The 57,671-nt window shown below is 42.4% G+C and carries 55 protein-coding genes, 1 other RNA gene and 1 pseudogene (1 of these 57 only partly in view); 26 read left to right on the forward strand and 31 right to left on the reverse strand.

What is annotated here, in order from left to right; genetic code table 11:
* Positions 1-249: 249 nt before the first annotated feature.
* The 5 genes from I8752_RS36720 to I8752_RS36740 form a co-directional block, all read right to left on the reverse strand.
* Positions 250-1,212 (reverse strand): 50S ribosomal protein L11 methyltransferase, encoded by a 963-nt coding sequence (locus I8752_RS36720; RefSeq protein WP_214437048.1) that lies wholly within the window; start codon positions 1,210-1,212, stop codon positions 250-252.
* A gap of 108 nt (positions 1,213-1,320) precedes the next feature.
* A complete protein-coding gene (gene blaOXA, locus I8752_RS36725; protein ID WP_214437049.1) occupies positions 1,321-2,184 on the reverse strand; it encodes a class D beta-lactamase in 864 nt (287 codons plus the stop codon).
* A gap of 73 nt (positions 2,185-2,257) precedes the next feature.
* Complete coding sequence (locus I8752_RS36730; RefSeq protein WP_214437116.1) at positions 2,258-3,034, reverse strand: nucleotidyl transferase AbiEii/AbiGii toxin family protein; 777 nt, start codon at positions 3,032-3,034, stop codon at positions 2,258-2,260.
* Complete coding sequence (locus tag I8752_RS36735) at positions 3,031-3,267, reverse strand: hypothetical protein (protein ID WP_214437050.1); 237 nt, start codon at positions 3,265-3,267, stop codon at positions 3,031-3,033. The genes I8752_RS36730 and I8752_RS36735 overlap by 4 nt, the downstream gene beginning before the upstream one ends.
* Positions 3,268-3,416: 149 nt before the next feature.
* Positions 3,417-4,283, reverse strand: a complete 867-nt coding sequence (locus tag I8752_RS36740; protein WP_214437051.1) for an Rpn family recombination-promoting nuclease/putative transposase — start codon at positions 4,281-4,283, stop codon at positions 3,417-3,419.
* A gap of 120 nt (positions 4,284-4,403) precedes the next feature.
* Between I8752_RS36740 and I8752_RS36745 the strand changes: the two genes are divergently transcribed.
* Positions 4,404-5,309 (forward strand): isopenicillin N synthase family dioxygenase, encoded by a 906-nt coding sequence (locus I8752_RS36745; RefSeq protein ID WP_214437052.1) that lies wholly within the window; start codon positions 4,404-4,406, stop codon positions 5,307-5,309.
* A gap of 25 nt (positions 5,310-5,334) precedes the next feature.
* Positions 5,335-6,537, forward strand: coding sequence for an NAD(P)/FAD-dependent oxidoreductase (locus tag I8752_RS36750; RefSeq protein ID WP_214437053.1), 1,203 nt, complete (start codon positions 5,335-5,337; stop codon positions 6,535-6,537).
* Between the two features lie 36 nt (positions 6,538-6,573).
* On the opposite strand, the gene I8752_RS36755 is transcribed toward I8752_RS36750, so the two are convergent.
* From I8752_RS36755 to I8752_RS36780, 7 genes are all read right to left on the reverse strand, one after another.
* Positions 6,574-7,326 carry a hypothetical protein gene (locus I8752_RS36755; protein WP_214437054.1) on the reverse strand — a complete coding sequence of 251 codons (753 nt, stop codon included), beginning with the start codon at positions 7,324-7,326 and terminating at the stop codon, positions 6,574-6,576.
* Between the two features lie 8 nt (positions 7,327-7,334).
* The gene (locus I8752_RS36760; protein ID WP_318780951.1) at positions 7,335-8,192 is read right to left on the reverse strand and encodes a cytochrome P450; all 858 of its coding nucleotides are present in this window, start codon (positions 8,190-8,192) and stop codon (positions 7,335-7,337) included.
* 60 nt (positions 8,193-8,252) lie between these two features.
* Positions 8,253-8,648 (reverse strand): cytochrome P450, encoded by a 396-nt coding sequence (locus tag I8752_RS38525; protein WP_318780952.1) that lies wholly within the window; start codon positions 8,646-8,648, stop codon positions 8,253-8,255.
* Positions 8,649-9,040: 392 nt separating this feature from the next.
* Complete coding sequence (gene ilvD / locus I8752_RS36765; protein WP_214437055.1) at positions 9,041-10,732, reverse strand: dihydroxy-acid dehydratase; 1,692 nt, start codon at positions 10,730-10,732, stop codon at positions 9,041-9,043.
* A gap of 696 nt (positions 10,733-11,428) precedes the next feature.
* Positions 11,429-12,070 carry a class I SAM-dependent methyltransferase gene (locus I8752_RS36770; protein ID WP_214437056.1) on the reverse strand — a complete coding sequence of 214 codons (642 nt, stop codon included), beginning with the start codon at positions 12,068-12,070 and terminating at the stop codon, positions 11,429-11,431.
* Positions 12,071-12,127: 57 nt separating this feature from the next.
* Positions 12,128-13,483, reverse strand: coding sequence for an APC family permease (locus tag I8752_RS36775; protein WP_214437057.1), 1,356 nt, complete (start codon positions 13,481-13,483; stop codon positions 12,128-12,130).
* A 242-nt stretch (positions 13,484-13,725) separates the two neighbouring features.
* Entirely contained in the window at positions 13,726-15,918 is a 2,193-nt protein-coding gene (locus I8752_RS36780) for a lytic transglycosylase domain-containing protein (RefSeq protein ID WP_214437058.1), read from the reverse strand.
* 549 nt (positions 15,919-16,467) lie between these two features.
* Between I8752_RS36780 and I8752_RS36785 the strand changes: the two genes are divergently transcribed.
* On the forward strand, positions 16,468-17,043 hold the full coding sequence (locus tag I8752_RS36785) for a PadR family transcriptional regulator (RefSeq protein ID WP_214437059.1): 576 nt from the start codon (positions 16,468-16,470) through the stop codon (positions 17,041-17,043).
* Here I8752_RS36785 and I8752_RS36790 read toward each other — a convergent pair.
* Together I8752_RS36790 and I8752_RS36795 are read right to left on the reverse strand one after the other, a co-directional pair.
* Positions 16,984-17,322: a UbiD family decarboxylase domain-containing protein gene (locus I8752_RS36790; RefSeq protein ID WP_318780955.1), complete on the reverse strand. Its 339-nt coding sequence runs from the start codon at positions 17,320-17,322 to the stop codon at positions 16,984-16,986. The two genes, I8752_RS36785 and I8752_RS36790, sit on opposite strands and share 60 nt — an antisense overlap.
* Positions 17,322-18,602, reverse strand: a complete 1,281-nt coding sequence (locus I8752_RS36795) for an FAD-dependent hydroxylase (protein ID WP_214437061.1) — start codon at positions 18,600-18,602, stop codon at positions 17,322-17,324. Before I8752_RS36795 ends, I8752_RS36790 begins: the two co-directional genes overlap by 1 nt.
* A 635-nt stretch (positions 18,603-19,237) precedes the next feature.
* On the opposite strand from I8752_RS36795, the gene I8752_RS36800 reads away from it, so the two are divergent.
* The gene (locus I8752_RS36800; RefSeq protein WP_214437062.1) at positions 19,238-20,470 is read left to right on the forward strand and encodes an FG-GAP repeat domain-containing protein; all 1,233 of its coding nucleotides are present in this window, start codon (positions 19,238-19,240) and stop codon (positions 20,468-20,470) included.
* A 276-nt stretch (positions 20,471-20,746) separates the two neighbouring features.
* Here I8752_RS36800 and I8752_RS36805 read toward each other — a convergent pair whose 3' ends face one another.
* From I8752_RS36805 to I8752_RS36850, 10 genes and pseudogenes are all read right to left on the reverse strand, one after another.
* On the reverse strand, positions 20,747-21,514 hold the full coding sequence (locus tag I8752_RS36805) for an MBL fold metallo-hydrolase (protein WP_214437063.1): 768 nt from the start codon (positions 21,512-21,514) through the stop codon (positions 20,747-20,749).
* Positions 21,515-21,517: 3 nt separating this feature from the next.
* On the reverse strand, positions 21,518-22,117 hold the full coding sequence (locus I8752_RS36810) for an anthranilate synthase component II (RefSeq protein ID WP_214437064.1): 600 nt from the start codon (positions 22,115-22,117) through the stop codon (positions 21,518-21,520).
* 113 nt (positions 22,118-22,230) lie between these two features.
* Entirely contained in the window at positions 22,231-22,683 is a 453-nt protein-coding gene (locus I8752_RS36815) for a diacylglycerol kinase family protein (RefSeq protein WP_214437065.1), read from the reverse strand.
* A gap of 120 nt (positions 22,684-22,803) precedes the next feature.
* Positions 22,804-23,325, reverse strand: coding sequence for an rRNA maturation RNase YbeY (gene ybeY, locus I8752_RS36820; protein ID WP_214437066.1), 522 nt, complete (start codon positions 23,323-23,325; stop codon positions 22,804-22,806).
* Positions 23,326-23,361: 36 nt separating this feature from the next.
* The gene (locus I8752_RS36825; RefSeq protein WP_214437067.1) at positions 23,362-23,517 is read right to left on the reverse strand and encodes a DUF3285 domain-containing protein; all 156 of its coding nucleotides are present in this window, start codon (positions 23,515-23,517) and stop codon (positions 23,362-23,364) included.
* Positions 23,518-23,658: 141 nt separating this feature from the next.
* Positions 23,659-24,781 (reverse strand): peptide chain release factor 2 gene (prfB, locus tag I8752_RS36830; RefSeq protein WP_214437068.1). Its coding sequence is split into 2 segments (ribosomal slippage): positions 23,659-24,708 and positions 24,710-24,781, totalling 1,122 coding nucleotides; the frame shifts between segments, so codons are not numbered across the junction.
* 272 nt (positions 24,782-25,053) lie between these two features.
* A complete protein-coding gene (locus tag I8752_RS36835) occupies positions 25,054-25,260 on the reverse strand; it encodes a phycobilisome linker polypeptide (RefSeq protein ID WP_214437069.1) in 207 nt (68 codons plus the stop codon).
* Positions 25,261-25,498: 238 nt separating this feature from the next.
* The gene (apcB, locus tag I8752_RS36840) at positions 25,499-25,987 is read right to left on the reverse strand and encodes an allophycocyanin subunit beta (protein WP_214437070.1); all 489 of its coding nucleotides are present in this window, start codon (positions 25,985-25,987) and stop codon (positions 25,499-25,501) included.
* Between the two features lie 62 nt (positions 25,988-26,049).
* The gene (apcA, locus tag I8752_RS36845) at positions 26,050-26,535 is read right to left on the reverse strand and encodes a globin family protein (RefSeq protein ID WP_214437071.1); all 486 of its coding nucleotides are present in this window, start codon (positions 26,533-26,535) and stop codon (positions 26,050-26,052) included.
* A 324-nt stretch (positions 26,536-26,859) separates the two neighbouring features.
* Positions 26,860-30,132 (reverse strand): annotated as a pseudogene (locus I8752_RS36850) (phycobilisome rod-core linker polypeptide); the annotation flags it as partial.
* A gap of 417 nt (positions 30,133-30,549) precedes the next feature.
* Between I8752_RS36850 and I8752_RS36855 the strand changes: the two are divergent.
* Complete coding sequence (locus I8752_RS36855; RefSeq protein ID WP_214437073.1) at positions 30,550-31,080, forward strand: hypothetical protein; 531 nt, start codon at positions 30,550-30,552, stop codon at positions 31,078-31,080.
* A 126-nt stretch (positions 31,081-31,206) separates the two neighbouring features.
* Here I8752_RS36855 and I8752_RS36860 read toward each other — a convergent pair whose 3' ends face one another.
* Positions 31,207-31,962, reverse strand: a complete 756-nt coding sequence (locus tag I8752_RS36860) for a 2-phosphosulfolactate phosphatase (RefSeq protein WP_225896150.1) — start codon at positions 31,960-31,962, stop codon at positions 31,207-31,209.
* 97 nt (positions 31,963-32,059) lie between these two features.
* Here I8752_RS36860 and I8752_RS36865 point away from each other — a divergent pair, with 97 nt between their 5' ends.
* The 11 genes from I8752_RS36865 to I8752_RS36915 all read left to right on the forward strand — a co-directional run bounded on the left by I8752_RS36865 (position 32,060) and on the right by I8752_RS36915 (position 41,317).
* Complete coding sequence (locus I8752_RS36865; RefSeq protein ID WP_214437074.1) at positions 32,060-32,407, forward strand: type II toxin-antitoxin system HicB family antitoxin; 348 nt, start codon at positions 32,060-32,062, stop codon at positions 32,405-32,407.
* A 164-nt stretch (positions 32,408-32,571) separates the two neighbouring features.
* Entirely contained in the window at positions 32,572-33,753 is a 1,182-nt protein-coding gene (locus tag I8752_RS36870) for a class I SAM-dependent methyltransferase (RefSeq protein WP_214437075.1), read from the forward strand.
* Between the two features lie 225 nt (positions 33,754-33,978).
* Positions 33,979-34,554: a PEP-CTERM sorting domain-containing protein gene (locus I8752_RS38320; RefSeq protein WP_214437076.1), complete on the forward strand. Its 576-nt coding sequence runs from the start codon at positions 33,979-33,981 to the stop codon at positions 34,552-34,554.
* Between the two features lie 502 nt (positions 34,555-35,056).
* A complete protein-coding gene (locus I8752_RS36880) occupies positions 35,057-35,500 on the forward strand; it encodes an ATP synthase subunit I (RefSeq protein WP_214437077.1) in 444 nt (147 codons plus the stop codon).
* 61 nt (positions 35,501-35,561) lie between these two features.
* Positions 35,562-36,323 (forward strand): F0F1 ATP synthase subunit A, encoded by a 762-nt coding sequence (atpB, locus tag I8752_RS36885; RefSeq protein WP_214437078.1) that lies wholly within the window; start codon positions 35,562-35,564, stop codon positions 36,321-36,323.
* Between the two features lie 191 nt (positions 36,324-36,514).
* The gene (atpE, locus tag I8752_RS36890; protein ID WP_015112744.1) at positions 36,515-36,760 is read left to right on the forward strand and encodes an ATP synthase F0 subunit C; all 246 of its coding nucleotides are present in this window, start codon (positions 36,515-36,517) and stop codon (positions 36,758-36,760) included.
* Between the two features lie 183 nt (positions 36,761-36,943).
* Positions 36,944-37,372: a F0F1 ATP synthase subunit B' gene (locus tag I8752_RS36895; protein ID WP_214437079.1), complete on the forward strand. Its 429-nt coding sequence runs from the start codon at positions 36,944-36,946 to the stop codon at positions 37,370-37,372.
* Positions 37,373-37,586: 214 nt separating this feature from the next.
* Positions 37,587-38,156, forward strand: coding sequence for a F0F1 ATP synthase subunit B (locus tag I8752_RS36900; protein WP_214437080.1), 570 nt, complete (start codon positions 37,587-37,589; stop codon positions 38,154-38,156).
* Entirely contained in the window at positions 38,156-38,710 is a 555-nt protein-coding gene (atpH, locus tag I8752_RS36905) for an ATP synthase F1 subunit delta (RefSeq protein WP_214437081.1), read from the forward strand. The genes I8752_RS36900 and atpH overlap by 1 nt, the downstream gene beginning before the upstream one ends.
* Positions 38,711-38,758: 48 nt before the next feature.
* On the forward strand, positions 38,759-40,279 hold the full coding sequence (gene atpA / locus I8752_RS36910; RefSeq protein WP_214437082.1) for a F0F1 ATP synthase subunit alpha: 1,521 nt from the start codon (positions 38,759-38,761) through the stop codon (positions 40,277-40,279).
* A 90-nt stretch (positions 40,280-40,369) separates the two neighbouring features.
* A complete protein-coding gene (locus tag I8752_RS36915; RefSeq protein ID WP_214437083.1) occupies positions 40,370-41,317 on the forward strand; it encodes a F0F1 ATP synthase subunit gamma in 948 nt (315 codons plus the stop codon).
* Between the two features lie 125 nt (positions 41,318-41,442).
* Here the strand turns inward: I8752_RS36915 and I8752_RS36920 are convergent, their stop codons facing one another.
* The 3 genes from I8752_RS36920 to I8752_RS36930 all read right to left on the reverse strand — a co-directional run bounded on the left by I8752_RS36920 (position 41,443) and on the right by I8752_RS36930 (position 42,748).
* Entirely contained in the window at positions 41,443-42,066 is a 624-nt protein-coding gene (locus I8752_RS36920) for a hypothetical protein (RefSeq protein ID WP_214437084.1), read from the reverse strand.
* A 168-nt stretch (positions 42,067-42,234) separates the two neighbouring features.
* Entirely contained in the window at positions 42,235-42,501 is a 267-nt protein-coding gene (locus I8752_RS36925; protein WP_214437085.1) for a Txe/YoeB family addiction module toxin, read from the reverse strand.
* Positions 42,494-42,748: a type II toxin-antitoxin system Phd/YefM family antitoxin gene (locus I8752_RS36930; RefSeq protein ID WP_214437086.1), complete on the reverse strand. Its 255-nt coding sequence runs from the start codon at positions 42,746-42,748 to the stop codon at positions 42,494-42,496. Before I8752_RS36930 ends, I8752_RS36925 begins: the two co-directional genes overlap by 8 nt.
* Before the next feature lie 297 nt (positions 42,749-43,045).
* On the opposite strand from I8752_RS36930, the gene ssrA reads away from it, so the two are divergent.
* From ssrA to I8752_RS36970, 8 genes are all read left to right on the forward strand, one after another.
* Positions 43,046-43,436: a transfer-messenger RNA gene (ssrA, locus tag I8752_RS36935) on the forward strand.
* A 655-nt stretch (positions 43,437-44,091) separates the two neighbouring features.
* The gene (locus I8752_RS36940; protein ID WP_214437087.1) at positions 44,092-44,706 is read left to right on the forward strand and encodes a cysteine hydrolase family protein; all 615 of its coding nucleotides are present in this window, start codon (positions 44,092-44,094) and stop codon (positions 44,704-44,706) included.
* Between the two features lie 263 nt (positions 44,707-44,969).
* On the forward strand, positions 44,970-46,427 hold the full coding sequence (locus tag I8752_RS38530) for a PAS domain-containing sensor histidine kinase (protein ID WP_214437088.1): 1,458 nt from the start codon (positions 44,970-44,972) through the stop codon (positions 46,425-46,427).
* Between the two features lie 137 nt (positions 46,428-46,564).
* Positions 46,565-50,350: a carbamoyltransferase C-terminal domain-containing protein gene (locus tag I8752_RS36950; protein ID WP_214437089.1), complete on the forward strand. Its 3,786-nt coding sequence runs from the start codon at positions 46,565-46,567 to the stop codon at positions 50,348-50,350.
* Positions 50,351-50,596: 246 nt separating this feature from the next.
* Complete coding sequence (locus I8752_RS36955; protein ID WP_214437090.1) at positions 50,597-51,184, forward strand: thylakoid membrane photosystem I accumulation factor; 588 nt, start codon at positions 50,597-50,599, stop codon at positions 51,182-51,184.
* Between the two features lie 215 nt (positions 51,185-51,399).
* Positions 51,400-52,008, forward strand: coding sequence for a hypothetical protein (locus I8752_RS36960; protein WP_214437091.1), 609 nt, complete (start codon positions 51,400-51,402; stop codon positions 52,006-52,008).
* A 39-nt stretch (positions 52,009-52,047) separates the two neighbouring features.
* Positions 52,048-52,338, forward strand: coding sequence for a type II toxin-antitoxin system HicA family toxin (locus tag I8752_RS36965; protein ID WP_318780953.1), 291 nt, complete (start codon positions 52,048-52,050; stop codon positions 52,336-52,338).
* Complete coding sequence (locus I8752_RS36970; RefSeq protein ID WP_214437092.1) at positions 52,338-52,550, forward strand: type II toxin-antitoxin system HicB family antitoxin; 213 nt, start codon at positions 52,338-52,340, stop codon at positions 52,548-52,550. Before I8752_RS36965 ends, I8752_RS36970 begins: the two co-directional genes overlap by 1 nt.
* Before the next feature lie 70 nt (positions 52,551-52,620).
* Here I8752_RS36970 and aqpZ read toward each other — a convergent pair whose 3' ends face one another.
* Together aqpZ and I8752_RS36980 are read right to left on the reverse strand one after the other, a co-directional pair.
* On the reverse strand, positions 52,621-53,373 hold the full coding sequence (gene aqpZ / locus I8752_RS36975) for an aquaporin Z (protein ID WP_214437093.1): 753 nt from the start codon (positions 53,371-53,373) through the stop codon (positions 52,621-52,623).
* Between the two features lie 842 nt (positions 53,374-54,215).
* Entirely contained in the window at positions 54,216-55,466 is a 1,251-nt protein-coding gene (locus tag I8752_RS36980) for a DUF4336 domain-containing protein (protein WP_214437119.1), read from the reverse strand.
* Positions 55,467-56,158: 692 nt separating this feature from the next.
* Between I8752_RS36980 and accB the strand changes: the two genes are divergently transcribed.
* Positions 56,159-56,707, forward strand: a complete 549-nt coding sequence (gene accB / locus I8752_RS36985; RefSeq protein WP_214437094.1) for an acetyl-CoA carboxylase biotin carboxyl carrier protein — start codon at positions 56,159-56,161, stop codon at positions 56,705-56,707.
* Positions 56,708-56,822: 115 nt separating this feature from the next.
* Here the strand turns inward: accB and I8752_RS36990 are convergent, their stop codons facing one another.
* On the reverse strand, positions 56,823-57,026 hold the full coding sequence (locus tag I8752_RS36990) for a hypothetical protein (RefSeq protein WP_214437095.1): 204 nt from the start codon (positions 57,024-57,026) through the stop codon (positions 56,823-56,825).
* A gap of 170 nt (positions 57,027-57,196) precedes the next feature.
* On the opposite strand from I8752_RS36990, the gene I8752_RS36995 reads away from it, so the two are divergent.
* Positions 57,197-57,671 carry the beginning of an AAA-like domain-containing protein gene (locus tag I8752_RS36995; protein WP_214437096.1) on the forward strand. The gene runs 956 nt beyond the window's last position, so 475 of the gene's 1,431 nt are visible here — the first part of the coding sequence; its start codon is at positions 57,197-57,199; its stop codon lies off the right edge, out of view.

A 57,671-nucleotide genomic window follows, 5' to 3' on the forward strand; every position in this document is an offset into this window, starting at 1 on the left:
AATGAGTCTTTGAACTCCATTAATGAGTCTTTGAACTCCATTAATGAGTCTTTGAACTCCATTAATGAGTCTTTGAGGTGGATCGATGAAGCTTTGAGCCTTGATTTACTACAGAAACTAGAATTTATAGCCAGAACCCAGAAATTAAAGCTCCAGAAGGTTTACAGCGATTGGCTTCTACTAAAGTGACACAAGAGGGCTAGAGACTAGTGTTTTTACTCAGCACTCAGCACTCAGCACTCAGCACTTTCAAGTCAGACGATAAACAAGTGCAACCCATTCGTTTAATCGTTCGCAATCGATGACCTCGAATCCTATTTCTGTTAAGGCTGTAACAATATCTTCCTCGCGATCGCTGGTAAAACCGGCTGTAATCAGTAGTCCTGAGTGTGTATCAGTGTGACGAAGCGATCGCCGATAATCTTCAGCAAGGGCAATATGCACCCTTGCTAGAATATTCGCAACTATCAAGTCAAAGGTTTCTTGAGGTTCGATTTTGGACACATTATCGATGATGTCGCCACCCATCCAATGACCCAGATCGCTACCACATCCCAGGCTTCCTTGGATAACTGTTACCTGCTGTGCTACACCGTTACGCTGTACGCTGTCTTGAGTAGCTTGGACGGCAATACTGTCATTGTCTAATGCTAAAACTGTTGCCCCTAGTTTTGCGATCGCTACACTCAAAATACCTGAACCCGATCCCAAATCAAGGACATTCATCTGAGGAACTATGTACCGTTCCAGCAATTTGAGAGTCAGAATAGTTGCCGGGTGCAAACCGCTACCGAATGCGGGAGTGGTTTTCAGTCTTAAAATTACTTCGTCTGCTGCCTCAGATTGATAATTTGCATCAGCAGCAAGTACAACAAATCGTTTCCCAATTCGATGAACCAGAGGATTAGATATATCTGCACCTGAGAATTTTTCCTCAACTACAGTTGTCTGAATTGCCGTTGTGAGTCCTGTACGGTGCAAGGAGGAAAGCAGATTCACAATTTTTTCCATGCGTACCCTTGCATGGACATCGTATGGTACGTACAAACGAATCGTAAACGACCAAGGAGCATTTACATCTAGGTCGCTTAAGTTCTGTGTATCATATTTGGCAATCTGAACATCATCCATATCAATGGTTTCAGCCAGCAGCGTACAGACCCAATCAACAGCCTCGTGTGTTGTATCGAGGCTCAATTCCAGCAAAGACATATTCTTTTCCTCTGGTGTAGCTGCATCGCTGTAAAACGTTGAATGCTGAAAATAAACAGTTTTTTAATATTAACTAATGCTGGAACCTCTGTTTCACAGCTGCAAATTTTACAGCAATTTTAAAGCTTTGAGACTGCGCCGAGTAATTTCAATTCGAGTAGCAGCATCATCAGCATCGCGCATATCGATATTTGTGGCGAAGAAATAGGCATTATTGTTTTGTTCCAAATATCCCACAAACCAACCAATGTTAGGAGTGACGCTGGTTGCCCAACCTGTTTTTCCTCGCAGTACATAGTCTGGGGTGCGCTCAAAGACCATGATATCTTGAACTAAATCGAAAGTACGTTGGGAAAAGGGTAACTCTTTGCGGTAAAGGCGTTGTAAAAACTCAATTTGTTGTTTGGGTGTAATTTGCAGCGGCCCTTCTAACCAAAATCGGTCGATTTGCTCAGGTGTACCAATTTGACGGTTGCCGTAGCCGACTTGATTGATAAATTTCTGCATCCGTTCGCGACCAATTCTTCGAGCCAATACTTGATAAAACCAGACTGTGGAATTTTTGAAAGCTTGGCGGATGTTGGTGTCTTGGTTCCAAGCCGGAATTTGCCGCTGAATGCCATCCCAAGTCAAAACAGCTACTTCATTGGGAAGCACCCCAGTCTCTAAGGCTGCAAGAGAGTTGAAAATTTTGAAAGTAGAAGCGGGGAAGAATGCTTGTGAGTTACGAGCTGCGTTATGTTCGTAAAACTTTTTGTTGTTCTGGTCGTAAATTAGAATTGAACCTTTTATGCCCAGTTCTCTGAAATAACGCCCAAGGTCAACACTTTGAGTAACAGGGTTTGCAGAAATAATTGAAGGTGTTTGAATTGCCAAAGAACGTGTAGGTATACCTGGGAAAATGGTAACAAGTGTAACTAGGATAGCAATTGCGATCGCAATTACCAGAGGCATCCGCCGAATTTGAGCCATAACTTTCTTGCTGAAACGATTTGTAAACCAGTCATAATACAGCAACTCAGTTTACAGTTCCAGAATCTGGCGATCATTTTTCTATTTTTTCCTCTTGTATTTTTAAATCAGCAAAGATATCATGCTGTTCTTTAAAAACTCTCTGCGTATTAGTTAAGCCTAAATCACTAGCTAAAAAATCAATACCATCAATAATTATAGGTATCTGAGCCTCATCAATTTGCAGACTAAGAAAGCATTTGTGTCTATAATCTTGTCTTTCCTGAAAACGTTTGACCGCATTTTTCAAAGGGCGTATGACTTCATACGCTTTCTCAGCCTTCTCAATTGATTGCTGGGGAATTGGAGATTGCAGCCTCAAAATTGCTAAATCGATTAAATCTCTGGCCTCAACACTGTCATCCATGTAGCGATCGGAATTTGCTAGAAGTTTGGATGTAAAACAGTCATTGAGGCTCAAGCAGGGAACAGTTGACCACTCTGGATATCTTGGTGGGTCTGGTTCAAAACGAGCTTCAGCTATAATCTCAGTTTTGATGGGCAGATTATCTACAAGAACTATCATCCGAATTCCATATTGGTCAGTAGTGCCACGTCCAATTTGAATTCTGTTCAAATCGTGAAACAATCCTTCATATCCACTTTCAAATACAACTGTGCGAAGGTACTTGTAGCCTGATGTACCCACAGGAGATATAAAATCAATATCCTTACTCCAACGGTATTCTGCAAAATCAAGTGCAAGAAGGGTTCCACCACCGAAGTAAGCAGAACCCTCCTTAAGTACGTCAGAATTTAAGCTTTCAAGAATCGTCAAAATTTTATTATGATAATCAAATATGAATGTCATAAATTGGCTTGTAGCCACGAATGATAATGTTTGGCGAGTTCCTTAAGAAAATTTAGTTCTTCGCCTTCCAGATTGTCAAATAGCTGGCGATACTGCCAACCCCGCTCATAGCGACTTAGCATTTGCTCTGGAGTAAACTTATAGACATCTCCTGTCTGCCAGCAAATTGATTCTAAAAAAGGCAATTTTTTTGGGACAGTAACTAAATTAGTTGTTGGCCTAACAGTTATCATAGCCCCTCTAATTGGCTACTTGATTTCACTCTAACCCTAGAATAGCTTAATCGTAGTTAAATAAGCTAGCCGCCTCTAGGCTGATTTTTGGATTGAACCAATAGCTATAATATTACAAGTTTTATGCACCCAATATTATAGCCTGAATGTCATGGTAGCGACAAAACTTGCTGTAGTTCTTCAACTGTATTTAGCGTTTTAATAGCCTGCTGAATTTCTTTCAATCGCTGTAAATCTGTTATTTGGTCAATTATTGGCATTAACTCTAAGCCAGGAGTACCAAATTTAATCTCCAGTGCCAATTCAATACCTGAATATAATTCCTCTCGTCGTCCGCGTGCTTCTCCGCGTGCTTCTCCTTCACGTAAAATTTCCTGATACCAAGGCGACTCACGCAATACAGCCATATCCCACCTCATTATTTCTTGGACTAGGGCGCTCTCTATTACAAACGTAGCAAAAAATGCTAGGACTGTTTCGAGTTGGTTTAATTGTTCATCTGCACGCAGAATTTGCAAAGCTTCTCGGATTGCAACTTCGTTTTCACCACCTTTGAGGATGGGTACAAAGGGAAGCAAGGACGGTAATGGAGTCTCGAAAGCAATATTGACATCAACTTCCCACAAGTTGATTACACGATAATCTTGAATTGCTCTTAACCCTGCAACATTTGATGTGTATGTTGTGGGTATTTCTGTGTTATTGACTTTAAGAATATTAATCAGTACTGGATAGGTAGGTAAATTATATTTTTCTTCTGCAAGAGCTGCGTAAGCACGCATCCGTCGTGGCATTTCTGGTTTGTAGCGCAGTTGCAATTCGTTGAGAACGAGAAATTTTCCGTACTGGGAATTTTCAACACGAATGAGGACATCACTTTCTCTACTGAGCCACTGAAATTCTGAGTTGAGAATTTCACCTGCAATGATATCAGGTATTTGTGTTACCCATTTTACCCAATTATCGGGTGCAAGACTGATTAGGCGTTTAGTACTGATATCAGCGGGTTTGGACATGGGAAAGTAGATAAGCTGGGACGATCGCACTATGATTTAAACTACCACTAGTACGTTGCTGGTTCTCTAGCTTTAACTTAAACTCGGCTAAGAACTTTTGGAATATAACGTCAGATCGTAATGTTAGCAATTCCAGTAATTGATTTAGCTGCTTTCAGCAATGGTAATGCTGTCACTCGCCAAACTGTAGTCAAACAAATCTATCAAGCTTGCCATGAAATTGGCTTCATGTACTTACAAAATCCCGGAATCTCAAAAGACTTAATTCAGCAAGTATTCGCATTGAGTAAATCTTTCTTCAATTTACCTTTGGCAGTGAAGCAGCAGCTAGCTTGGAGTAGCGAATTTAGTAATGCAGGTTACGTTGGTATTGAAAGAGAACGCCTAGACCCTAATAAGCCAGGAGATTTAAAAGAAGCGTTTAATGTGGGTAAAGCAGAATTAACTTGTCCTGCTGTATTTTCTATGTCTCTAGCCAAAAATCCTGAAATTCTCGCCTTTTTTGAAGCTTGTACAGAAATTGCTAACAAAGTATTGCAAGCCTTTGCTTTAGCGTTGGAGTTACCAGAAGATTTTTTTACTACAAGACACAATCGACAACATCATACCTTGCGATCGCTGCACTATCCCCCATTGCAAACACCTGCTAAACCCAGACAAGTACGTGCTGGCGAACATTCTGATTATGGCAGTTTGACTTTACTTTTTCAAGATGAAGTCGGAGGGTTGGAAGTGCAGACAAAAACAGGAGATTGGATTGCAGCCCCTGCGATTCCTGATACGATAGTGCTCAACACTGGCGATTTAATGCAACGCTGGACAAATCACGTGTTTTGCTCAACTAAGCATCGGGTCATAATTCCTAATGACAGTAGGGTGAAACAGTCTCGATATTCGATTGCTTTTTTCTGTCATCCTAATGATGATACAGAAATTGCTTGTCTGGATTATCGGCAAGAAAAGCCTATTTATCCGCCCATTCTTGCGGGAGAATATCTTTTACAACGTTTGCAAGCTACTTATTAAGTAGAAGGCAGAAGGCAGGAGGCAGATGGCAGAAGGGAAAACATATGACTGGATTGTTGTTGGTGGGGGAATTACAGGTGCTGCACTGTCCTATGAATTGGCGAAAAAAGGTTTTGCTGTACTTTTGTTAGAACAATATGCAAAACCCCAAAATGCAACTCGCTATAGTTATGGCGGACTTGCCTATTGGTCTGGTACTACACCCTTAACTCGTCAATTATGCCAAGAAGCGATCGCTCGTTACCAAATTTTGTCTCAAGAGTTAGATGCTGATATTCAGTTTCGAGAATTAGATTTATTACTAACTATTTCAGCTGATAGCGATCCAAAAGCAACTGCGTCATCTTATACTCGTTTTGCCATACCGCCTCGTTTACTTAACGTACAAGAAGCCTGTGAACTGGAACCACTATTAAATCAAGAGGCGATCTCAGGTGCTTTAACTGTCAAACATGGTCATATTCACCCAGAAAAAACAGCACAAGCCTACATTCAAGCTTTTCTCCGTGCTGGAGGAGAAATGCAAATAGACCAAGTATTGCAATTACTGCAAAATGGTGTCAAAACAACTGCTAAAACTTACCACAGTGCCAACATTATCATTTGTGCGGGTGGACTCAGCCGACAGTTATTAAAATCATCTGGAATTTCGATTAAGTTGTATTTCACCCACGCAGAAATTATTGAAACTCCACCGATTGATTTGTGTTTACGCACCTTGATAATGCCTGCTAATCTGCAACGATTTCAACTCGAAGCTGAATCTACTAAAGTTGATGAATTATGGAATGAATCTGGTAATCAACCAGTACCGCCAATTTTAGATGCGGGTGCAATTCAGTTTCAAGATGGTAGTTTACGCTTGGGTCAAATTAGCCGCGTTCTCACAGATCCTCACGCTCAAGTCAACTCTGAAGAAAGTGAAATTTGGTTGCGAAAAAGTGTTGGGAAAATTTTACCAGCTTTAGAGAATTTATCAGGAACTTGGCATCACTGCTTAGTGGCATTTAGTAGCAATGGTCTACCTTTAATCGGCGCTATTCCAGGTTTTGATAGCCTGCATATTTTCTCTGGTTTTAGCAATCCCCTCGTCATCATACCACCCTTAGCAAAACGCTTTGCTAACTTTGCGGCTGGCAAGGAAGATGAAATCATTACTCAGCTATTACTTAAGAATAATTCCAGCAATCTCAGCACTGATTCTCAAGGAGCAATAATAGGTACATAATGCCAATTTTCTAGCTAAATAAAAACACCTCGATTTTTAACTATTGCTTATTTTGCTATTTTCAATTTCTAAATGAATTTTGTCGGAAGCCATTAAATTGGCTGCTTCTTGTAAAAGCTCTTTTTGTTCTTGTTGAATTATTTCTAATCGACTAGATATTTCTGCTAGTCTTTGCTGTTTAGTTTGATAAACTTCTTGAGAATTTGTAGTTAACAAAAATGAAGTATTATCTGTATTTTTATTACCTGTAATTTGTTGAATAGTAAAGCTACTAACTTTAGTCAAAGATAAAGCGATCGCTTGAATTAAAGTCCGAATTAATTTTAAGGGGACTTGCAGTATCGACCAGCTAGCTGTCTCAATTAAGCGAATAATTGCTTTAATAATGCTCCAGATAAGAGCTAGGGCAAAAAGTAGAATTACTAAACTGATAATTGGGTGATTAGCTGCCCAACCTAGTATTTGAACTAGCCGTAACAATACAGGGTGTTGCACCAGCCAATCATTTACTGAAGATGCGATCGCGCTTTGAACTGCTGTCGATGTTGTATTCTTAACTTGTTCGGCTGTTTGCCAACTTTGTTCTAAAGAACCTTTAGCTTGCTCAAAAGTAGTTGTAACTGTATTAATTGCTTTGTCAGTTGTTGTGGTTGCTGTTTCCTTTAAAGATTGTCCAGCTTGCTGTGCTGAATTAGTCAGAGAGTTGACCCTTTGGTTGACAATATGTTTCGCCGTTTGCAAACGTTGTAAAACTTCTTGAGACAAATTTATGTCTATTTGAGGTGTCATAGAATATTTCACCTGGGCTGAAACCGAACCCGCAAACCATCTTTGGGACGATTTGAGGGAAAAAACACTGTATCTAAACTTTGATTGGGCAATATCTCCCAATGATAGCTGCGTAGAAGTTGGGCAGCAATAATTTTCATTTCCATTTTGGCAAAGGCTATACCGATACAAATGCGCGGGCCGCCACCAAAACCAATTAAGCTAAAAGGATACTGTTTGTGTTCTTGGCGCTGCGGACTGAAACGGTCGGGATCGAAACTTTCTGGTTGGGGATAAATTTCCTCTAGCTTATGAGTCATGAGAATTGAATACAATAGTCGCCACCCAGCAGGAACATGAAAGCCGTTAAACTCAAAGTCTTTAATCACGCCACGAAACCCACCTCCGACAGGTTGATGAAATCTTTCAACTTCCAACAAAACCTGCTCTAAATAAGGCATTTGTCCCAATTGTTCTAAATTTAAATCGCCTTTACTTGCTAGTTGCAATTGTTCTTCTCTAGCGCGTTTCAACACTTCTGGATGACGTGCTAATTCTACACATAGCCAAGTCAGCATTGATGTAGTAGTTTCATGTCCCGCAAAGAGTAAAAGCACTGCTTGAACAATAAGTTCTTTTTCGCTTAAACTGTTACCTTCTTCATCTTTAGCTTGTATTAATAGGCTAAGGGTATCTTTTGTTGGGTTTTGCTGGCGTTCTCTGACAACTTTTTTTAAATGTTCTAAGATTTGATTGCGAGCTGCTATGGCTTTGCCAAATTTAGTAAATGGTAAGGGCAGGGTATTAATAGCAAATAGCCCATTTGTGAGAGTTGTAAACAATTGGCTAAGACGCACGCATTCAGCACCAGGAATAGTCCCTAGCAATAATTGACTAGCAATATCAAATGTCAGTTGTTTAAACTCCTTATGCCAAGTAAATTCCTGTTATTTCTCCCATTTTTGGAGATAAGCATGGGTAATCTCTTGCATTGTGGTGACATAATTTGTCAGGGCTACCCCATGCAAGGCTGGCATCATCAAGCGGCGATTTCTACGATGTTCCTCTCCATCTTGCAGAAACAACGATTCGCCTAGCAATGTCTTGAAATTATCAGGCCATCCCTCCCGCCAAGAAAAATAATTCATATGGCTGGAAAGGACGAAATCAACTGCCTTTGGCCCTACCATCACTACAGTCGGTTTGCCACTTAGATGAGTTTTAAAAATAGGCCCATACTGACGATAGCGCTTTTTGATAAAGTCTGGGTCGAAAAGAAAAGGAAGTGTCTCACCTAATATGGGTACACCAAAGCTTCCTGGAGGTATTTGATTGCTGTTCATTTGTTAGGTTGCAGTTATAATAATTCGTAATTCGTAATTAAGAAAGTCTGATTTAGTCTGGGTTCTTGGGTTTGGATCTGTATCATTATTTTTGGGAAATGGTATTAGGAGTAGCCCTGTAAAAATAGATAAAATTTTTAGAAAATAACTTCTCTTTTCTCTATGTTTTCCCGAAGTTTGCTCAATGCTCTTAACCCCCCGAAGTTGCTCCACTTGGTGAGTGAGTCACAGTCTTGGCGGTTCCCGTCGATTGCGAACTCACGAACCCGAAGGGGCAAAGCCCAAGACCGCACTTCTCTTTGCACGCAACTTCTCTGTGCGTCTGTGTTGTTCAAAAATAATTTATTTAACCACAGAGGCACAGAGGAGGAAACTAGCGTGCAGATTCATAACTAATTATTAAACAAGTCCAAATCTGTTACTGCACCGATACTGCTAGAAGAAACTAATTTGGCATATTTCGCTAACACGCCTTTGGTATAACGTGGTGCGGGAGGTTGCCAATTGGCACGACGACGAGCTAATTCTTCGTCAGAGATGTTTAACTGCAATAGGCGTGCAGCAGCATCAATGGTAATACTATCGCCTTCTTCTACTAGAGCGATCGCACCCCCAACTGCTGCTTCTGGGGCAACGTGACCGACTACCATCCCATAAGTACCGCCAGAAAAGCGTCCATCGGTAATTAATCCTACAGAATCGCCTAAACCAGCACCGATAATTGCTGAGGTGGGAGCCAACATTTCCCGCATTCCAGGGCCGCCCTTTGGCCCTTCATAGCGGATGACAAGAATATCACCAGCTTGGATTTTACCTGCCAAAATGGCATCTAAAGAAGCTTCTTCCGATTCAAAGACGCGGGCGGGGCCAGTAATCACTGGCTTTTTGACTCCGGTAATTTTAGCTACAGCCCCTTCTGTTGCCAAATTACCTCTAAGGATGGCTAAGTGACCTTGGGCATACATCGGGTTGTTCCAAGGACGAATCACATCTTGATTAACAGATGGTTCTTCTGGGATGTCAGCCAAGACTTCGGCAATTGTTTGACCGCTGATAGTGAGGCTATCACCATGTAATAGATCGTGCACGAGGAGCATTTTCATTACTTGGGGAATGCCACCAGCTTTGTGCAAGTCCGTAGCAACATACCTACCACTCGGTTTCAAATCGCACAACACTGGAACGCGGGCGCGGATAGTTTCAAAGTCATCCAGATTTAACTCTACATCAGCAGCACGAGCGATCGCTAATAAATGCAATACTGCATTTGTAGAACCACCCACCGCCATAATTACAGCAATGGCATTTTCTATGGATTTGCGGGTAATAATTTGGCGAGGCAAGATTTGTTTGCGAATGGCTTCAACTAAAACAAAAGCCGATTTTTCTGTACTGTCGGCTTTTTCGGCATCTTCAGCCGCCATTGTCGAGGAATAGGGTAAACTCATCCCCATGGCTTCAAATGCCGAAGACATAGTGTTAGCTGTATACATCCCACCGCAGGAACCAGCACCAGGACAAGCCCGACTTTCAACTTCTAATAGTTCCTTTTCGTCAATTTTACCAGCGCTGTATTGACCTACCGCTTCAAAAGAACTGACAACTGTTAAATCGCGTCCGTTGTAATGACCGGGTTTAATCGTGCCACCGTAAACAAAGATAGCAGGGATATTCATCCGAGCGATCGCCAGCATTGCCCCTGGCATATTCTTATCACAACCACCAATAGCCAGCACGCCATCCATGCTTTGCCCAGTACAGGCAGTTTCAATCGAATCGGCAATTACTTCCCGCGATACTAGAGAATATTTCATCCCTTCGGTTCCCATGGAAATACCATCGCTGATGGTAATTGTGCCGAACACTTGTGGCATCGCTTTAGCATTTTTGATGCCAACTTCTGCCCTTTGTGCCAGCTGGTTTATGCCCATATTGCAGGGAGTAATCGTACTGTAGCCATTGGCAATGCCCACAATGGCTTTGTTGAAATCTTCATCTTTAAAACCAACTGCACGCAGCATAGCTCTATTTGGCGATCGCTGCACTCCTTGCGTGACAACCTGGCTTCTCAAATTCTCCGACATCTTTTTTCCCTTCGTGCCATCATCGCTACTGTTGCGATTGTATTATCTGATTTTCTCATGCATACGCAGCACATAGGAGTGGGGAGTAGGAAGTAGAAAGTCACAAGTGAGGAGTTTGCGCCTTGGAACTCGAAGCTTGAACCTTGGAACTTGAAGCTTGCGCTTTGGAACTCGAAGTTTGCGCCTTTGAACTCGAAGCTTGCGCCTTTGAACTCGAAGCTTGCGCCTTTGAACTCGAAGTTTGAGCCTTGGAACTCGAAGTTTGAGCCTTGGAACTCGAAGCTTGCGCCTTTGAACTCGAAATTTGCACCTTTGAACTCGAAGCTTGCACCTTTGAGCCTGAATTTAACTCTCCTTCAGACTTTTGCATTTCACCTATTAATTGCAAACATCAGGCTAAGGGGTAATGGAATTGAAAAAAAGGTAAGGGGTAAAGGAATTAAATCAAGTTTTCTCCCTTTCCCCTTTCATATCATGTCCGCCTAAATAGTTACGATAAGAGTGACGCGGAGATGGGGAGACGCGGAGAGAAGTTGCGTGCGGGGGTTCCTCCCGTTGAGCAAACTTCGGGGGACGCGGAGATTTTTTAATTGTAAGTGATTTACCGGACATGATATCACCGTTCCCCTTTACCCTTTCACCTTTCACCTTTCCCTTTTCCCGTCTGTCAAAAAGACTTTGGCAGACTACTACTCTCTATCGCAAATTAGCTGGCACTTTTTCAGGAACTACCCAGTAGTAAATAGTTTTTCCTTCTACTTGTAGCGTTTGCTGTGGTTTCCAGTCGCCCATATCGAAAGCGTGGGAGACAATCCGAGTACCGGGTTTAAGTTGCAATAGCTTAGGGCGGAGTTTGAGGTTGATATCGGGTAGCAAATAGAGTGTAATCACTGTAGCGTTACTGAAATCTGTATTAAATAAGTCTTGCTGAACAAACTTAGCGCGATCGCTTACTCCTGCCTTCTTGGCATTTTCGTTAGCTTCTTGAATGCGTCGTGGATCGATATCTATACCAGTGCCTTGTGTACCGAACTTTTGGGCGGCTGTAATTACGATTCGCCCGTCACCACTGCCAAGGTCGTAGAGTACATCATTTTTGTTGACTTTTGCCACTTTTAACATTGCATCTACTACAGGTTGTGGCGTTGGCACATAGGGAACATCACCAGGACGTTCTTGAGGTTGAGTTGTAGGAGTTAATGTTTCAGTCTGAGCGGTCAAAGAAGGAGATTGTGCCCCTGCTTCTAAGTCGGGCTGTTGCGTCGTACATCCAGCCATCCCCAAGCTAGTAACACTAAATCCTGTAACCAATAAAAGTAGGATTTTTTTGAAGCTCATGAATTTTCTCCTTAATCGTTACCAGAGGTCAAGATTGTTTATCCGAGAAGTATTGCCTCACGCCCTACTTTGACGGTGGCGATTCCAAATCAAGATGGGAATGCCTGCTATCACAACCAAAACGCCTACAAATGCCCCAACGTTGGTATAAACCAAGCTTGAGTAAAGCAGATAAACACAAACAGCACAAAATAGCAATGGGGTGATGGGGTAAAATGGCACACTGAACGGGCGGAGGATATTCGGTTCGCGCTTTCGCAGCAATAATAACGATATGCCAGAAAGTAAGAAGAAAAACCAAAATACGGGGGCAGTGTAATCCACCATTGTTTCAAAGCCCTTGCGGGTAAGTGTGCCTAATAAAACCAGCGCTAAGGCGATCGCTGCTTGTAACAATAAGGCATGGCTAGGAGTACTGGGGCGTTGTTGCCAGCGTCCCATAAAGCTAAATAAGGAAAAATCTTGTCCTAGGGCGTAATTAGTACGTGCCCCTGTAAAAATTGTGGCGTTGATTGCGCCTAAAGTAGCGATCGCAATCAATAAACTAATGAACAAAGCTCCCGGTGTGCCCCAAACAGAGCGCATTAAATCTGCGGCTACTGCTTCTGAAGTTGCCATGTTGGCTAATCCCAATCCGCGCAGAAAAGCTAAATTGATTGATAAATAAATAGCAGTAATAATCCCAATACTCCAAAGTAGCGATCGCACAATATTGCGTTGTTTGTTTTGAATTTCTGCCGAGATATATGCCGCCTCGTTCCAGCCACCATAGGATAGCAACACAAATACCATTGCCAGTCCCCAAGTTCCTGACGATGTAGATTCTACAGGAGCGGCAGAATTAGGTGTGGCAGTCAGCCCCAGAATTACAACTAGTAATAAACCCAGAACTTTCGCCACAGTGAGTAGGTTTTGCGTCCACTTACCTTGTTGCAAACCGATAATATTTAAACCAGTTAAAATAGCAATCGCTGCTGCTGCATAAACAGAAGGCGAAAATGCTCCTAGCCGCCATATCTCAGTGGCATAATCGCCAAAAACAAATGCTAATAGAGCAATCGAACCAGTTTGAATCACTGTCATCCTTGCCCAAGCAAATAAAAAGGCGACTCTGCCTCCAAAAGCCCGTTTCAGGTAGTAGTAAGCACCACCGACATCGGGATAAGTTGTAGCCAACTCTGCATAGCACAACGCTCCGACAAAAGACACTGCACCACCAGCCAACCAAAACAGCAATACAGCCAGATTGCTACCTGCTTGAGCTGCCACTAAAGCAGGTGTTTGAAAAATCCCTGCTCCAATGACAATACCGACAATCAGAGCTATAGCATCTGATAATGTCAGCAACGGTTTCGGGGCAGCCACTTCAGTTGTCGTTATCTGCCCTACACTAAAGTTTTCACGTCTACTCACATTGATTCCTCGTTAGTGTTGAAAGCTCACGCAGCTATCGCCACTTTGGGATGATTAAATTTACCCAATATTTTTATTCTGGAAAGTAAATGTGACTAGAAAGTGAAAATAACGAATTAGGCTACGGGTTTAGCTTCACCCCCAGCCCCAGCCAAAAAAGCGCTCGCTCGCTCGATTCCTTTATTTAATCCATCTTTTGCCTATACTGCCTAGCCTCCAGTCTTTATCCTGATTCAGCAACATTACTGCGTTGGTAACTGTGGGTGTGCAGCGGAGTACTTTGCCACTATTTGGGAAATTTCAGGGTTGTAAAGTCTGAGATAATTCCAATAGTTACCAAATACTTGCCGCACGTAATTTCTAGTTTCATCAAAGGGAATTTGTTCGACAAACTCATCTGGATCTTCTGTAGATAGAGTTTGTAGCCATTTGGAAACATTACCCGGCCCGGCATTGTAACTTGCGATCGCCAGCAGTGAATTATTTCCATACTGCTGATGAGTATGATCCAAATACCACGTGCCCAACATGATATTTTGGTCGGGATTTTCCAGGTTTATTGTTTTACTATCTAATTTAATTTGTGGGGCTATCCATTTAGCTGTATCTGGCATCACCTGCATCAAACCTGTAGCACCAACAACGGATTTGATTTTCGCTTCAAACCGCGACTCTTGACGAATCAAGGCAGTGACTAACAAAGGATTAAGTTGACGCTGTTGCGACCACTTTTCAATTTCTGGAAGATAAGGAAAGGGATAGCGCGCTTGCCAGTATGTTATTTGTTTGCTCAAAGCTTGATATTGAGCTTGTTCCTGGGGAATTTCTCGGTCTTCCAATTTAGAGATGATGTCAATTCCCGATAGATTTTCTCCTTTGGCTAGCCGCACCAACCCTTCAGTGAATTGTTCTGCGACAGTGGGCTGTTGTTTATTTTTAAATTCTGTCTCCCATTGCAGCCAAGCATCGCGGTCTTGACCTAGCAGGTACAATTCTTTGAAAGTTTCGGAACCAGCAGTAGGTATAGGACGCAGCCTCGGAACTATTTCTGGATTCATTTGCCGCAAGGTTTTAAAGTTGCCGACATCCAGACCTAACAGAATTGCCGCTCGCCATGCATAGTAAGAGTAGGGAAACTGGCTAATGACATACTCTAAAGCTGTTTTCGCCTCTTGTTGCTTGCCAAGAGCATTTGCCCATTTGCCAACCCAAAAGCCTGCTCTCGGAGCCAAAATACTGTTAGGGTTGTTGGTAGTAATTGGTTGCGCCCATTCCCAAGCTCCTACGTAATCTTTGGCTTTGGCTTTATCTTGGGCAACTTTCCACCGATACTCTGCGGCTTCATCAGAGGTTCCATACTTGGTTATGAGTAATTCCCAAGTTTGTTTAGCCGTTCCATCCTTGAGTCCTTCCTGAATTTTGGCTTTTGCTGCCAGTGCTTGACTTGCTTGGTCGGGAAATTTATTGATTACTAGGTCGAAGTATGGTAAGCCATCTTTAGGTGTTTTTGCCATTTCTGCCAGCCTTAGCAGGGCAGTTCCCGTTTCTTTGGCATCTGGAAATTGCTTGGTCAGTTGATTGTAAGTGGCGATCGCTTTTGAGCGGTTTTTGCCATTTATCTGCAATCCTCGACCAAGGCGGTAGAGATTGCGGGGCGTTTGAGTTGCTTTGGCATAAGCATCCGCAGCTTTAGCAAACTGATTATTTTCCCAATAGGCTGTACCAACTATTTCCCAGTCTTCGGGCTTGAGAGAGGGCTGGCTTACTAGCCGATCTAACACGCCCACTATGCCTGCTTGGTTGTAGGCATATTTTGCCAAGATTAACTGTAATTGCGGCTGATTGGGATTCTCTTGCAACAACTTTTGTATGATTTCCCAAGTCAGGGGATTGGAAGGAAATTGCGCGATCGCTTGCTGCTGTAGCTTGGGTTGGGCAATGAGATACATTGCTTTGACTGCGCCCGGTTCTTTGGGATACAGTTTCAGCACTTTTTGCCTGAGATCCGAGGCTTTGCCATCTTCGCCCAACAAATCCTCTGCCTGTGCTTGTTTCAGCAAAATATAAGGCGCTAAGGCAGGATAATCAGTCTCTAATCCTTTGAGTAAAATCAGCGCCTTTTGCGCTTGCGTTCTTTCAATGTAATCACTTGCCAATAGATATCTAGCCCTTTCTCGGTCTGGCGAAGGAGCATTTTGGGCGAGGTTTGCTAGTTTGTCCGCCCGTTCCGCTGGCGATAGCGATACGAGTGGGAACACAGCTGATTTGGCTTTATTGGCATCAGACGTTTGCTCAACTTGATTGTTACTGAGTTTGAGCCATTGTCCTAGAGATTTTCCTATCTGTGGTGCTGCCACCATTGCCCCAGCTGAAAAGGCAAATAGCGCCGCACCAACGATGAGAGGAATTTGCTTTTTTTGTAGTTTCTTCAGCATCGATACCCGCTGAAAAGTTCCAATGAATTTCCTGAAACTTTAGCATTCCTGAACGTCAGGAGCGCAAATCTTCAATTTTGATTTTTAGTTCTCAGTCTGCAATTCCAGAAGACTAGTAACGATTGACACTTAAATTTACAATTGCTAAAACTGTCATCACTACATAGGTTACATATATATTAAGCTAATTAAGCTAAAGCGCATTTAATTTTCAGAAATACTCATAGAGGCAGGGTGCAGGGGGCAGTCCCGATGAAAAAATTTTCATCACCATGCATGAAAAAGGAATATTCCCTACACCCTACACCCCACAACGCCACTTCCTCCACTTGGGGAAACCCCAAGACCGGAGTGGCTCCCCTACACCCTTTTTCAAGGCAGGGGGTAAAACTATTACTATTCCTAGCATTCACGCTTGTCATTATGTCCTAAAGGTTGTGACTACGGCTGTATTTAGAATTTATGGTTGACACAAAACGATATATCGCGATATATTCTATTTACAATAACGATATATCGTGATACACCATAAAAACACAAAGAAACATTATGTTCAGAAAATTTCATCCACATCATCTCGTACCAGCATGGGCAGAAGTTGGATCTGGCAATCAATTTTTCATGAGTGGGCGACATGGACGCAGAGGTTCGCCTAGAGATGGTTGGCCAGATGAGCCTCGCACCCGTCGTGGAGACATTAAATTTATGCTGCTTGGGCTTTTATCTGAGCGTCCCCAGCACGGCTATGAATTGATTAAAGAGCTAGAAACCCGTCGCGGCGGCTTTCACCGTCTTAGTCCTGGTTCAGTCTATCCCACACTTCAGATGCTCGAAGAAGGCGGTTATTTGACCAGCGAACAAGTCGATGGCAAGCGTGTTTATACAATTACAGAAAGTGGTAGACAATTCTTGAGCGATCGCAACCAGCATGCTGATTCAAAAAACACTCATGACAGTTTTAGGGAAAACAAGCCTTCTGAATTGATTGAATTGCGGCATACTTTAACCCAGTTGAATGATGCAGTCACGCAAATTGCTCGAAGTGGCAATTTGGAGCAAGCAAATCTAGTACGCGATCTGCTTGTTCAGGTAAAGCGTGAGATTTACAAGTTTCTTGCAGAGTAGTAAGAAAAAGAGGTGGCGATCAATCTTAAGTTGAGAATTAGTAACTAATAAACCTGAAGGAGCGATCGCTTGCTGCTTGACACTCACACAATCAACTAGCTCGACTGGCTTACCGCGAAAACCACCAGCGACACAAAGCTCATCGAAGCCGAAGGGTGTTGTCAATGCTTCAAAACACGCTTCGATATGGATAGCTGGGTCTAATCCCATATCGATCGAGATTGGTAAGGGTTTGTCAGCCGCTAAAGTCAGCCAAACCCAGACCCGGAATTTCTGAATTACGAATTACGAATTGGTATAATGTCGAGTTTCGCTAATTCGGGAGTACGCCCTTTCAAACCAATCATTAGTTTGAGCATAAACATTTTTAACAAAGGTACTCGCTGCAAAAACCATAAACCGAGGCGACGAGCTAGTACAAATGGTAAAAAGTTGTTAGAAAACATTCGATCTAACAAATCGGTGAAACCTAAAATTGTCAGGTTTTCGCTTTTGCGCCAGCGTTCGTAGCGTTTGAGGGTCTGAATCTTGCCTATATCTTCACCCGTCTCGTGCGCTTTTTGTAGTACTTGCGCTAAAGCCGCTGCATCCCGAATACCCAAATTTAAACCTTGGCCGCCGACGGGATGGCAATTGTGCGCCGCATCACCTATTAATGCTAACCGGGGAAGAACATAACGATCGCTTTGCATCAGTTGTACTGGAAAAATAAAGCGATCGCCTAATAATTCCAATTTACCCATCTGATTGCCATAACGACGAGTTAATTCAGCTAAAAATTGCTCGTCATCTAAAGCACACAAAGCTTTTGCTTCTGCGTGGGGGGCTGTCCAGACAATTCGGCATCGGTTCCCCGGCAAAGGTAAAATCGCAAACGGGCCGCTAGTCCAAAATCTTTCGTAAGCAGTATTGTTGTGGGGTTTTTCTGGTTTCACAAAAGCGACAATGCATGACTGCCAATATTTCCAGCCGTGAGTTTTAATACCCGCAGCTTGACGAATTGGCGATCGCGATCCATCTGCGGCTACTAGTAATTTACTGCGGACTGTATATATCTGCTCGGCAATCTTAATATCTATTGCCACCATGTCTTGCTGATACTGCGTCTTTACCACTTCAGCCGGACAGAAATAAGTCACATTGGGACAATTTTGCACAAACTCTTGCAGTGGCTGTAATAGCGCTTGGTGTTCCGCTACATAACCTAACTCTGGAGTCCCTAAATCGCTTGTCTGAAATTCCACCACATCGGGATAATCGGCATCCGAAAGCCGAACTTGGCAGTATTTGGCAATTTGCGGCAGTATTTTGTCCCAAACTCCAATTCCTTGGTAAATCAGCGCCGAAAGCATATGAATGGCATAAGCTTGCCCTTTCGCTACCGCCGCCGATGCCACTTTTGCTTCGATTAGCAGGATATTCAAACCAGAATTTTTCAGTGCCGAGGCTAGGGTTAACCCAACAATTCCACCACCGACAATGACCAAATCATAATCATATCCCCGTTTGTCTGTTGAGGTTTGAAGAGGGGAAATTTGAGTTAGTTGCGTTAGCGCCATTGTGAAGATAAGTTAAGCCATCCTAACTCTTATTTTTACGCGATCGCATTGTTTGGAGCAAGTCCGTAGAGACAAATATCGGTAGACCGAAAACTTTTTCGTGAAGACAGGGTGTGGGGTGTTGGGTGTTGGGTGTAGGTGACAAAGGAGCGGATTGTTGGTGTTATTAAAGGCTAATTAGGTCAATCATGGCTATTCTTTCCCCACACCCTACACCCTACACCCAGCCTAAACAGAGAACTTTGTAATCTACTGAATATAGCTGGGGACTGGTGACTGGGTGAAAAGTCTTTTTGTGTCTAGGTTTGATCGTCTGTTGATGTCCTAACACTACTGGCGACGGCTATAAAATTGAAAGTATTTCATCAAATATTGATATTTTCATCAAACCTAGATAAAAATCATTTTTATCTATAAACTCTGATATTTCTAATTTTTTTAGCTCGATTATATCTAAATTTAGATTCAAAAAAGAATCAGTAAAGACAAATAAAAAATATTTTTAAATACTGACTTTTATAAAAAAAGAATGTCCATAAAAAAACAATAAAACTCTCAGAAATGTTATTCTTTTACAGAAATATATTCTATATAAGAGTTAAAACTTTTATGACAACCAGTCATAAAAACACATCATGTCTGCCAATCAAAATTCTTCGCTAGCTAGTTCATTTGATATATCTTTAGAAAAATCAAAGGCTTTGGTCAATTATTCTAATGATTTGCAAGATTCAGCTGCTTCTTCATTAGGACGCAGTTCTTCATCAGCATTACGAGCAGCAGATGTAGTCACAAACTCTTTAACAGCAAGCGCTAATCCCAATCCTAATCCTTATATAACCAGTGCAGCGATTAGTCCTGATTTTAATGGCGATGGTAAAACAGACAAAGTTTGGGTCAATTCTCAAACTGGTGAGATTGTAATTCGGTTGATGGATGGTACAAAGGTTCTGGAACAGAAGTCTTTAGGTACGTATGACTTATCTTCTTGGACTTATAACATTGCCGATTTCAACAACGATGGTAAAACCGACTTCTTGTTACGCAATAAGACGACGGGTGAGAATGACATTGCGCTGATGGATGGAACCAACGTTGCTAGTTTTGCTCCTCTAGACAAAGTAGATCCAGGCTGGACTTCTAGCATTGGGGATTTTAACGGCGATCGCAAGACCGATATCTTCTGGCATAATGCTACAACTGGTGAAAATGCGCTTTGGGAAATGGATGGCACAACAGTTTTAAATGCAACTGTTTTAGACACGACAAACCCAGCATTAACTCCTACAGTTGTTGATTTCGATGGTAACGGCAAGAGCGATATCTTCTGGCGCAATTCCACAACAGGTGAGAATAGCGTTTGGTTCATGGATGGCACGCAAAAGAGCGAGTTTGCTCTACAATCCCAAGATGCAGCTTGGACTCCTACCTTTGGCGATTTCAACGGCGACCTTCAAACAGACATTCTGTGGAGAAACGCGACAACAGGCGAGAATAAGATTTGGACGATGAATGGCATTTTTGTTACAGAAGGTGCTCTGAAGACACTTGACGCTAACTGGACATCTAAAATTGGCGATTTTAACGGTGATGGCAAGACTGACATCTTCTGGCACAATAACACAACAGGTGAAAACACTGCTTGGTTAATGGATGGCACAACAGTTAGTTCTGAAGCCTTCCTAGCGAGTAACGATCCAGCCTTGACACCATCCTTGGGTGATTTCAACAACGATGGCAAGACCGACATTTACTGGCGCGATCAAACAACAGGTGCAGATAAGATTTGGACTATGGATGGGACGAAAGCGGCTGAGACTCCTGTCGCTCCAGAAGAACAGCTAACCCCAGAGTGGTACACAGCTTAAGACTAGATAATTTAAGGTGAGTTCGACAAGCCCTTTTTTGACCTCTCCCCCAACCCCTCTGTCTTGAAAAGTTCTGATCGGAGGAAGCCTCCGCTCAGACTTTTCGCTCCGACACGGAGAGGGGAGCCAAAACCCTAATTTCTCGTTGCTCCTCTCTTTCCCTGTGGGAAAGGGAGGTTGGGAGGGAGAGGTTCATCGAACTCACGTTAATTTACGAGTAGAGACATTGCAATGCAATGTCTCTACTGAGGTTATCCGATCGCAACCTATTTAGGATTAAAACTTGTAACTCAAAACTTGAATCACACTATTTTCTGGTAAATTACTAGGGCTAATAGTAATAGTGTCACTATTACTACGACGTACTGTCACGCCCTGCATTAACGTCAAAAAATCATCTAAGGGCGAGATATCGCACTTGGCAGTATCAGCAGCTTGGGTACGGTAGTGTGTGGGAATCACCAGTTTGGGATTTAATGTCTCAACTGCCTGTTTAGCTTCTTGGGCATTGTAAGCTTTGGCACTACCTCCTACGGGTATGAATGCCACATCAGGCCGTCCGAAAAGAATTTTTTGCTCAATGGAAATTGGTGCTGCTGCACCGCCTAAATGCACAATATTAATACCTGCTTGCTTCCAACTCCAAGCAGTATTTGTGCCAAATTGCTTGCCACCTTTGCGATCGTGGTCTATGGCAATTCCTTGAAATTTGATACCTTGGAACTCGTAAGCTCCTGGTGCGTATACTAGCTTTGGATTTCCTGGTAGTCGATCTACTGCACCTTCATCTAGCAATTGACTGCTAATTAGTACTAAATCTGCTGCAACTTGAGGTGGACGATAACCAGCGGTACAGCCAACTGTCCGAAATGGGTTCACGAGAATTTTCGCCCCGCCACCAGTAAACAGAAAGCAAGTATGACCCAACCACTGAACTGATAAACCGCTAGATTGTGCGTCAGCTTGAAATTCGGAACCCAAGGTAGTAAGCAAAGCTGTAACTAACCCCGCCCCAGCATAGCCCATCAATTGTCGTCGTTTCATGAGTCACTCTCTCGACTGTAATTGTTCCAGAAAATTTCGCAGTAACTGCTTACCTGAAGATGTCAGGACACTCTCTGGATGAAATTGGACACCTTGAATGTGAGGATAGTTCCGGTGTCGCACTCCCATAATTGTGCCGTCTTCAACCCAAGCGGTAATTTCTAACACTTCAGGGCAAGTTTGGCGATCGATAACCAGACTATGATATCTAGTGGCGATCGTGGGATTTTCTAATCCCTGAAAAACACCTACACCAGTGTGAGACACCTGAGAAGTTTTACCATGCATTAATTCTGGAGCAGAGACGATTTTACCACCAAATACTTGACCAATGCTTTGATGTCCCAAACATACACCCAAAATTGGCAAGTTAGCTCCTAGTTGTTTAATCAAATCTAAGCAGATTCCCGCATCTTCCGGACGGCCAGGGCCGGGAGATATGACTAGAACATCCGGATTTAATTTTTGGATTTCCTCTATGGATATTTTGTCGTTGCGAAAAACCCTAATATCCTTTGCCACGGGGAACTCTGCTGCTAGTTCTCCCAAGTACTGCACCAAATTATATGTAAAGCTGTCGTAGTTATCGATGACTATAATCACAGTCTGTAACTCCTGGTTTGGATCGCTTATTTTATTTTGCTTATTTATTACCAGATTTTAATTGCTGTAAAAATCATCTGAAAAACTGAGCTAGGGGAACTAAACAACGAAATTTAGAAGTTTGACATAATTAAGGCTAGCAGGGGAGGTAGTAAGAGCGTACCAGCAACCAAAACTGCTACCAAAGCAGAAATCAGCACAGCACCAGCAGCACAGTCTTTGGCAATTTTTGCTAAATCATGATATGTCTGCTTCACTGTTAAGTCTACAAGCGATTCGATCGCAGTATTCAATAATTCCAATGCCAATACTAAACCACTAGTTATACCAATAACTGCTACTTCAATTGCTTGCAAATGTAAAAATACACTTAAAGCGATCGCTAAACTACCAACACATACATGAATGCGAAAGTTCCGTTGAGTTTGAAAACTATAAGTGATGCCAGCCCAAGCATACTTAAAGCTAACCAATAAATTAGAGGCAACTTTCCAAGATTCCCGTTCCTTTTTTACAAGTGTTGGTAAGTGGTTAGTTTGTGGTGGAGGGGAAACTTGTTGCGACATAAGCTTAAAAATATAACAATAGAGTAAATAAAATGGAATCTTCGCTGATTTTAATGGTGCAATAAACTTTGAAGAGATTTTCTACAGAAGTATTATAGACACTTACAGACATAAAGATATCTAATATTCTATGTGAACATCAATACCTATCGTCTCCAGTAATATCACTTGCTGTTTTAGCATTTCCATTAAACTTTCCTCATCTGGATGATCCCAGCCCAACAAATGTAATAAACCATGAGCAGCTAACCAAGCTAACTCCGTTGGTAAGCTATGCTCTTGCTGTTGAGCTTGACGTTGTGCTGTATTCACTGAAACGACAATATCACCTAAATACAAAGGGTCGGCAGATATTTCCGGATGAGGAAAGTCTACCTCTAAGGCCGCAAAGGCTAAAACGTCTGTTGGTTTATTTTGATGACGATATTGAGCATTTAGGGCTTGAATGTCGGCATCGTCTGTCAAGCGAAACCCTATTTCATAACTTGATGCTGGGGGAAGATGAGGTTGGAGAATTTCCAACCAGCGATAAAACCAATTTTCCCAAGTTTCAGGAGTAACTCGATCGTCAGTATCCCCAAGATTTGAATTTGTACTTGAGGACTCGTAAAAAAAATCCTGGACATCTAATTCAACTCGCACCAGATGCAAACTCTCCTAGGCGTGGTTGTTGTTTCGTTAGCGAGTTAGGTAAGCAAGACCCACGAGGACAACTAAAAGTCCTATAGCAGTCAGGGCAAAATGTTTTAAAGAAGTACCACCCTTTCGCACCATGTTTCGCATGGCCAGTTTCACGTAGCTTGGTTTCGGTTCTGTTGCCGGAGAATTGCTCATAATGATTCGATCGCAAACTCTTTTACATATAAATGTAACAGTTTTGAGGATTGGGGACTGGGGATAAGGAATCGGGACTATGTAAGATAGGGAAAAGGGTAAAGCGATAGTTCTTTGCTTTTCCCTTTCCCCAATCCCCGATTAAACAGTAGTGCTTTCTACCAGTTGGTTTTCCTGTCTAAGATAGGCTTGGATGAAGAGATCGAGGTCGCCATTCATCACATCAGCGATCGCAGTTGTTTCGGAATTGGTACGCAAATCCTTTACCATTTGGTAAGGGTGAAACACATAGTTACGAATTTGATTGCCCCAAGAAGCTTCTACCATATCGCCGCGAATTTGGGCAATTTCTTGAGCTTTTTGTTCTCTAGCAATGACTAGCAGTTTGGCTTTAAGGCGGGCGAGAGCTTTCTCTTTATTTTGTAGTTGCGATCGTTCTTCTGTACAACGCACGGCAATACCAGTGGGAATGTGAACAATTCGCACTGCTGTCTCTACTTTGTTGACATTCTGCCCACCTTTACCACCAGCCCTAGATGTGGTAACTTCCAAATCCTTCTCTGGAATTTCCAACTGCACGGAGTTATCTAATTGCGGCATCACTTCCACTCCAGCAAAGCTAGTTTGTCGCTTGCCGTTAGCATTAAAAGGTGAAATTCGCACTAAGCGATGTGTGCCTGTTTCTGACCGCAAGTAACCATAGGCATAGCGACCAGAAATTTCCAGAGTTGCCGATTTAATTCCCGCTTCATCACCCTCTGACTCTTCGGCTAAACTCGCCTTATAGCCGTGGGCTTCTGCCCAACGCGTGTACATCCTCAGCAGCATAAATGCCCAATCTTGAGCATCTGTACCACCAGCACCAGCATTAATCGTCAGTACTGCCCCTTCACTGTCGTAGGGACCAGAAAGTAACTGTTGTAACTCCCACTGGTCGAGGTCGCGATTGAGTTTGGTGACAGTAGATTCCGCTTCTTGCAATAGTGCCTCGTCAGTTTCTAACTCCAACAGTTCAACAACTGCCTTAGTATCTTCTAGATTGGCTCGCCACTGATGATATTGTTCTAAATGGGCTTTTAGGTCGTTGAGTTTTGAGAGCGTTTCTTGGGCTTGAGTTTGGTCTTCCCAAAATTCTGGCTGGGCTGCTATTTGTTCTAGGTCTTGAATTTTGGCGGTTAGTGCAGGTATGTCAAAGATAGTCCTGGGCTTTACCCAGACGACCGGACAATGTTTCGATTTCGCGTTTCAGTTCTAGGACTTCCATAGTGCTTGCTTAAATATGGAGCGCTCTTGATATTTGACGATTGGTTGTTTATTTTATTTGATTTCTTGATTTTAGCTGTAGTTGAGCAAATTCACTTGCCACCACTTATATAAGTTACCCAAATTACCTTAGTTTGATGTTGTTGTAGATAAACTATGACTATGAGCGACAAACATCAATCATATATTAACTTTGAAAAATATTAATAAAAAAGAGGTCAACATCGACCTCTTTGCAACTCCCTAAAATAATGTTCAGTCTATATATAAGAATTACAGCAACCCAGTATTAGCACCTTGCTTACCAGTAGCTAGTTCTACCTTAACGATTTTGCCACCTGCTTTTTGAATCCGTTGCTGTTCGCGGAACCAGTTTTCATAGGGAACAAGCTTGGTAAAGTAGGTATTTTGCAGTTCGCGTTGGGTACGAATCCGGGTTTGGCTGGGAACACAAGCAGTAATTTTAAAAAACCGCGCCATGTCTTAAATCTCCTAATGGTAATTGTGAAAACTTTTTTATTTCAAAAAAAATGGGAGTATCTATTTTACTCAAATCTTTAAATCATTCATTCCAAGGCTGGAAATCAAGCATCAATACTAGAACGCTAACACTCATCACAGAGATTATTCAACAAGATAAGCGACAAAACTTTCTAGCACTCATGACTGATTTCCAGACCTTAATATCGCACCTAAATTCTTAAGTGCAAACTAGCTCTTAGCTCAAGCCAGAGGAGATATAGTCTAAGTAAGTGCCCATTTCCTTACCAGCATCTGGGCCTACCAAACTAGCGGTTACTTCTTTGATTGATTGGATAGCTTGTACAGTAGCACCAACGGGAACACCCAAAGAATTGTAGGTTTCCTTCAAGCCATTCAGTACGCGCTCATCCAGGATGGAAGGATCGCCAGCTAACATAGCATAGGTTGCATAGCGGAGGTAGTAGTCCAAATCGCGGATGCAAGCAGCATAGCGACGGGTGGTGTACATGTTACCGCCGGGACGGGTGATGTCAGAGTACAGTAAGGACTTAGCTACAGCTTCTTTAACGATCGCAGCTGCGTTAGCGCTGATTGTGGTAGCAGCACGCACGCGCAGTTCGCCACTAGAGAAGTAAGCTTTCAACTTAGACAAAGCAGTTGAATCGAGGTACTTACCTTGAACGTCCGCAGAATTAATTACAGAGGTAATAGCGTCTTGAGCCATGTTGTTAATTCCTTATTTCCAATCGTATTGCAATACTTTTGTTTCGTACCGAGGAAACAGTTTTAGCTTAGAGCACCAATTAGGTAGTCAAAGTAGCTACCAGCTTCAGCAGCTTCTTCGCCAGACAGCAAGCCACTTGCTACATTCTTCAATCCACGGATACCTTCGGTAATACCATCGATAGGAGTGCCGAGGGACTTGTACATTTCACGAGCGCCCACAACGCCAATTTCTTCGATGGGAGTAACATCACCAGAAACGATACCGTAGGTAACGAGGCGGAGGTAATAGTCTAGGTCGCGCAGACAAGTAGCTGTCATTTCTTGACCGTAAGCGTTACCACCAGGAGATACTACATCAGGACGCTTTTGGAACACTTGGTCGCCAGCTTGCTTCACAATTCGCTCGCGGTTGTCGGTCAAAACTTGAGCAATACGGACGCGACGCTCACCACTTGTAACAAAGCTCTTAATCCGATCCAGTTCGCCAGGGCTGAGGTAGCGGGCTTCTGCATCAGCATTCACGATGGACTTCGTGACGATACTCATTAATGGATTCCTCCAGAACTAATGAAACCAGAATTTGATTGAACAGGTGCGACTTCGCATTTGGTTTTGAGTAGCTCTGTGTTCTCTATTTTGAGAGACAACAGTTGAGTGGTCTGCTTGAGTCAATGCAAGCTCTAAAACTCAGCTACCTTCCGCAGTATATTTTCCGGCATTCTGTTGAGCATTTATGACTGCTCTTAACACTTTGTAATATTCCTTTTCAGATTTAGATTGGGGATTGGGTACTGGGTATTAGGAAAACTCTCCCTATCCCCAGTCCCTAGTCCCTAGTCCCCAATCCCTAGTCTCTAATCCCTAGCCGCCAGCATGGACGCTACCAAGGTAGTTTCCTACTGGTAACGATGGGAAGCGCTGGTAAGGCACTACATCTTCGCCAAAGTAACGGATATACTCTGGGCTACCAACAATTGCTTCTACAGCACCTCGCAAACCACGGATGGACAACTGCTCGTTGTAAGAGCGAATTTCCTCCTGAGTTGCTGGTGCGCGTCCCAACAGGTGACGGAATAAAAACTCAATCACTTTGGTGTTGGGATAGGGCGTACAGAAGCGTTGGCGATAGATTTCCGAACTAGCTAGTTCGCGGACAAACTCGCGCACGGAAATTTCTCTGTTCTGCAATTTGCTGTCTAAGTCAGAACAGCGGAAATTATCGGGAACCTGACCGTCAAATAAATCCAATACCTGACAGTAAGTAGCATCGATCGCTTGTTGGATTTCTGTTTCGTTAGCGCCAACGCTCAAGCGGTAGATACGTGCGGGTTGTCTGCGGCTTGCATCTACATGTGCAGCATCGTAATTGCTGGAACGACCCAATCCCACAGTTAATGGTTCGCTGTATTCTTTTGCTGCCACGTCTGGAGTCGCCAAGCGCGATTTGACTGTCTCAAAGCTAGGCACAACCACATCATCATTTTGCTTGGTCAGCTGGTTGTACAACTTCTCAGTATTCGGGAAGTTTGCCGCTGGTAAGGTCGGGAAGCGACGGTAAGGAACCGTATCTTCACCAAACACTTGGAGAAACTCCTGACTACTAACTATCGCATTGATAAAGGCGCGAATACCTTGAGTCGCCAGAATTTGGTTATATTTACGGATTTCTGCTTGGTCTAGAGGTGCTCTTCCTAAGAAGTGTTTTGTTCCTAGTTCAATCACCTTGGTATTGGGGTAAGGCGTGTAGAATTCTTTGCGGTAAAGGTTGGAATAACCTAAACCTTCAATGAACTCTTTAACAGTAATTTCCCCATTCCCTAACTTGCTTTCCAAAGCTTTGAACTCTCCAGAAGAAGCGATGTAGGGTGCGATATCGCGCTCGAAAATCTGGCGGTAGGCAGCACTAATAACAGTTTGTACCGCGACTTTGTCTTTGATACCAGCTACCAACTTGAAGACTTTCGTTTGTTCGCGCTGTTTCGAGACACCTTGATTGATTCGAGCTTGAACATCAGGTTCTGTCCGTGTTTGAGTAACTGTACCCAGTTCCACAAATCTTGGTGCTTCTTGCTTCTGGATTGTAGGAGCGATATCTTCGCGAATACTACCAACCCGTAGCGACCTTTGAGACACACCAGCAGGAGTCAGATACCGTTCGTAGGGAACTGTATCTTCACCAAATGCTTCGTTGTATTCTACGCTGTTGATGATTTCGTCAATCAATGCATAGAAACCTTGTTTAGCAGCGATATCAAAGTACTTATTCGTTTCCTGACGACCGTAGGTAGGACGACCTAATAACCGCCGATGGATGTACTCGATCGCCTTCATGACATACAAAGATGTCCAATAAGTCTTGCGGAAAACATCTGACTTAGCTAAAGCGCGGATAAACTCTTTTACAGAAAGTTGACCGTTTTCTAGCTTGATTTCTTGCACTTTTTGGCGTTGACCGTCGTAGACATCGCGACCGAAAACTTGCAGGTAAGCTGCTTTAATCACTGCTTGCGTGGAAGTTTCAGAAAATTTGATGCTGGAACCTTTGCCAACTTTTTTGCCTACTGTGCTTGGAATTTGATCCAACTTGAATACTTTGGCACCCAAAGTACCAGGTGCTACACCCCGCGCTTGGGGATTGCTATTTTGGTTATTGATACCAGGCCCTTGATGAATCAAGATGCGCTTGGTATCTTTGCCAAAGAAAGCCGGACTGCTATTGGGGTTGCGAGTTTCTTTCGGGAAAATCGCTCCAAACTGAATTTCTAAGGGGTCATTGCCAGAACCATAGGGATGTTGGTCTGGTAGCGGCTGTTCGTAAGCAGCAAAGGTAGTAATGAATTGAGGAACTTTGCGGAAAGGCGCACTGTAGTTAAACAGGTCTTGCTGCGGCCCCCAGTTGCGACATTCTTGTGCTTCTTGACCCAGACCCCGCAAATAAGGTACTGTTTCTTCGCCAAAGTAGTCGCTGTATTCTTCTGAATCTACCAAAGCATCTACTAAAGCTGCTAGACCACCGTTGGAAATAATTGAGAAGTATTTTTGTACCTCTTCACGGCTACTTGGCCCCCGTCCCAAAATATGACGGAAAGCCAATTCGATAACTCGGCTGTTAATAAAAGGCTGGTAAAACTGTTTTTGGTAAAGTGGAGATTTTGCCAGACGGCGAACAAACTCTTTCATTGAGATGTCGCCATTTTTCACCTGAGATTCCAGGTAAGATATCGACTGTCCGTAAGCACGAGTAATATCGCGCTCAAAGATTTGCCGATAGGCTGCTTTGATTACCTCATTTTTTTCACTGGCTGATAATCCAGGCTTCATGACAAACTTCGGACGACGTTCTGACGCATTAAAGTAAATCTGCGGCAGTTCTAAGCCTTGTTGGTCGCTAGAAGGACGTTGACGTAGTTTGTTAGAAGGTGTAGCTGCCTCGAATTCTGTCAGCAAGACATTCATATACTGAGCCACAATTTCTGTAGCTTCAGCATCCTGACGGAAAAATGAAAGCGCACCTGCTTTGATTTCTTGCAAAGCGACTATTGTTGCTTCGCCAGAACAGGCATTTTCAATTATTTCCCGTAAACCCCGTGTATTCACAGCAATGATGTTGGGGTCGCCAGCCACGATCGCATAGGTAGCATAGCGCAAGAACCAGGATAAATCCCGTAAGCTCTTGGCCATGTTGCTTGGGCCATAACGAGCGACGTTAATTGGTCTAAAGCCTGGAGGCACAGGGCCGCTGGGGGATGAGTTAAAGATTGAGCGTAAACCTTCAAAGAACCCACCACGACTTTCAACGTAGGTTACAGTTCCCAGTCTCATCCCTTCTTGAGCATTGTCATTGCTGCGGGCACTTGCCATTGCCAATTCTGCTTCTCTGGGCTTTTCTAAAAAAGCCATTGGCGAACCACCGACGAAAATCCGGTTGGCAGCACGAGATACGATAATCTCGGAATTTTCCGTGAGTATCTGGGCAATTTCTAGACGCTTTGCACCAGATGCAAAATAGCTTGCCAGTTCATTCAGTTCGCCAGTTCCCAAAAAGCGGTCTTGCTGTTCCGCTTGGGTAATTGTCGCCACAGCTAGGGTTTGATATAGTTGCGGACGCGCAACTGAGCTTCCACCACTTGCCTTAACACTCATCGGATTTGTAAAACTCCCATCATAATCATTTATGTGTTAAGTCTGGGTTGCTCTGAGGCTTGACACATCGGTGTGGTTCTGCCTTAAGAGTACCGCCTTCAAAACGCCAGTAAATTAACCCAGTCAGCTTTTAGATTAGAACGTTTTGCGTTTGCGCTGGTGATTTATTAAGAAGTATGTAGAATTTATAGCCTCGATCGCCAAGTACAAACGTCAACGCTCTTACTTCTCTGAGACAAAGTTGAAGTTTTGTAACAAAAAATTCAAAACTCACAGAAATACTTTGCTTCGCTCTCGATCTTAATACTTAATTTTATTTGACTGCGACAACATGTATCCAAGTTAAATTTTTGGATGACTCAGAAATTCTGGTGAGTTAAGGTGTAGCTATCAGAATTCTGAGACCGAAAATTTACCATGAATAAAAGTCATAAAAATAACCAGATATTAAGTGCTGCCGCTTCAGCCCTAGCTATTGTTTTAGCTGTTACTCCTGCTAATGCACTCCCCGGACAAAACATTAACACCGTTATCAAGTGGGCAAAGACAAAATCTCAACTACCAACCCTGACATATAGCAGCGAAGCACATGGTTATGGTGGTACAAAAGGAAACTTATATTTTTATGCTGATGTCACTTCTGAAAATGGAACAGTTACTAAAGAAGGAATAACCGTTAGTGGAGACTCAAGCCTCAAATTCACTACCAAAAATTCCCCAGCTGTGAAACTGTTAAAAAATATCTACAATTCCAATATTGCCAATGATTTTCAGAAATCGCGGTATGTTACAAAAGTTGGCCGCGACCAGTTTTATCGCGGCACAAGTTTTGCTTATATTACTGCCAAGGTAGAAGGTGGGTCAGCATTTCAGATAATTCCCTTGAAAGATTTACAAGGATTAATAAATAATGCAAAATACTGCCAAACTCATGAATGCGACCTTTGATTGATGAGTTTGACTAAAAAGAAGTCAGAATGATTTTTGTGCTACTAAAGGTAGATTCTGACTTCTTGATGATTCTCAAAGTTTAGAAAATAACTAAAACTGAGTTTTTATATTTTTAATTGATAATTACAGCTGTTTTATATAAGCATTTTCTACGAACAATGGCACACAATTACTAACATTGTAGATTGCTGAGAGTTCAACGTCTGACTCAAACCCCGCTGCAATTAACTCTTTACCAGAACTGCATTTTTTCAAGTAACTTAGTAAATCTTTCTGGAAAACTTGAAATGTTGTTACAGCTACTTCGGCTTCTGGTGACAGATTTCCTTGCAAATAACTGAGAATTGCCCCAGCGCCAAGCAAATCCTCAAATGCAGGTCTGAGGCTACCATCATCTTTCCACCTTTCACCAGCAGGAATCACTGCAATTTTATTGCCGTACTTTTGAGCAAATTGCGCTACAGCTTGGCAATTTCGCAAGCACCCAGCCAAAGTAGGTGTATTTCCAGTCTGTAAAGTGAGAAAAGAACCATTAGGCGAGGGCAAAACTAGTCTCGTTCCAGCAGGAATCTGAGTTAGCGATTTTGGGGAAAGAGAATATCCAGTTGCAGTCCAATTTTGTCGATGATTGGCTAACTCGGCTTGCACTGACTTGGCAAAATCTTTGACTGATTCATCCCTTATTGGATACGGAAAAATTATCGCGCCATTGCTAGTGGCAATTTCCACACAGGTTGAAAAAGAGAGAACGTCAACTATGATAACGACATCGCTAATAGGAGCGAGTCTAGCAACTCCTTGCGAACCCCATTCACAGCGCAAATCAAACTCTGATTGGTCATAAATCATGAGAGCGATCGCAAAAAACAATATTATCAAAAATCAAATCACAAATTAACTAAGTTAGGCAGTAAGTAAATGTTAATAATTCTGTGACAAAGTATAATCAATATAAAACTAGAATGTTGTAAATAGTATGAATACAAGTGTAAAAACTTCCTTTAGCAAAATAGTACCTAAATTAACTTATGATGTGCTGATTGAAAATCAACCAGATGGCACAGTTAAAGCAACATTGCTAAGTTTACCAGACTGCCAAGGTTCAGGAAGTACAGAAACAGAAGCAATAGAAAAACTTAGTCAAAGTTTGCAAACTCGGTTAGAAACTGCCAAGATAGTTACTTTGGAAATTGAAGCACCCAAAGTAGAAAACCCTTGGATGAAATTTGCGGGAATGCACAAAGATAACCCACTTTTTACTGAGGTGCTGGAATCCATAGAAGCTGAACGGAGACAAATTGACTTGGACGATGAGACAAAGTGAGTATTATGTGGATATTAGATACAGACCATCTTTCCTTATTTCAAAATACTCATCCACTAGTCACGCAACGCATAAGAGATGATAGCGATCGCAATTAGCAATTATCTGTCTACCTGAAGTGTCCAGCATTCGATAAACTCAGAATTGCTGCAACTTTACTCATCATGTCAGATCCCCAAACTGTTAGCGCTGCTGTCGCCAAACTCTACAACACATACCCCTTTCCCTCTGACCCCCTACTGGATGAACCACCTCCAGGCTATAACTGGCGCTGGAATTGGCTATCTGCTTATAGCTTCTGCACAGGTCAAAAACCTCAAAGGCAAGATATCCGCATTTTAGATGCTGGTTGTGGTACAGGAGTAGGTACGGAATATTTAGTTCACCTCAATCCCCAAGCCAATGTCGTGGGAATTGACCTCAGTGCTGGTGCTTTGGCAATGGCAAAAGAGCGGTGTCAGCGTTCTGGTGCTAACCGCGTCGAATTTCATAACCTTAGCTTGTTCGATGTGGAACAGTTACCTGGCGAGTTTGATTTAATTAACTGTGTTGGCGTTTTGCACCATACTCACGATCCAATTCGCGGAATTCAAGCTTTAGCTAAGAAGCTAGCCCCTGGCGGTTTTTTTCACATCTTCGTCTATGGAGAGTTGGGACGCTGGGAAATTCAACTCATGCAAAAAGCGATCGCCCTCCTCCAAGGTGACAAAAAAGGCGACTACCGCGATGGCGTGCAAGTCGGGCGGCAAATATTTGCTTCCTTACCAGAAAATAACAGAATTGTCAAATACGAAAAACAACGTTGGTCAATGGAAAACCACCACGATGAACACTTTGCCGATATGTATGTTCATCCCCAAGAAATTGACTACAACATTGAGACTTTGTTTGAATTAATTGATGCTTCCGGCTTAGAATTTATTGACTTCTCAAATCCAGGTTTTTGGCAGCTAGAAAGACTTTTGGGCAAAGCCCCAAATTTGATAGAAAGGGCACAAGGATTGAGCGATCGCCAACGTTACCGCCTGATAGAATTATTAGATCCAGAAGTAACTCATTATGAGTTTTTCCTCGGTCGTCCTCCTCTCATCAAAACCGACTGGTTAGAGGATGAAGCTTTATTGGCAGCAATTCCCGAACGCAATCCCTGTATGGATGGATGGCCAAGTCGCGGTTTCTTTAACCAAGATTACCAGATTGTCAATTTGTCTCAAGAAGAGTTTGAGTTTCTGCAAGCGTGTGATGCTAAGTCAACAGTGGCAGAGATATTGGCAAGCATACAAATAGAGTTAGAAAAAGTCAGAACGCTCTTCAAGCAACGACTAATTTTGTTAACACCAAGTTAATAAAACTACTGCGAGCGCTTTATAGCGCTTAATTATAATTACTGAGATAGATACTTGTACAAAAAAATAAATTTATACTAACTTTATAGATAGCAAATAGATTAAAAATTTGATTAATAATCTTTTTTGCTCTGTACATAAAAAATCAAAGACTAAATCTCCTCATACACTTGTGTTACGAACTTGTGCTGAAATTATCCAATACTAAATTAGGAGAATCTTCTAGTGAAATTAGCTAAACAGCTGGGCGCGATCGCTGCTGGTGTCACCTTCTATTTCGCCGCTGCGATCGCTAAACCAGCAGAAGCAGCCTTTGTTGGTGCTTATGAACCTAGTAAATGGACATTGGTAAATATAGACACTAATGGGTATGTGAATACTAGTGATGCCCCCGCACAGATCCAACTTTATGGGGGAGACACTAATAGTAATATTCTAGGTACAACCGATTACAAAATAACAGCAGTAGCTAATGGAGTAGTCAACTTTAAGTGGAATTATTTAACTGAAGAAACAGGAGATGGTGCTGCATACGACCCTTTTAGCTTTGTCAAAAATGATATCAGCACTGATATTTTCTCCAGTTCTTTAGAAGCAAAAGGTCAGGGAACTTACAGTACAACAGTTGCAGCAGGGGATGTATTCAGCTTTAGGGTGACGACAAAAGACAACAGGCTGGGTAGAGCAAGTGTAACAATTTCTGATTTTAACGCGCCTGTACCCGAACCTTTGACAGTGAGTAGTTCAGCGATCGCTCTGGGGTTTGGCTGGTGGTTGAAGCGTAGGCAAATAGCTTCCTAGTGCAGGAGGGCACAGAGGGACGCAAGAGAAATTTTTATAAGTCTTTCGCCCTCATCTTCCTGCGGTGGTGATGGGCGATCGCCCATAGCAGCTTTTAATAAATCTAATGTAGATTAGAAGAGTACCCAGCAATTGCTCCGAAAATTGGGTATGACAATTCAATACAAGTTGGAGTTTAGCAAAATTCAGCAACAGTGCCATTTCTCCTCAAGCAGCTAATTTTCTTAACACCGACTTAATTGCAACACCAAGACCTTGATGATACAACAACCTTGGAGGATAGTTATTCACTAAAATAAAGCGAAAATTTGCCGAAATTTTGAATTTTCTTTGCTTCATACCTCAATCGCTCTCTAGCTTCGTAGGGCAAAGTTTCGCTTGGTATGTAACTGGGACAAGAAGTTAATTGTTTTTTTCTAAAGTATTGTTACCGGATCGTGATATGATTCAGCTGACTGAATGTGCAGTCATCACATAGTTAGCTGTACTGGTTTCAAGTCCCGTGAGCTTGTCAGAAGAACCAATTGCACCCACTCCGACAACAACACGACAAGATGCCAAATCTGGTTCTGGAGACGCAGAATCAGATAACTCCATGGGAGAGTTTTATCAACTCTACCAAAAGTTATTGGCAATCACACTTGTCTTGACGGGGATTATTTTTATCTCTGTGTGGATTTTTTATTCCTTAAACATTGCTCTGAATTATTTGATTGGAGCGTGTACAGGTGTGGTTTACTTAAAAATGCTGGCTAAAGACGTTGAGCAACTAGGCGATGATAAAAAACGTCTGAGCAAAACTCGTTTTGCTCTATTTATTGGGTTGATAGTATTGGCAACTCAATGGCGTGAGCTACAGATTGTACCCATATTTTTGGGATTTCTAACTTACAAAGCCACGCTCCTCGTCTACATGGTGCAAACTGCGTTCATTCCTGATTCTTAACAAAATCAGGCTCACAAAGACAATAATCCCATCCTCGCTCGTTGGGGAAAATGCTTGAAGAATGCAAATGCTTAGTGTCTTAAACGCCTTTAATTCATTTCCCCTCGCCGAATTAGAAGTAGGTCATCATTTCTACTGGCAGTTGGGAAATCTAAAAATTCATGGGCAAGTTTTTCTCACCTCATGGTTTGTAATTAGCATTTTAGTAATAGCTTCCATAGCTGCTACTCGCAACGCCCAAAGAATTCCCAGAGGCATCCAGAATTTGATGGAATATGCCCTAGAATTTATTCGGGATCTGGCAAAAAACCAACTTGGTGAGAAAGAGTACCGCCCTTGGGTGCCATTTATCGGCACATTGTTCTTGTTTATCTTCGTATCGAACTGGTCGGGCGCTCTAATTCCCTGGAAGCTAATCAAGCTGCCGTCAGGTGAATTGGCGGCTCCTACTAATGACATCAATACGACCGTAGCATTGGCATTGCTGACATCTTTAGCGTATTTTTACGCGGGTTTTAGCAAGCGGGGTTTGGGCTACTTTAAGAAATATATAGAGCCAACACCCGTACTATTGCCGATCGCAATTCTAGAAGATTTTACCAAGCCCCTCTCCCTCAGCTTCCGTCTATTTGGCAATATTTTAGCGGATGAATTGGTAGTAGCGGTGCTAGTTCTGCTGGTTCCTTTATTTGTACCTCTGCCTGTAATGGCTTTGGGTTTATTCACCAGTGCCATTCAGGCCCTAGTGTTTGCTACCCTGGCCGGAGCATACATTCATGAGGCGATGGAAGGACACGGCGGAGAAGAGCATGAGGAGCATTAAGTTTCTCAGTTGATAGCACAGTTCCGACGAGCGTATACGCTTAAAACATCGCCAAGCGCGATTTGTAAGAACTCGGTGCAGCGAGAAGTTGCAAGGAGGGTTTCCCTCCGAGCAAACTTCGGTGGGAAAAACACGTCTTTACTAGTTAACGTACTTTTGTAAGTTCTGTAATCAAAGCAAGGAAAATCAACATGGATCCATTAGTTTCTGCTGCTTCAGTTCTGGCTGCTGCTCTAGCAATTGGTTTAGCTGCAATTGGCCCTGGTATTGGTCAAGGAAATGCCGCAGGTCAAGCAGTAGAAGGTATTGCTCGTCAACCCGAAGCTGAAGGAAAAATTCGGGGTACTTTGCTATTAACCTTGGCTTTCATGGAATCCCTGACCATTTACGGTCTAGTTATTGCCCTGGTGTTGCTGTTTGCTAACCCCTTCGCCTAAGACCTGAAAGTTTTTGTGCATGTGGAGACGTGAACCATCACGCCTCTACAATCAAAATATTTTGGGTATTTATAGTCGTTCTGATGTTAAGTTGACCCTTGTTGGCTATGGGTCTCTAAAATACGAAAGGTTGGATGATGGTGCTAGCCATGAAAACTGCTACTCCAGCCAAAGAGGAGACAAATGTTTGATTTCGATGCTACCTTGCCCTTCATGGCATTGCAGTTCCTGCTATTGGCAGCTTTGTTGAATGTAATTTTCTATAAGCCACTGACCAAGGTACTGGACGATCGCGATAATTACATCCGAACGAATACCCTTGACGCACGGGAACGCTTGGCAAAAGCCGAGCGGTTAACCCAAGAATACGAGCAGCAGCTAGCAGATGCTCGCAGGCAATCGCAAGCTACTATAGAAGCTGCTCAGGCTGAAGCCAAGAAAATTACTGCCGAGAAAATTGCTGAGGCGCAAAAAGAAGCTCAAGCTCAAAGAGAACAGGCTGCTGTGGAGATAGAACAACAAAAACAGCAAGCTTTAAGTGAGTTAGAACAAAGAGTTGATGCTCTTAGCAGGCAAATTCTAGAAAAACTATTGGGGCCAACTTTTAGTTAGATAAATTGACTAACACTGGTTCTGTTGAAATTCTGGGCGCAACTGGGCACTAGTCCCAGAGCGCTTAATTAAGTGTAAAGAGACACTTTTTTCCTTCGGGAAAAGAAACTTGATTTCCCATTGGAGCCAAGCACTTGATTTCCCATTGGAGCCAAGCACTTGATTTCCCTTGGGGAAAATACAATGTATTAGCAAGCGAGCAGCGCACTTGTAAATGGGTATCATGGGCACATTCTTATTACTTGCCGCAGAAGCGAACGCTGTTCATTCTGAATTGGCAGAAGGCGCAGCGGAGGGTGGTTTCGGTCTAAACATAGACATTTTTGAAACCAATCTTATTAACCTAGCGATTCTGGTTGGCATATTATTCTACTTCGGACGTAAAGTTTTAAGCAATATCCTGAACGAGCGACAAGCCAATATCGCCACAGCAATTCAGGAAGCAGAGGGACGCTTGAAAGAGGCACAGATTTCCCTTTCCCAAGCGCAAGAGCAGTTGACTCAGGCTCAGGCTGAAGCACAACGCATCCGCAAAGCAGCCGAAGAAAACGCTCAAAAGGCGAAAGAAGCCACGTTAACACGGGCAGCACAAGATGTAGAACGCTTGAAACAAACAGCAGCAGCAGATTTAAACACCGAAAGAGAGCGAGCGCTAGCCGAACTGCGGCAGCGAGTAGCCGCCCTAGCATTGCAAAAAGTTGAGTCAGAGTTGCGATCTGGTATTGCTGATGACGTTCAACAATCAATAATTGACCGTAGTATCGCGCAGGTGGGAGGACGCTGATGAAAAGTAATGTAGAAACAGCCGAAGTTGCCCAACCTTATGCACAGGCTTTATTGTCGGTAGCACAATCGAAAAATCTGACAGAAGAGTTTGGCGAAGATGCTCGTTCTTTACTGAATTTGTTGAAAGATTCAGAGCAACTACGAAACTTTATCGACAACCCCTTTATTCAGCCTGAGAACAAAAAAGCAGTTATCAGCCGAATACTTGGTGGTGAAGGCTCTAACACTTACTTACGCAACTTTTTACTGCTATTGGTAGACAGACGACGCATTTTGTTCTTAGAACCAATATTAGAGCAGTATTTAGCTTTATTGCGGCAGTTGAATCAAACCGTGTTAGCGGAAGTCACTTCTGCTGTTCCCCTCTCCGAAGAGCAGCAGCAAGCAATTAAAGAGAAAGTAATTGCCATTACTAATGCTCGTCAGGTAGAAATAGAAACTAAGGTAGACCGCGAGTTAATTGGTGGTGTAATTATTAAAGTCGGCTCGCAGATCGTGGATGCCAGCTTACGGGGTCAGTTGCGCCGCTTGTCTTTGCGTTTAAGTAGCTAAAAAATTAAATATTAAGTTCTTCCGTCTCGAAAGCAAAACAATAGACACATGAGCATATCAATTAGACCAGACGAAATCAGCAACATTATTCAGCAACAAATCGAGCAATACGACCAAGAAGTCAAAGTTGCTAATGTTGGTACAGTCCTGCAAGTTGGTGACGGTATTGCCCGGATCTATGGTCTGGAAAAGGCTATGGCTGGGGAGTTATTAGAATTTGAAGATGGTACAGTCGGCATCGCCCAGAACTTAGAAGAAGATAACGTGGGTGCGGTGCTGATGGGTGAAGGTCATGAGATTCAAGAAGGTAGCTCTGTTACGGCTACGGGTAGAATTGCTCAAGTGCCTGTAGGAGAAGCCTTAGTAGGACGAGTTGTAGATTCCTTGGGTCGTGCCATTGATGGTAAGGGAGAAATCAAGACCTCAGAAAGCCGTTTGATTGAATCTCCAGCACCTGGTATCATTGCCCGTCGGTCTGTACACGAACCCATGCAAACGGGGATTACAGCTATTGACTCAATGATTCCCATCGGTCGCGGTCAGCGGGAGTTGATCATTGGTGACCGTCAAACTGGTAAAACTGCGATCGCAATTGACACGATCATCAATCAAAAAGAAGAAGATGTAATCTGTGTCTACGTTGCCATCGGTCAAAAGGCTTCCACCGTGGCTAACGTAGTGCAAACACTACAAGAAAAGGGCGCAATGGACTACACCGTTGTTGTCACCGCTAGCGCCAGTGAACCAGCAACCCTGCAATACTTGGCTCCCTATACAGGTGCAACGATTGCTGAGTACTTTATGTACAAGGGCAAAGCTACCCTGGTGATTTACGACGATCTTTCCAAGCAAGCCCAAGCTTATCGCCAAATGTCCCTACTGCTGCGTCGTCCACCCGGACGGGAAGCTTACCCTGGAGACGTATTCTACATTCACTCCCGCTTGTTAGAAAGAGCGGCTAAACTCAGCGACGAATTGGGTAAAGGTAGCATGACCGCCCTACCAATTATCGAAACCCAAGCAGGTGACGTATCAGCGTACATCCCCACCAACGTAATTTCGATTACCGATGGTCAGATATTCTTGTCTTCTGACTTATTTAACGCTGGTATCCGTCCCGCTGTGAACCCTGGGATCTCCGTATCCCGCGTGGGTTCTGCGGCTCAAACCAAGGCAATGAAAAAAGTTGCCGGTAAAATTAAATTGGAACTGGCGCAATTTGACGACTTGCAAGCCTTCGCGCAATTTGCTTCCGATTTGGATAAAGCTACTCAAGACCAGTTGGCACGGGGTCAACGCTTGCGGGAACTACTCAAGCAGCCACAAAACGACCCACTCTCGGTATACGAGCAAGTGGCAATTCTCTACGCTGGGATCAACGGCTATTTAGATGACATTCCTGTAGACAAAGTAACCTCCTTCACCAGAGGTCTACGGGATTACTTAAAGTCAGGCAAACCCCAGTACGCCCAAGCAGTGCAAGGCTCGAAAGCACTAGGTGACTCAGAAGAATCTGCTTTGAAGGAAGCGCTAACTGAGTACAAGAAGACCTTCAAAGCAACAGCGTAATTTAGTCGTTAGTTAGTGGTCAGTAGTCAGTTGTCAATTGCTACTGACTACTGACCACTGACAACTGACAACTGATAACCATCAAAGAATATGCCTAATCTCAAAGCAATACGCGATCGCATTCAGTCGGTCAAAAATACCAAAAAAATTACAGAAGCGATGCGGCTAGTGGCCGCTGCTAGGGTGCGTCGAGCGCAAGAACAAGTACTAGCAACTCGCCCCTTTGCTGACCGTTTAGCACAAGTGTTGTACGGGCTGCAAACTCGTCTGCGGTTTGAAGAAGCAAACTTACCACTGCTGAGAAAACGGCAAGTTAAGTCTGTTGGGCTGTTGGTAATCTCAGGCGATCGCGGTTTGTGTGGCGGTTACAATAGTAACGTAATTCGTCGCGCTGAAAATCGCGCCAAGGAACTGAAGGCAGAAGGTATAGATTACACATTTGTGGTTGTTGGGCGAAAAGCAACACAGTACTTTCAACGCCGCAATCAGCCTATTGATGGCACATACAGCGGCTTGGAACAAATTCCCACCGCAGCAGAAGCTAATGAGATTGCCGACCAACTACTTTCCTTATTCCTCTCGGAAAAAGTAGACCGCATTGAGTTAATTTATACCAGATTCGTCTCCTTGGTTAGCTCCCGTCCCGTGGTGCAAACCCTGCTACCTCTCGATCCGCAAGGTTTAGAAGCAGCCGATGACGAAATCTTCCGCTTAACAACCCGTGGCGGTCAATTTCAAGTCGAACGGGAAAAAGTGACTCAAGAAGTCCGTGCTTTTCCCCGTGACATGCTTTTTGAGCAAGATCCACTACAGATTCTCGACTCTCTGTTACCCCTGTATTTGGGCAACCAGCTATTACGGGCGTTGCAAGAATCAGCTGCTAGCGAACTAGCGGCGCGAATGACAGCCATGAGCAATGCTAGCGAGAACGCTGGTGAGTTAATCAACACCCTAACGCTGTCTTACAACAAAGCCCGACAAGCCGCTATTACTCAAGAACTCCTTGAGGTTGTTGGCGGTGCTGAAGCACTAACTTAAGGAATCATTTATTGTTAGTATGTAATAAATAGCTAATTGCTAGTAAGTTTCAAACTAGCGATTAGCTATTTTTGCTTTTAATGAAGATTAGCGACAGTAAAAAAATAAGGTTCTTCAGTAATTTTTTATTTTACAGAATTATCTTCTATAATTCCCACTAAAACTCTAACTAATGCTTCTAAATCATCAGGTAATGAATAAATGGTGATATCTTCAGTAATTTGCTGTGCTTTCACATTCAGCATTCCAAATCTCCACACATCACCAATTGTCACTGCTCCATATTGAAACTGTTGTTCTTCAATTTGGGAGAGGGCAATTAATTCTGTTGCTAATTGGGTAAATCCTCTAGTTAAATCGTCGTTTTTTGCTTCTACAACCAATAAATTATGTTCTGCACGTAGTAAATAATCTAGATTACCTTTCAACCACTTACTCACAACTAGCGGGTATTCAATCCGTAACTGACAATCACAATAATATATGGCAACTTCCAATAAAACAGGTGCTACCAGTGTTTCTCGACGCGCGGTTTCGCTAGTTAAACTAACTCGTGTTAATGTTCTTTCTATCCGTTCTTGCAAATCTAGCAAGCGGTCAAGAGTCTTTTGAGTTTTGGGTAATGATAATCTTGACCGAATTAATTTATAGCCTAGCTCTCCTAAAATTTCCTCTGGTGGATAGGTCATTTCAAAATAAGAGCGAAAAGTATATTCACGCTCTTCTTGGAGAATTTTTGGTTTAGTCATAGTTAGAATAATAGGCTAGGTATAGCGTAGGTGCGGCCTGCTGTAGGCATCGCTATGTCCAACACAAACTTTATCTATAATCATACTTTATACTTTAATTTACAAATTTGATGGCGAATCTGATAGCGATCGCCTTCTTGCCCGCAAAGCAAAGCCAGAACGAAGATGTCAATCACAATAGTGATATCGACAAGCAATAATCGTTAAATACTCATCATCCACTGCATAAACTAACCGATTCGTATCATCAATTCGCCGCGACCAAAAGCCAGCCAGGTTTTCTCTCAGGGCTTCTGGCTTTCCTATCCCCTCAAACGGTAGTCGGATTGTTGCCTCAATGAGTTTGTTAATTCGTTTTAAAGTTTTCTTGTCTTGTCCTTGCCAGTATAAATAATCGTTCCAAGCTTCATCCGTCCATACTAGCTTTCTAGTCATCCAACAAATTTCGCTCCACCACTTTCCCCTGCTTGAATTGAGCAATAGAACGCTCTAAATGAGTGGCATTAGCGGGAGACTTGAGTAAATAAACAGTCTCCAGCAAACTATTAAATAACTCTAGCGACATCACTACAGCATCCTCGGCATCCCGTCTGGTGATGATGGTATAGTCAGCATCTTCCACCACTCGGTCTAAAACAGCCTTGAGGTTATTTCTCGCTTCGCTAAAAGACACAACTTTCATTTACTTCATTCTTGTACTGTTTATTGTACAAGTATAGCAATTCAAAATATATTCAGAAATCCCAAACAACTGCGAAATAAATTAACCTCGTGACACAAAAAGACGCGCTACTTCACAGGCAAAGTTAGGCAGTAACGGCGATGTCATTACATCGTCTACTAGCAATGTCGTCACCAACTTTAACTGAGCATTGTCTCGCCGATAGACTTCAATCCTTTGAATGAGAGTTTAATATTTCTTTGTCATCTTGTAACACATTTTTTCCATAGGGAACTATAATAAAAGTATAAAGCGCATGGGTCCGTAACGGTTTCGACAGGTTGGCGAACGCTGCTTTGTGATTCAGGTCGAGAGTGAGTCGTCTCTCGGAAATCAAAGGCTCGAAAAAAAAGTAAATGCGAATAACATCGTAAAATTTGCTCGTAAGGAAGCTCTAGTAGCAGCCTAAAACGCCTCTTACAGGTTCGAGCGTCTTTAGTTTGACTCCGTTAAGGATTAAAGACAAAACCCCAACGGATGCTCTAGCAAGTGTTCTCTGGTTGGCTTGCGAGCTAAGACTTAATCAGAGCATCCTACGTTCGGGATAATGAACGATTCCCGCCTTGAGGGTCAGATAGGCTAAACCTGTGAATGAGCGGAGGGTCAATACCCAATTTGGACAGCAGTTCGACTCTGCTCGGATCCACTAAATAAAGCACTTGATACTACTAGAAAACCAAAAATGAGAGCAGAAGTTTCTGCTCTCATTTTTTTATCAAATACGTATAAATCTACTAAGTTGCAATAAATGTAGCAAAAAAACACAAAACCTTTAAGCTACAGCGCATTTAATTTTCAGAAATACTCATAGTGGTTATTGACAGCTGACTTTTGACTGTCAACAGTTAACTTTGGTCAATGTGCAATTTCAAAGCGTAACAGCTTACTCCTATTTATATCAGCAACTCATCAAATATTCGAGCGCTATTCACAGAGAATACGATTTCTTGCAACAAGCTGCTTCATATCTACGCACCATAAACCAAAAGTGTTAATTATTCCATTATTACAGAGTTTTAATCACTTCAGAGTTTTTGACCTCGGCTGCAAAATGGTACTTGCTTGCCATGATTGTATTGAGTTGAACTTTGTAGAAAATTGATATAACTATCACTGAACTTCAAAGAAATTACTGATTCGGGTTTTTGGATACGATTGGTAGCATTTTACTAACGGAGAATAGCAGCGTTCACTCTTGACTACAAAGTTAAACTTGTACTCTTTTATACTCTATTAAGCGGGTTAACCCTTATTTAAAAAAAAACTAATTTTCGCTGTTCTACATCAACCCAAAAAATGTATTTATGGAATTTCAAAAAACAGCACTTATTTTAATTGGATATCAAAATGATTACTTCTCACCAAATGGAATTTTATATGGAGTAGTTGAGGAATCATCCAAAGTTACAAACGTTATATCAAACACCGTTCATCTTCTTGAGTGTCTTACCCATACACCTACACTGATTGTAACGACCCCTATATTCTTTACATCTAACTATGAAGAATTAATCGAGCCGATTGGTATTCTTAAAACCATCAAAGAATCAAACGCTTTTCAAATGGGAACTCCAGGCTCAGAGGCAATAGAAGCCTTACACTCTTTCCAAAATAGAATTCTGGAAGTACCTGGAAAGCGAGGATTTAATGCATTCATTAATACAAACCTTGATGAAATTCTCAAACAACATAAGATTGCAGATGTCGTTATAGCAGGTGCTGTGACATCCATATGTATTGATTCTACGGGACGGTCTGCCCATGAAAAAGGCTATCATGTAACCATTCTGTCGGACTGTACTTCAGCTCGCACTGTATTTGAGCAAGAGTTTTACTGCAACAGTATTTTTCCACTTTATGCAGATGTCATGACTCATACAGAACTATTTTGCTGTTTAGAGTTAACAATGACCGCATAAGTACTAAAAATAATTTTGCTAACAATAATCTCTTGAAGCTTGACTCTCTTTAATCAGGCTCGCATTAGATTGTTGTGTCTTTTTGAATTAAAAAATCTTTTTTACATATAAACATAATAAATAAAACCTGCATTAAACGCTGTTGATTTTAAAATCAGGGGCATTTACAGAAGGTGTTTAAAATCTGACATGATAGCGAGACAGTTATTCAGTTAGACCTATCATCTCATCCAAATAAAAACGATTATATTTTATAACGCCTTATGACACCAGAGTTTTTGGCTGATAACGAACTGCACACACAGATTCAGTATCGTTTAATCGAACAAATATCAGAATCGGAACGACGTTACCGAGAGTTAGTTGAAAATCTACGTGAAATAGTATTTAAGTGCGATAAAGCAGGAAATCTTACACTTTTGAATAAAGCTTGGACGCTAACATTGGGGTATAGTGCAGCGGAATGCTTAAACCGTCCAATAGATGACTATCTCCATGCTGAAGATCGAGAGCTTTGGCTAAATTTTTTAACGCAGATGCACACCCAGCAGGATCTTGCCTGTTGGGAATTACGGTTTCATCATAAAAACACAGAAATCATTTGGCTAGAATTATCAGCTCGTTCCGAAGCTCAGGGAGAAATCTCTGGTTCTTTAACGAACATCACCGATCGCAAACGAGCACAAGCCGCTCTCAGAGAGGCAAACGCAGCATTACAAATGCGGATCGAGCAACTTCGAGTTGAGAACCGCGAACGCAAGCAAACAGAAGCAACGCTTGTACAATCAAAAGAACAGTTAAGAGAGCAAAAACAGCAGCTAGAAGCAACTTTACAAGAACTGAGACAAACTCAAGCAAAACTAATTCATGCAGAAAAAATGTCTAGTTTAGGACAGTTAGTTGCTGGGATTGCTCATGAAATTAACAACCCGGTCAACTTTATTTATGGCAATATCATTCATGCAAATAAGTATATCCAAGACTTATTGGATTTAGTTTGTCTTTATCAAGAACATTATTGCGCTCCAGCCAAGGATATCCAAGAAAAGATCGAGAATATCGAATTAAATTACTTGCTATCTGACCTGCCCAGACTGATGTCTTCTATGCAAATGGGGGCAGATCGAATTAGCGAAATTGTACTTTCACTTCGTAATTTCTCTCGTCTAGATGAAGCGGAGATTAAACCTGTTGATATCCACGAAGGACTCAACAGCACTTTAATGATTTTACAAAGCCGTCTCAAAGGAGCAAACAACACCTCTATTCAGGTTATTAAAGAGTACGGCGAATTGCCACGGGTAGAGTGCTATGCCGGACAACTGAATCAGGTATTTATGAACTTACTCAGCAATGCAATCGATGCGGTTGTATCTCGCTGTCAATGCGAAGCAATCGATGGGAAACATTGTCAGGGAGTACAACAAAAAGATAGAGAACTTTCCTTTACACCCATAATTGAGATTCACACCGAAGTCGCTGGCGATCGCTATATTGCAATTCGGATTATTGACAATGGTATTGGCATGACTGAAGTGACCAAAAGACGAATCTTTGACCCATTTTTTACCACAAAACCTGTGGGTAGAGGAACAGGGTTAGGTCTTGCCATTAGCTATCAAATAATTGTAGAGAAGCATGGCGGATTGTTGGAGTGTGCTTCAGAGGTAGACAAGGGAACAGAGTTTTCGATCAAGCTGCCGATCGCACTTTCATCCTAAAAACTAATTTTTACAGTAGGGGTCAGTATAAATTGTGTACATAGATCGCCATCGGCAGTTAATTGAACTGTTTTGCTGGGAATGAAGTGACAGAAATATTCGGTATCGCAACGGTTAGTGAGTGAGGAAAGAAAGCAATGACACAGTACCACATGGGAATGAATTTAGGACACGAGCGTTCAGTGGCGATCGCCAAAGATGGGGAAATTTTAGTCGCAATTGAACAAGAAAGGCTTGACCGCCACAAATATAGTCCTGGTTATATGCTTCATGCTCCTGGTGTGGCTGCACAAATGCAGATTCCAGCCGAAGCAATGCGTTACTGTTTGGATGCTTGTAACATCACCCTCGGCGACCTGGCATCAATTACTGCCAATATGCCCGGTCACGATTGTGCCCCCGATATTCTCCGGCGAGTACTGCCCGCTGAAACCACAAATAAAGTGATGCGAATTCCCAGCCATCACTTGGCTCATGCCTACTCTGCTTATTGGCCTTCTGGTTTTGATGAAGCACTCATCTTCGTGGCAGATGCGACAGGTAGTACAACACCCGCTCATTACACTGAATCCTATACTCTTTACGAGGGAAAAGGACAGACAATTACAACGCTGCATAACGAAATGGTTGCGGCTCACTTGGCGCAACTCTCAACTCTTGGCTTTGTTTACGAGTACATCACACGCAAAGCCGGATTCGTAACCAAAGTAGGTGAAAAGATTCAGCACGCGGAAGCTGGCAAACTCATGGGTTTAGCGCCTTTTGGCAAAGAACAACTCAACTGGCATCGTTGGATTCAGACAACAGAAGATTCCTTTAGCCTGAAAATTTCTGCTTACGATATCTTTTTGGAAGTCGCCGCCCTAGAAAAACGCTATGACACAGGGGAAGGCAAACCCTACCTCCGTCCTTATCTAGTTGACTTAGCCTATAAAGTACAGAAAGAGCTAGAACAAGCATTACTGCATCTTATTAGTTTGGCAATCAAACGAACTGGATTGAGAAAACTCTGTATTGCTGGTGGTGTAGGCTTAAACTCAGTTGCCAACTACGAACTTTTACGGCAACTCCAACTAGATGATATCTTTATTTTTCCCGCTGCTGGCGATAGTGGAATTGCCGCTGGTTGTGCTTTATGGGCATACAATACAGTGGGCGCGGGACAAAAGCGAGTATTGTTAACTCAGGCAACTTTAGGTCGTCAGTACGACTCGGAGCAAGTTTCCCAGGCGATGCGACATTTCCAAGACTCTATCGAAGTTGAAGAGTTAACAGCAGATGAGACGATCGCTCGCACGGCTCAAGTATTGGCACAAGGCAGTATCGTTGCTCGTTTTGAAGGCGGTACAGAGTACGGGCCGCGAGCATTAGGACATCGGTCAATTATGGCCGATCCTACCTTTAAAAGAATGAAAGATATTGTCAATATGCGGGTCAAGTTTCGAGAAGCATTTCGTCCCTTTGCACCAGTCATACCTCTAGAAGCTGTTTCCCAGGTATTCGAGCAAGAGATTGCTGCGCCTTTCATGCTACTTGTTTCGCCTATTAAACCTGAATACCACGAGCAGATCCCAGCAGTTACCCATGTGGATGGTACGGGAAGAGTGCAAACAGTGACGGAGCAGGATAATCCCTATTTTTATCGACTGTGCTACAAATTAGTCGAGCAAAGACAAGGGCCGCCTGTATTACTGAATACAAGCTTTAATGTAGCAGGACAACCCATTGTAGAAACTCCATTGGAGGCGATCGCCACTTTCTTGGGGACAGATATTGATTATTTAGCGATCGAGAACTTCTGGATCTGCAAACGACACGTACCCGTTCGTAGCTACGAGGATCATCTAGCAAAAGTTGGTAGCGATATTGTGCTGCCTCATGGACTTCCCCTAAATACCCCCGATGTCAGCGATTTAATGGCAAAGCTCGATCGAGCATTATTTTTCGGACAAACAGTTAGCTGTCCTTGGTCTTTTGAGGAGTTGCAGGAACTCTCCGCTTGGGGCGCTCAATACAAAGAAACAAGTGTACTCTTTCCTGACAATTCCTTTTATGGTTCCTTCCAGACTAAGCTTTCAGGCGATGCGATCTTACTACTCAACCCTTTAGGCACATCTACTGTAGTCGATCTCAAGCAGCAAGTCCCCCCTTCAAACTACACTTTTGAAGAAGTGAAGCTGTTGCTAGCCGTTCTGAATGCGCCTGAAAGTTTGCTAGAAAAAATGCGAGTCGATTTACGTCTGACTAACTTTGAATTTAGCCAACGCATTGAATGGGCAAATCAACAACTCTATACTTACAGACTAGAACCTGCTTATTCCTACGATCGAGCATTACCCCAAGATTCAGTACTGCCTTCAGCTTCCAACCAAACCTTTGCTCCTTTTGAGAATGAAAACTTTTCAGCCCGACGCATTTTAGGTAAGTTGCATGAATGTCTACAGCAAGCAGGTTATAACGAAACTAATATTTGCCAGTTACTAGGCATTACCTCACAGCAACAAATTGAACCGACATATCTACACTACTACGATCGCTATCAATTGCCCCAATCTCAATTAGGAGACTTGATTCGGCTATTCTTACTGCGGGGCGCATTTACAAAAGCCAGACTGCAAGAAATTTTTGGTGAAGAAGTCTTCTTAAGCTTATGTGGCTTGGGTATGCTGATTCAGCGCGGTCAAGACTGGACTTCACGAGTCGATTTATTTGCTGTTGCGGGACTGTATATAGCTACCGATCATCGCTACACGATCTTGGCTGAAGATCGAATTACTGAAGACGTTGTGATGTACGTAGGTATGGATAGTATGGGATTGGTTTACACAGCTCCCCAATATCCAGTCAATCGAGTTTTGGATCTCTGTTGTGGTAGCGGCATTCAAAGTTTAGTAGCTAGTCGTTATGCCAGAGTTGCGATCGGAATTGATATTAACCCCCGCGCAATTCGCTTTGCTCGGTTTAACGCTCAACTCAATGGAGTATACAATACTCACTTCTATGTCGGCGATCTCTACGAAGCTGTTTCTGGTGACTTCGATACAATTCTGGCAAATCCCCCCTTTGTTCCCAGTCCCAGTCAGGATTGTCGCTTCCGGGATGGAGGCGTTAGTGGCGAAGAGATTGTGGCTAGAATCATTTCTGAAAGTGCAAAGTATCTTGCACCTCATGGCAGGCTATTTATTGTTACGGATTTGGTGAATATTGCAGAGTATGAGTCTAAACTGGAGAACTGGTGGCAGGGTGGAGCGGCTCATAAGTTAGTGCTAAGTACAGCCGATCGCAATGATATTCTGTTCTCAGTTCCCCATTGCCATACAGCCTTTAATCAAACGCTGGAGCAATACAATATTGAGTTAGACCAGTGGCTACAAAACTTCCATACCACAGGTTTAAAAGCAGTTAACTTTGGTTATATCCTCATCTGTCGGCTCGACACTACTCATAAAGGCTCCTATTACAGTCGTACAATCCACAATCCGAGTCAGCCAATTCACCAGCAGGTACAGGAGTATTTCCAGCAACGGGAATTATTAGCACAATTGCCAATCCAAGATTACTTTTTGGTAATGTCTCCTGATTTGCGATTCCGGCTAGAGACTAGTCCTAGAACAGAAGAGCGCCAAATCGAGTTATTCTGTTTGAATAATCCTTATTTCACGACTTACCCAATCAACGAACAAATGTATCGCTTGTTGCAAGACATCAATCAATGCCGACCTAAATGGTCAGCCTATGCAACGGCAACTAATCAAGATTGGCTCTATGAATTGATTTATAAAGGAATTTTATACTTAACGCCCGAAGTCCCCAATGTTAGAAGCAATCGGCGATTGAACGAGCCACCTACCACAGAAGGTTTGAAAATTGAAGAATTGCAAACCAAAACTACCCCAACCTGTGTTTCGTCTTATCTACGCTAGTACTATTAGTTTGAGAATGCTGAGGAGCCACTGCGTTGGGCGGGTTCCCCGACTTGTAGACGCGCTCCGCGCGGCTTCTCGCAGAGTAGCAAGTGGCGTTGCTGAGTAAAATACCAGTCCCTTGCAAGAGATTGTCACTGTAGGCGTTATCTTAAAAATTAGTGCGCGGGCGTTATTGTATATCCAGCCCAGTTTGCCTAATTCAGCACCAACTTCGACAAACAGTAGCTTGCAAGGTTCTCTTTGATGAGTAGTATAAAGTTTTCTTTTTTACATCAACAAATTGCTGACTGGGGACGGTTGGTATCGAAATGCCTGTTGTTGCTAACTTGCCTGTTTTTTATCAGTATGCAATCAGCATCAGCAGGTATCAATGAAGATAGTTATGATGGCAATGTTTTTGTGGTTTATGCTGGCAATGGTTCGCTAGTTCCTTCCAAAGAAACGCTAGCGCAGACTTTAGCGGAACATAAACCCGCAATGTTGGCGTTTTATGTCGATGACAGCAGCGACTGCAAGAAATATGCCATTACTATTTCACGGGTACAGGAATTCTATGGACGGGCAGCAGAGATTATACCTATTGATGTGGATGCCATCCAACCCAACAAGACCTACAATCCCACAGAACCAGGATATTACTATTCTGGAGTTGTTCCTCAAGTTGTAGTGTTTAACCAATCAGGTGATGTAGTTTTGAATAAGAAGGGTCAAGTGCCCTTTGAAGAGATAGACGATAGATTTCGAGAAGTGTTTGATTTATTACCTCGCTCTGAATCAGTGGAATTAAAACGGCGCTCATTCAATGAGTTCAGTAGTGAGTTAGCCAAGTGACTTTTGGGGTAGACCAATTTGGTCTGCCCAAATTTTTAGTTGGCTCTGATACTGCATTGGCGATGATGCCAAGAGATAATGTTTAAGTATCTACCTTAATAAGTGATGAAGTTAATTCATAGTCAATAGTCAGTTGTTGGTTGTCAGTTGCTTTTCTGTTTACCACTGACTAATGACTAATGATAAATGACCAATGACTAATAGAGTGGGTTCTGATGTCAAAGGTTTACACTACTGAGGAGCTAATCCAAATTTTGGCAGCTGAACGCCAAGCTTGCCTCAAAGGAGAGCGCTTGAAATTAGAGGTAACAGTCTCTGGTAATCCTGTAATCGATCAGTTTATCAGAACTGATGGGCTGCAAAAGTTCAACGCATATCAAGATTTTAAAGCTGCTATTCACGATTACCAGAGAGAACATCAAATTTCAGGGATTGTCTGGCGCGAGATGAATGTCAAAGGTAAAAGCTTGCACTATCCAGAAGTAAATGCCGAATTAACTGCACTTAGCAGTGACTTAGAAATATTAAAAGCTGCAAAAAATTCTGTTTTAGAATTTTGGTACGAAGTCACTGCGAGTATGGACTTGTACTTAAGTTTTAATAATAGCAAACAACATCAACAAATTATCCCAGCAGATGTAGAGAGAATTGCTCAGAGAACAGAATGGGCAAGTTTATTAAAGTGGGAAAATAGTAGCTTTTTGGAAATAATTTTGCAGTTAGGATGGGGTAAACCAGAAGAAGCGTATTATAAAAGAGGAAGACCGCGATCGGGTAGTGAGTATATTCATGCGGTGAATCCGGGAAATCGTCCTATTGGTTAATTGATATATCAGCTAGTAATACTGTTATTTTCCGACAAAATGACGGATAAAGATGATGAAATTATGCCGTTTACTTTCATTTTGAACAAAGGCACTATATCTGTAACAGAAATTTCACCTGTACAGATCGGCCACAGCATGAAAGTACGCGAAGTTGTCAAGCAACTAGAAGCGAATGGTTGGTATCTTGATAGAACTAAAGGTAGTCATCGACAGTTTAAACATCCAGCTCGACTGGGTGCTGTAATAGTGTCTGGTAAACCAAGTGTTGATATACCAATTGGCACTCTGAACAATATCTGGAGACAGGCTCAATTGGAGGCAGGTTGATGCGTTATACAGTTGTAATTGAAAAGGGAGAAACTAGCTACGGCGCTTATGTCCCCGATTTACCTGGTTGTGTAGCTGTAGGTGAAACATTAGAAGAGGTTAAAGCACTGATTGCAGAAGCTATTGAATTTCATATAGAAGGGATGCTGGAAGATGGTTTACCTATTCCCAAACCTACAAGTATTGCTCACGAGGTCGAAGTTTTAAATTGAATTATCAAGTAGCGATCGCCAGCCCACTTATAGTATTCTCAGACAAGAGATAGACATTCCCTTCAAAACCTTATCTTGGTTGTGGCTCACCGACAACTGGCGCTCCTGATTCACCTAAAACCCTTGAATAGAAAAGACCTGCCAATATTGCACCTAAAATTGGAGCTATCCAAAACATCCATATTTGCCTAAACATTTCTGCACCAACAAAAAGTGCAGGCCCAGTACTACGAGCAGGATTAACAGATGTGTTAGTTATGGGAATACTGACCAAATGAATAAGTGTCAGTGCTAAACCAATGGCAATAGGTGCAAAACCTTTAGGAGCGCGACCATCAGTTGCACCTAAGATGACAATTAAAAAAATGAAGGTAAGTACAAGCTCTGTAATGAAACAGGAAGCTAGTGAAAAACCTCCAGGAGAATGCACTCCATAACCATTTGTCGCTAGGGGATTAGAACCAGAAAGGGTAAATCCAGGTTTACCAGTGGCAATAGCATAAACTAAGCCTGCGGCTACTATTGCTCCTAACACCTGAGAAACAATATATGGAAGCAAATCAGAGCTAGGAAAACGGTTTCCCGACCACAATCCAAATGATACGGCTGGGTTAAGATGACAACCGGAAATATGAGCAATGGCATAGGCCATAGTGAGTAATGCTAGACCAAATGCCAGAGCAACACCTACAAAGCCAATTCCCAATTCATTGGTTTTGATATCAGGAAATGCTGCTGCAAATACAGCACTTCCACATCCGGCCAGGACTAGCACAAATGTCCCCACAAATTCTGCAATACACCGCGTTAACAGTGAGACCATATTTAGCTCCTTCCTTAACTTAAATTGTTTTAGGTCAAGCAAGCGATTTGTCAACGCCTAATTAGCTGGAAACCATAGGCGGATAAATAACAACCCATTTACTAACTGAAAATAAATCTTCAGAAATCAGTTAGTAAGTAAATAAATTGTTGATGATTCATTTGATGCTATCTGGACTAAACTATTAAAACTTCACTCGGAAGTTAGATGATGTTTTTACTATTACCTGAATCGCTTCACAAAACTAACTCCAGAGTATTGAAAACGCTAGCATCTAGGACTTACGCATGAAGACGAAAAATCAAGGGTTTGGGTCAGAAAGGATATAAGCGTGTGGGGGTCTAGGTGTTCAAAACCCTTACACCCATATACCCTAACCACTAATAACCCAGTCTCAACAGACAATCTTTGTGTGTAAGTCCCGAACAAGAGAGCGATCGCCTGTTTAGACTACTTGCTAGCACATATAAAATGTTCTTATGTATTTGTTTAACCTTCTGTGTCAACTATTGTTGATTAATCGTAATAAATCCGTTACAATAATTTACAACAGATGAATTAGACACAATGATAACAAAAACATTCCCCATAACCTAAACTACTAAACAAAAAATCCACTATGCTGCCTAACACTTCACATCGCAGCTCAGTCACATTATTTTAATTTCTTGTGCAGTTAGTTAAAAAATTCAGATTTTGGTATCTTCGATTGACATTTGGACTTCTCCTACTAACCTCGGTTTAATAGCCGGGGTTTTTTGTTACCAAAAGACTCTCCGAGTGTTTACAGCAGAATTCAAGAATAAAGCTTGCGTACTTCACGCACCTTGAAATCCCCTTTGTTACACTTTTTCCTTGAGTGGTGTAGCAATGCCACACCTAATTAGACTAGCTTCAAGTTCTTTAATAAATCTAAAATCTTCCTCTAACAGGGGATAGTTCCTGCTTGCAGACAAGTCTTCTTTCACAGAGGGTTGCTTTTCGAGGAAAGCGAATGCTTGACGAAATCGATCTGGACTTGCCTCAATCAGCGAGTCAAAATGGCAAGATATAATCTGCTGAAAATTCCAAGTTGCAACTTTGTCAGCCCAGTTGAGTACTTCTTTGGGTGCTTGAGGCAAAATGAGTGTTTGTAGAATCGGTGCGACAAATGGCCGTCCATTTCCTCGTAAGGCATCAAATGACTGCTTCCAGTTTTCTTGCCATCGAAACGGAAATAAACCGAAGTAAGCTTTTCGAGAATGGTCTGGTGCTTTGAGAAGATCGTGAAATATCTGCCTTATTCCTGCAACCTCTATCGCACTAGGACGAAAGTAAATCGCAAACAGTGAAATCCGTTGCCATCCTCGGCGACGGTTTGCTTCATTATTATCGATAACCTGGAGTGCATTGTCCCTAGCGTGAAACAGCAAAGGATAGGGGTCTAACTGTAAGATTTCAGGTGGGTCTTCTGGTACAGACAGTATGGAATCTGTCAATAATAGAGTACGCGATCGCTTGTGAAACAGAGCAACTTCTACGAAAGATCCTCGCCCTAAGTTGATGTCCAGGACTGCGTAATCAAATTCATCAGCAAAGAAAGTTTGGCTAGAGTCTTCTGGCAATATCTGTGTCCGTTTGTGGGGAAAACCCAGCCAACTGAGGGGCAAGTTAAACGGAAAACTCCACTGGTGCGGCGCTACCAAAACCAGCGCTTGGGAAAAGCATCTGGCGAAGGGGCCTACGAAAACTTTGTGTTCCAAACCAGAACTAGTTGGTAGAATGATGTACTTAACATCACCGTGCTTTACCACTAACTCGTTTACTAAGCGGATACACTCGGTAGTTGGTGCAACGGGTGCATAGACTAAAAGTCCGCCTGCTTCTAGCTTAACCACGGTCATGCGAATCGGTACGATGGTGTAGAGAATGCCGTGAGGCTGATCGAATGTCCAGATAGTGTCCTTAATTATTTCTCTGCAAACTGTCCGTCGTTTGCCGTAAGGATAGAGCGGTAAAGCTGGCCAAAACGGCCACGAAAAATCTCTCGAATGGGTGCTGGCATTCATCCATTGTTGAGACTGTACTCTTAAGTCACGTCCCTGTGCATTCATTCTCATTATTTTTACATCTCGCACCAATATCATTATTGCGATTTTTTTTGGTAAGTATTGCCTATCTGAAACTCAAAGGTTTATTGTCAAGGACGGCAATTAGCTACTCTGACTTAAACAGTAATAATAAATTGATTGCTTTAAAAGTAAATAAATACACTTATTTTTTATTTACTTTTGTAATAAAAATTACAAATATTTCTAATAAATCATTGAATTTTGTTAAAAATGAGATTAAATTTTGAGAGATGTTTCATCTTTTCATCTAAATATTTATTTTGAGACTAAGCAATGAAAAAATGAAATATTATAACTGATTTAATGATTTTTAAATAGACCAAATTTAAAGGGTCTATCTGAACTTTGTAAATATTTTTTTTGTTTAGCGATCGCCATTTCACAACTAGAGCAGATATTTTATACCCAAAAGGTTTTAGTAACCCGACTAATCATGGCATCTTTGATAATTTCGATAAATTTCTATACCTCATTCAAATTGACTAGTAACAATTAATTGCAGCAAAGAAGTTTCGACTCAATTTATATTTGATTTATTCTTTTCTCAGGAAAAGAAATGGTATTTTATCTTATAAATGCTTTCTTGAATCAAGAATACATTAAGTATAAGTTTATAATTCACGATCGCAAACCTCAAATAGTCTGTAACTACATTAGATAAGGTTAGATAATCTGTGCCACTAGACTTTAATGAACTCAACCAACTTCTAGTTACAATTGCTCAAAGTGACTTTGCAGAAGTAACGCTCAAAACTGATGATTTTGACCTGACAGTGCGTAAAGCTGTTGGAGTGAGAGAGCAACAGCTTTCTCATAACCAATTAGAGCAAGGAGCCATTTTGGCATCGCCCTCGACTTCAAGTGCTGCGATCGCCACAACATTAGGTACTGGAATTAGTATGGCAACCAGCGGCGTTGTTGATACTGGGAATTTAGCTCAGGGTCAAGCAACAATAGCTGCATCATTACCCACTGGACAAAAATTGGTTGATATGGTGTCGCCAATGGTGGGAACATTTTACCGCTCCCCCGCTCCCAGCGAACCGCCCTTTGTAGAAGTGGGCGATCGCATCAAAGTTGGTCAAACAATTTGTATTATTGAAGCCATGAAGCTGATGAATGAAATCGAAGCCGAAGCATCTGGACAAATCGTCGAAATTTTAGTGCAAAATGGCGATCCAGTAGAATTCGGGCAGCAATTGGTGCGAATAAAGCCAGACTAAAGAAGCTAGGGAGCAGGGGAGCATTGCGATCGCTTTCCTGCTTTCTAATTAGCAGGCTAGTTAAGGGCGCGATAGAAGCTTAAAATTGTTGCAATAGCAGTAAGAATGAGACGCGTTACTGTAAAATAAACGTTTTTACTACTTGATATAACAGAACGATTGCGATCGGGACGATAATCGGGACGAATACTATCAGTCCCCATTTATCAAAGCGAATTTCTTGACCTTCGGACTTGAAAAGAGCGATTAAACCAACGGCTCCCATCAGTACCCAGATAAAACCGAAGACAATGAAGATAGTAAATGCTGAGTCTTGCATTTTCTTTTGTATACTTACCTTGAAAATATCATCTCTAGGTTAGCTCTATTGAGTAGCGATCGCCGCAGTGCCAGTTGCATAAGTCCTGATATTGTTCGATCGAAATCTGGAAAGCGAACTATTCGGGCTGTAGCTCAATATGCAAAAGAGTTGTGATTCATCCCTGAGCAATGGACTTTGAAACAGCATTCAAAATATTAGATGCAGCAGTTGTTGCCCAGACAAAAAGACATCTGAAAGATATTGAAGTGGCAATACTTCGTAGTTCTTGGCAAGGGAAAAAGTATGACGAGATTGCCCAAACTCATGGTTACACAACTGAATACCTACAGCATGATGTTGGCCCTAAGCTATGGCAGATGCTGTCACAAGCATTTGGAGAAAAAGTCAGTAAAAAGAATTTTCAAGCAGCACTAGAGCGGCAGCGGCTTTCTAGCACTGCGGCTTCACCAAAACAGTTAGAGACTATTTTCCAGCCCCAAAAGCTGATGTCATCTTCACAATTAGAAATGGAGAAAATGACATCCGACAATTCAGTTTCTCAAGCAAATGGGTCAGCAACTATAGTTGCAGAACCAGAATTACCAGTAGGTCAAGTTCCTTTGATTTCTAGCTTTTATATTGAACGCCCTCCAATTGAAGAGC

The sequence above is a fragment of the Dendronalium phyllosphericum CENA369 genome, assembly GCF_016056275.1.
Classification (GTDB): Bacteria; Cyanobacteriota; Cyanobacteriia; order Cyanobacteriales; family Nostocaceae; genus Dendronalium; species Dendronalium phyllosphericum.

Bases quoted from the DNA above. Each gene is read 5' to 3' on its own strand.
- I8752_RS36755 (WP_214437054.1), bottom strand. From the start codon at position 7,326: ATGACACCTCAAATAGACATAAATTTGTCTCAAGAAGTTTTACAACGT.
- I8752_RS36825 (WP_214437067.1), bottom strand. From the start codon at position 23,517: ATGAGCAATTCTCCGGCAACAGAACCGAAACCAAGCTACGTGAAACTG.
- I8752_RS36895 (WP_214437079.1), top strand. From the start codon at position 36,944: ATGTTTGATTTCGATGCTACCTTGCCCTTCATGGCATTGCAGTTCCTG.
- I8752_RS36745 (WP_214437052.1), top strand. From the start codon at position 4,404: ATGTTAGCAATTCCAGTAATTGATTTAGCTGCTTTCAGCAATGGTAAT.
- I8752_RS36900 (WP_214437080.1), top strand. From the start codon at position 37,587: ATGGGTATCATGGGCACATTCTTATTACTTGCCGCAGAAGCGAACGCT.
- I8752_RS36750 (WP_214437053.1), top strand. From the start codon at position 5,335: ATGGCAGAAGGGAAAACATATGACTGGATTGTTGTTGGTGGGGGAATT.
- I8752_RS36835 (WP_214437069.1), bottom strand. From the start codon at position 25,260: ATGGCGCGGTTTTTTAAAATTACTGCTTGTGTTCCCAGCCAAACCCGG.
- I8752_RS36980 (WP_214437119.1), bottom strand. From the start codon at position 55,466: ATGAATGCACAGGGACGTGACTTAAGAGTACAGTCTCAACAATGGATG.
- I8752_RS36955 (WP_214437090.1), top strand. From the start codon at position 50,597: ATGAGTAGTATAAAGTTTTCTTTTTTACATCAACAAATTGCTGACTGG.
- atpB (WP_214437078.1), top strand. From the start codon at position 35,562: ATGCAAATGCTTAGTGTCTTAAACGCCTTTAATTCATTTCCCCTCGCC.
- I8752_RS36970 (WP_214437092.1), top strand. From the start codon at position 52,338: ATGCGTTATACAGTTGTAATTGAAAAGGGAGAAACTAGCTACGGCGCT.
- I8752_RS36915 (WP_214437083.1), top strand. From the start codon at position 40,370: ATGCCTAATCTCAAAGCAATACGCGATCGCATTCAGTCGGTCAAAAAT.
- I8752_RS36950 (WP_214437089.1), top strand. From the start codon at position 46,565: ATGACACAGTACCACATGGGAATGAATTTAGGACACGAGCGTTCAGTG.
- I8752_RS36925 (WP_214437085.1), bottom strand. From the start codon at position 42,501: ATGACTAGAAAGCTAGTATGGACGGATGAAGCTTGGAACGATTATTTA.
- I8752_RS36920 (WP_214437084.1), bottom strand. From the start codon at position 42,066: ATGACTAAACCAAAAATTCTCCAAGAAGAGCGTGAATATACTTTTCGC.
- I8752_RS36800 (WP_214437062.1), top strand. From the start codon at position 19,238: ATGTCTGCCAATCAAAATTCTTCGCTAGCTAGTTCATTTGATATATCT.
- atpA (WP_214437082.1), top strand. From the start codon at position 38,759: ATGAGCATATCAATTAGACCAGACGAAATCAGCAACATTATTCAGCAA.
- I8752_RS36805 (WP_214437063.1), bottom strand. From the start codon at position 21,514: ATGAAACGACGACAATTGATGGGCTATGCTGGGGCGGGGTTAGTTACA.
- I8752_RS36795 (WP_214437061.1), bottom strand. From the start codon at position 18,602: ATGGCGCTAACGCAACTAACTCAAATTTCCCCTCTTCAAACCTCAACA.
- I8752_RS36815 (WP_214437065.1), bottom strand. From the start codon at position 22,683: ATGTCGCAACAAGTTTCCCCTCCACCACAAACTAACCACTTACCAACA.
- I8752_RS36960 (WP_214437091.1), top strand. From the start codon at position 51,400: ATGTCAAAGGTTTACACTACTGAGGAGCTAATCCAAATTTTGGCAGCT.
- I8752_RS36940 (WP_214437087.1), top strand. From the start codon at position 44,092: ATGGAATTTCAAAAAACAGCACTTATTTTAATTGGATATCAAAATGAT.
- I8752_RS36965 (WP_318780953.1), top strand. From the start codon at position 52,048: ATGACGGATAAAGATGATGAAATTATGCCGTTTACTTTCATTTTGAAC.
- blaOXA (WP_214437049.1), bottom strand. From the start codon at position 2,184: ATGGCTCAAATTCGGCGGATGCCTCTGGTAATTGCGATCGCAATTGCT.
- atpE (WP_015112744.1), top strand. From the start codon at position 36,515: ATGGATCCATTAGTTTCTGCTGCTTCAGTTCTGGCTGCTGCTCTAGCA.
- I8752_RS36740 (WP_214437051.1), bottom strand. From the start codon at position 4,283: ATGTCCAAACCCGCTGATATCAGTACTAAACGCCTAATCAGTCTTGCA.
- I8752_RS36770 (WP_214437056.1), bottom strand. From the start codon at position 12,070: ATGAGCTTCAAAAAAATCCTACTTTTATTGGTTACAGGATTTAGTGTT.
- I8752_RS36735 (WP_214437050.1), bottom strand. From the start codon at position 3,267: ATGATAACTGTTAGGCCAACAACTAATTTAGTTACTGTCCCAAAAAAA.
- I8752_RS36990 (WP_214437095.1), bottom strand. From the start codon at position 57,026: ATGCAAGACTCAGCATTTACTATCTTCATTGTCTTCGGTTTTATCTGG.
- I8752_RS36780 (WP_214437058.1), bottom strand. From the start codon at position 15,918: ATGCTGAAGAAACTACAAAAAAAGCAAATTCCTCTCATCGTTGGTGCG.
- I8752_RS38530 (WP_214437088.1), top strand. From the start codon at position 44,970: ATGACACCAGAGTTTTTGGCTGATAACGAACTGCACACACAGATTCAG.
- I8752_RS36855 (WP_214437073.1), top strand. From the start codon at position 30,550: ATGAATAAAAGTCATAAAAATAACCAGATATTAAGTGCTGCCGCTTCA.
- atpH (WP_214437081.1), top strand. From the start codon at position 38,156: ATGAAAAGTAATGTAGAAACAGCCGAAGTTGCCCAACCTTATGCACAG.
- I8752_RS36720 (WP_214437048.1), bottom strand. From the start codon at position 1,212: ATGTCTTTGCTGGAATTGAGCCTCGATACAACACACGAGGCTGTTGAT.
- ilvD (WP_214437055.1), bottom strand. From the start codon at position 10,732: ATGTCGGAGAATTTGAGAAGCCAGGTTGTCACGCAAGGAGTGCAGCGA.
- I8752_RS36870 (WP_214437075.1), top strand. From the start codon at position 32,572: ATGTCAGATCCCCAAACTGTTAGCGCTGCTGTCGCCAAACTCTACAAC.
- aqpZ (WP_214437093.1), bottom strand. From the start codon at position 53,373: ATGGTCTCACTGTTAACGCGGTGTATTGCAGAATTTGTGGGGACATTT.
- apcB (WP_214437070.1), bottom strand. From the start codon at position 25,987: ATGGCTCAAGACGCTATTACCTCTGTAATTAATTCTGCGGACGTTCAA.
- I8752_RS36730 (WP_214437116.1), bottom strand. From the start codon at position 3,034: ATGACATTCATATTTGATTATCATAATAAAATTTTGACGATTCTTGAA.
- I8752_RS38525 (WP_318780952.1), bottom strand. From the start codon at position 8,648: ATGAACAGCAATCAAATACCTCCAGGAAGCTTTGGTGTACCCATATTA.
- apcA (WP_214437071.1), bottom strand. From the start codon at position 26,535: ATGAGTATCGTCACGAAGTCCATCGTGAATGCTGATGCAGAAGCCCGC.
- I8752_RS36865 (WP_214437074.1), top strand. From the start codon at position 32,060: ATGAATACAAGTGTAAAAACTTCCTTTAGCAAAATAGTACCTAAATTA.
- I8752_RS36785 (WP_214437059.1), top strand. From the start codon at position 16,468: ATGTTCAGAAAATTTCATCCACATCATCTCGTACCAGCATGGGCAGAA.
- I8752_RS36930 (WP_214437086.1), bottom strand. From the start codon at position 42,748: ATGAAAGTTGTGTCTTTTAGCGAAGCGAGAAATAACCTCAAGGCTGTT.